Source organism: Zunongwangia sp., from assembly GCF_048269745.1.
Classification (GTDB): Bacteria; Bacteroidota; Bacteroidia; order Flavobacteriales; family Flavobacteriaceae; genus Zunongwangia.
Window position 1 is genome coordinate 115,343 of record NZ_JBLXIB010000007.1, and the last position, 57,671, is coordinate 173,013.

Here is a 57,671-nt window from a genome sequence, read left to right on the forward strand (position 1 = left end):
TATTTCAAAATTTATACGGAATTGTAAATTTATACAGTGCCGGGATGCCACAGCCAAAACGAAAAGATCATCAAGTAAACGATACATTATTCCCAACAACTTCTCCTTTACTAAAAAAGCTACACTTAACTAAAAAAGAAAAATATGCTTTAGTGGCATTCTTAAGAACTTTAGAATCGGTGAATCATCGGGAAACTCCTCCGGAGCTCCCCGAATAATAGTTGTTATTTTACTTGTAATGGTTTGTTATAAAAAATAACGATACCTAAAATAAAAATAAAACAAACGCTACCAATAAGTTTGTATATATTGTTTTTAGCCGTTATATAATCTGGGCTTGCTTTAAAGGAATGCCTAGGCTCTTTTTTATAATCTTTAGGATAAAATAATACCTGATTATATAAATAAGGATAATAAAAATTACGTAATGCATCGTGGTGCTTTTTAGCACTTTCCATAAATCGTAAATGTGCATTTAGGTCCGTTGCTGCAATAGCATTTAGAGCTCCTTGAACATTTACGGGAACCGATAAAAAATTAAGATTATTTACTAACTTCTGTCGATTTTTCAATCCTTCAAAATATTCTTTTCTTAAATTTTCAACAGCAACATCCCCAAGATGCTGAAAAGCATAATACCAACGCCAGCCAAAATGATCTTCTATTTTTGCTGTATTTTTCCATTCCGGGTAATAAGAGAAAAAACGTTGCATGGTTTCATCTTTTGGTAAATCCCAACCACCGTGGACTTCTTCGCGTTGTTTAATAGTTAAAGCTAGAGCTTCCGGAACCGGTTGTTTTAAATTTACATATACATTTAAGCCCGCCGGAATTATAAATGTAAAAGCTAACCATATTCCTAATAAAGAAACAGCATTAAATGCAGACGCTTTTTGTAATGAAGCTATAAAAAATGACACGCCAAACCAAAATAAACAATTGAATGTAATTAATAAAAACCACAGTAAAATTCGGCTATCTAAAGATATTTCAGCATAATAAAATCCTATAATAGAAAGTAAATACGCTAAGCTTACAACCAATATAAATCTAAAAAATAGCTTAGCGCTTACTATAGTTATGGTTTTTATAGGTTGCGATAAGAGTAAAGGTAAGGTGCCTTGCTCTTTCTCTATTGATAAAATATTAAAACTTAGCCCAATTATTAAGAGTGGAAAAAAATAGATAAGCACAAAAGATAAATCGAAATTACCTGCTAAAGATTTCATAGGATTTACAATTTCAGAATCGTAGAGTTGAGATTGTAAATTCAATAAGCGTAATTTTATATAAAACGGATTAATATCCCGCTGTCCTAATGAAAGTGCAGCCCATGCATCAGGTAAATTACGAGCAAAAGTAGAATGATAATAGCCTATGTTACCGGCATCGGTTCCATTTGGATACCTATCTGATAATTCATTTATATTGTGTTGCGTAATTCCGTCAAGCGCTTCAATTACTTCTTGTTGTTTTTTAATTTCGGCGCTACCATAATAAATGCTATAAAGCCCTAAAATAAATGTAAGTGCCAGTAATAATTTAATACTTCGGTTTGCTTTAAAATTTAGCCACTCGAATTTCAGTAAAATTAAAAAGTGTTTCATTTTACGCTATTTTAGATTTTCGGATTATAAATGTGGTAGAGCCAGAAAGTAAAAACATCCAAAATATGAGTGCAAAAACAGAAAACCAGTGGTTTTTTATAGACCACCATAATCCGGGTGTAGTGTACGAGAAAGGTTCAAATTCCTTCCAGGTTTTACTATCAAGTCTTGTTAATTTATCTCCGTATTTGAGACGGGTAGCTTGAATGTGATTCAATTTTTGAGTACGTTGGTATCGATATTTTTCTGCTTTTTTAAGAAAGTCGGTATATCGGTAAAAATCGGAGCCGGCAATTCCCATAGATAAATTTCTAATTGCTAGAAATGGGTTTATAAGTGCAGCATAAGTAGCTATTTTATTTTGTTTCTGAAAAGTCTGCGTAATTTCATCAAAATGTTTGCTATAAGTCTTGCTACTTTGTTCCTCTCCTTTAGCTAGCCAAAGGCCATCGAAGTTTACTGGTAAATCTTCTAAAGAATTTACGCCATATTTATCAAATAATTCCTGTTTCATGGCTTCTGCACGTTCATCTTTAGAATTGTGCCCGTCGATTCCGGCTAATACTTCTTCATGAATTTCGGCATTCATTTCAGCCTTCGTAATGCTAGGGTAAAGCTGGTCACCAATGTTGGCAGTAACTTTTGGCATAATTACACAAAAGAGCATCCAGATACCTAAAAGGGTAATTAATGAAGCACTAGAATTAGTATAAGCTGCCGAAACGATTACTGAAAGCATAATAAAAATAAAAAAGTAGCTGCTATAAGCAGCTATAAAACTTAGATAGCGAGCCAACATTCCTGTTTCCCAGTCAAAATTACCTTGTAAAAATAAGACAATGCATACTAAGAAGAATGCGGGGTAAATAAGTGTCGCTACAACTAGGCTGTACCCTTTAATTTTTCCCCAAGCAATTTTTGTAATCGATACTCCTTGACTAAGCAGTATTTTTAATGTTCCAGTTTCTTTTTCTTGAGAAAAAGCCCCAAAACATAAAAAAATAATTAATAGCGGAACTAAAATTTGAAGTACAAAAGCAACACTCATTTCGCCAAAACGAATAAGCGAAGTCGATTGCTGTGCCTCACTGAAATTAGCAGTGTTTTGTCGGTGAGCTTCCATGTACAGAGTGGTTCCTGTAAAAGAATCTATCCCAAAATCCAGAAAACTTAAAGGAGATTTTGGCCGAAATGCATAAGAACCATAATGTGCCATTCGGTGAGGATGACGAGCCGTTGAATTTGTAAACTGATCGTTTACCGTTTGCTGAGCAGTATTTCTTTCGTTTTTTAAGCTCTCATAATTTTGCATGCCAATTATGGTAGCCATTACTAATAAAATTGAAATAATTATAGCGATAACAATAAATCTGCGATCTCGAATACTACTTAGATATTCTTTTTTTGCAATACTTTGTATCATATCTATAATTTCATATGGTTTAAGTATCTTTTTTCAAGTTCACCCGCTTCCAAATTTTTTGCCGGTAAAATATCGATTAGCTCTCCTTCACGCATAATTCCAATTCGTGTCCCTAAGGCTTTCGATCTAAATATATCGTGAGTAGCCATAAAAATAGCGGTTCCTTTATTGCTTAAATTTAAAAGCAGTTCAGAAAATTCGTTGCTAGCTTTGGGGTCTAAACCGGAAGTAGGTTCATCCAATAAAAGTACTTGTGCTTTTTTTGCTACTGCAATAGCAATTCCTACTTTTTGTCGCATTCCTTTGGAATAGCCGCCAACTCGACGAGATATTGCTTCAGTAGGTAATCCGGCAGTTTTAAGGTAATTATTTAATTCAGAAGAGGTATATTTAAAACCCGCCAGACTACTAAAAAGCGACAGGTTTTCCATACCGGTTAAATTGGGGTATAACATTACATTTTCAGGAATATAAGCAAGATGCTTTTTTACTTCCGTACTATTTTTATGCACATTTATTCCGTTTATAAATGCCTGCCCTGAAGTAGGTTGTATAAAACCTAAAAACAGGTTAATTGTTGTAGATTTACCAGCTCCATTTTGCCCTAATAAACAAAATATCTCTCCTTTTTTAATTTGTAAATCTAAATTTTGTAATGCAATTTTATCTTGATATTCTTTGCGTAAGCTTTTAGCTTCTAATATAAAATCCATCAGATGTTGTTGAGGTTTGTTTTTTAAAAAGTATATCCTACTGAAGTTATAAAGTTTGCTGGTTTTCCCGGGCTAGCTCTAAAATAATCGTACCCACCTACAAAATACTTTTTATTAAAAATGTTATTGATATTTATACTGATATTAAATTTATTAACCTTATAAAATATTGCGGCATTTGCTATAGCGTAGCTTGGCCAATAATCCCAAATTAAATCTCCGGTATTGATATCTTGGACTTGTAACTCCATTCTGCGTTTACTTAAGGCTTGACCGCCTATTGCAAGCCCAAATCCGTTTAATGAAGAATAGTGCGAGAAACTATATTTTAACCATAAGCCAGCCGAATGTTTAGGGGCATTAGCAGCCATTCTATCATTTTCTGCTGCAACCGAAGCATCTTCAATTTTAGTATAATTGTAAGCATAATTAGCATTAATACTCAATAAGCGGTTTAAGTTACCACTTATTTCAGCTTCTATTCCTCTAGAAATCGCTTTACCATTTTGTCTATAAATAGGATTTCCTTCATCCGTTAAAAATCCCGTATTTTGTAGCGTATTTCTTTTTTCTATTTGATAAAGAGAAATTGTACTTATTAATGAATTATTGAAGAATTCTCCCTTAAATCCAGTTTCAACTTGATAGCTTGTTTCATTTTTAAAAGAATTTGATTGGCCATATCGTTCAGGAAATTTTACAAATTGTGCTTTTACTGGCTTAAAACCTTGACTATAACTAGCAAAAAAGTTGATGTTATCCTTTAATGCATAAGTTATACCTAATCTGGGTAATGCGGTATTTTGAGCAACTTCTTCCTCACCATTACCGTAATCTCTTTCATCTCTATAAAATTCATAGCGCAAGCCTAAAAGAACATCTAAGCGATTGCTTAAGCTTACCTGATCCTGTACGTATATTCCGGTAGTGTGGTATGCTGAATTTAAATAATCTATAAAAAATTGAGGAGTAGGGCGTTCTATATAATTATCAGTATGTTTTATTTCGTAAACGGGATTTTTTAAATCAAAACGTAAGGGAATAGTATCTCCGGCAACAACTTTTGCTCGAGCATCAATCATCGCACTGTTTTTATCCGGACTAAACCGAACGTAATCTAAGCCCGCTATCAATTTATGTTTTATTTTTCCGGTATTGGCTTTTAGAGAAAAGTAGCTCGATACATTGTCGGTATATTCTTTGGCTTGACGTTCAAAATACCGCATGTTCATTATAGTATTTTGTGGTGCATCGGCAAAGGTATTCAGTGTTCGATGTTCTCTCAAATCTTCATTATATGCAAACTTCATGTAGGCTAGATTGAAAGAAAATTTTTCTGAAAATTTATGATTTAACGACATATTTACCGATAAATCTTTCACCTTAAAATAATCGTTAGGCTGATTAAGAGCAAAAGAAAGTGGAAGCGCAAACAAATTACCACCTTCTATGGGCAAACCACGATCTAAATACCCGTTAAAATTACTATAAACTAATTCTGCATTTATAGTTGTTTTATCGGTGGGTAAAAAAGTAACAGATGGCGCAACAATAAATGATTTGCGGTTATTAAAATCTCTAAAGGTTTTAGTATCCTCGTATCCTACATTTAATCGATATAATAATGTTTTCTGAGTATTTAGAGGACCTGTAAAATCTAGGGTAGACCGTACAGTTTGAAAACTACCTACAGAAAATTTAACTGCTTTTCTATCTTTATCTAGCGGTTTTTTGGTTACCATGTTAATAGTTCCACCTGGGTTAATATCACCAAACAATGCCGCTCCGGGGCCTTTTAAAACTTCAACACGTTCTAAGTTTACCGTTAATGGTACTCTAAAAAATCCATTACCGTAGCTATAACCCGACCGTAAACCATTTACAAGCCTAAATCCACTTTGATATCCATTTCTAAAGCCTCTCACCGTAAGGTCATCGTAACTAGAATATTGATTTACACCTGCAACGTTTTTAACAACATCGTTTAAAGTGAAAGCTTGCTGATCGTCCATAAGTTCTTTGGTAACAGTAGCTATAGATTGCGGAACATCAATTACATGACTAGCTGTTTTTGTACCTATAAAACTATAATCACTTACGTAATTGTTACGTTTTCTCCCTAGTAATTCTACCTCTTGAAGATCGTAAGAATGAGGGATTAACTTGATTTTTATAGAATATATAGGTTTTTCTTCGCTTAGCTTTATTGTTTTATAAGTAGGATCAAAACCAAGTGCACTTGTAAATACCGTATAAGTACCGTAAGGTAAATTGGATATAGAAAAACTACCATCTGCTTTTGTAATCGCTGTTTTTTGACTTTCTTTAAGTTGAACAGCTACTTTTTCAATAGGATTATTATTCTTAGAAATAATTTTCCCTGATAAAGAACCTGTTGTTTGTGAATAAAGTGCAGTTGATGCAAAGATTAATAATAAGAGAACGAAACTATTTTTCATTATTGTAAATTGAAAGAATCAAGTTTTAAATGTTGAATTTATTAGTTGATGTGTCCAATATTGAATAGACCATCTCCTTTTTTTATCGGTGGATTAAATGTTTTATAAAGGATCATTCCATCAACAGGACATTTTATATCAGTTACATGATTTCCGAATAAATCGGTGATATAACCGAGCTTCATTCCTTTTTTTACATAATCTCCGCTAGTAAAATCACTATAGAAAAACCCGGTTTCTGGGCTACTTATGGTAGTTCGTTGCCCAATCATAACGGGTTCTTCGTTTTTAGGTGGTGTCTGATCTACCATATCTAGATAGCCCATTACATTCCACAAGGCCTGTTTAATTCTTATTACAAATTTTTCTTCCACAATACCTTTTCTTCCACATTCAATATCTATGGCCGGTATATTTTGAATAAAAGCTTCTCTAGAAGTGTAAACTGCTTTATTTTTTAAGCTTGGTTCATTTCCGAATTGTACTACAAAAGGGAATCCCATTGCAACGGCAATATCTTTTGCTAGTTTAGAAACAACTGGTTTATCAAAATAATTATAATATCCGGCATACGCTCTCAAATCGTTATTATAATCTCCGGCATGAACATCGATGTAATAATCGCAATTCGGAATTATAGTATTAGAAATTGTCCACGCAATACGCTCGGTCATACTTCCATTTTTGGATCCAGGAAATACACGATTTAAATTTTTTTGGTCTATAGGATTTACTCGAAATGATCGATTTAGAAAACCTTCTACATTTGCAATATGTACTAAAATAATAGTACCCGACAAGTTTTTAGGATCGATATCTCTGGCTAGTTGTTGTGCAGCTAAAATAGGAACGAATTCGGTGCCATGTACACCGGCAACAATTCCTAGCACAGGCCCTTTTTTTGTACCATTAAAAATTGTTACCGGAATTACAGTGCTATCTGTCTCTGTTTCGACAGGTAAAAGAATTTCAGTTTTGCTTCCAGGTTTTAGCGAGTGCTTTGCAAATTCAAAATTTATATTTTGGGCTATAGTTATTGTGGAACAACTAATAAAAAGAAATACCACAATTGTTTTTAAATAAGAAATAGGAGAATTCATAGTATGAATTAGTTAAATATTTTAGATTCTAAATGAAGCATTGAGATATTGCTATATAAGTATAGCAATTAATTTTAATGCCGATAATTTATACGGTATTAGCCGATTACTAAAAAATAGCAATCGGAGTAAATAATAAATATTTGTAATTTTAACAGAAAATAGAACTAGGTGGGCCTCTTAAAGAGAAATGAGGTTTCGATATTAATTTTACGCTATTTTGAAATTGCGTAATAAATTTAATTTTTAATAGAAAATTAAACTGAAAAGAAGTAAAAGAAGTAAATTGAAAACTACTAAAATGGAATTTACATAGTTTACAGCTTAAGTGATGCTTTTGAGTATAAGATGCGAGAGTGAAATTATTTCCAGTTTTCTGAACTTCTTTTTGAGCTGTAAAAAGTTCAGCTTTTTTTGAATTATGCAGAGTAGTATGTACAGCTGAAAAAACAGTGATTATTAAAAATAACCATCCGAGAAAAAGAGCTATATGAGAACGATTATGCATTTAGCGCGAAAATATATAATCTTTTTATATTTAAAAAGATTTATTTAAAATCTCTAAAAATCGATTATTTTTTTATCAAAAATATTTAATCCATTTTGCATTAGAAGCTCGTTTATAGTTTCCAAATAATTTTGTTGGCCAATATAGCAAACAAGCTAAAGTAATAGCAATTAACCATATTGTGGCTACATTATCTACTCCAAAATAGTCACCCTTATTAGTTCCGAAGAATAGAACAAGAATTTTATAAGAAGCCAGTAGAATATATAGATGAACTACATAAAAAAACATGGGAACACTCCCAAAGGTTTTTAAAACAAGCATCCATTTTTTTTCAAATCTTTCAAATACAAACAATAAAATAGAACCGATACCTAACGTAAATAATAGAAAATCTAACGAAGGTGGGTATTTTGTGTAATTTAAAAAAGACATAATCGATTTTAGTGGGCTATCATAGTTTTGCCAATCTAAAGTTTCTCCATAAATGTTGAAACCTCTTAAAATTAAAAGCAGAACTAATAATGAACAGCTTGTGCCTAATAAGTATTTATAGCGTGTTTTAGGAGCAACTGATTTTCCGTAAATAGCTCCTGAAAAATAACCTAATAGTATAACACCTATCCACGGTAAAACTGGGTACGAGGCTTTAATACTTAACCAATCTGTTTGCAATAAATATCCCCTATCATGTAAAATAGTCCAGATGTAGTAGAAAAAATTATCTGGATTTACATGAATATCAGTTAATAAATTATGCCCAAATACAATAAGTAATCCTAATCCGGCTATTATATAACGATTTATTTTGACCATAGCAGAAAGACTAATCATGCTTATTCCTATAGCCCAAATTACTTGTAAATACAATGTTTTATAATTACCAAACCATGAAAAATTGATTAAAGTAACTTCTAATAACACTAAAAATAATCCTCTTTTAAGAAGAAAAGAACGAACATTCCTTTTTGGTTTATTAGGCGGATTTTGATACAAACATGCCGATAAACCAGTTAAAAAAACAAAAATAGGAGCACAAAAATGAGCTGTTAATCTAGTGAAAAATAACTGAGTTTCTGTATTATCAAGATCAAGCGGATCTGTAATTGGATGGTGATAGAAAAAACGTTCTCTAACATGGTCTACCAACATGAGTACAATTACCAGACCTCTTAAAATATCTATCGATAAAATACGCTTTGTCGCCATATTCTTTTTTAAACTCATATTTTTATATAAGCCTGCAAAACTAATAGCTATAACTAAAAAATACTACAAATAACTATCAATAAATTTTAAAGTATTGGTTGTTAATTTGTAAGTAGAACTATTTTATCTATAATAATAAAAAGAAATTAGCGGAAAACCGGGAGTTTCAATATCCCAAAAAAAGGGGATATTTGTGTTTGGTTACAATTGTATGTTTGTAAAAATTCAAGATGTATTGAATTTTAAACCGACAGAAAAAGTTCCTATTTCAAGCTTTGAGGCAATTCTATTACTTTTTGTCGGTATTAAAAATAGGTAAAGGGAGTTCCTATAACTTACGAAAACTACTCCTCACTTAATTTTTAATACATGAAAACTTTAAAATTGTTTAATGCTGTTATAGCTAAGCCTTCAGCAAAAACTACAGCGTTTGTTTCAGATTTAGGTTTTGTAATTGAACCTCATGCTATTTGGGCGAAAGATCAAATTATGGATTACTATGCTCAGCAGCAATTAGACGGAAATCAACTGAATAAGAGTTTTCATAAATCTTGGGAGAAAATAAATAATAGTGATCATGTGGATTTGTATATCGAACAAATTCAGCATTATTTTTCTACTTACGGAACCGATTTTACTGCAGAAGTTTACCTTCCGAAAGAAGTACTCGATATTCCGGGTTTAAAGCTCAGCTATAAAGTAATACAAGCATTTTCTAAAGCTAAAATGATTCAGAAATGTTTAGGACTTTTACAGTCAAGTATAGCTTTAAAGGAAGAAACCGTAGATGATGTACTTTCGGTATTAGTTGAAGACTTAGACTATCAATTTACTGGTAAAGAAGACATTAAAAATAAAGAAGCATTAGTTAAAATTGCAGAAAATTATAAAGTCTATCCAGAGCATCCTGTTGAATTCTTTAGGTACATTATTTATAAAACTACAGAAACAACTTTACTGATTAAGAATAAAGAATTAATAGATCTTATTAAAACAAGTTCTTATAACCCTACAGATGCTTTTAAAGAATTTGGCTTAGCGAAACTTGCTGAAATTTTCAACCGATTTAAACCTTTGTTTTTAGCATATAAAAATAGAGCGCCAAAAACCATTAATAAAATTAGTAAACTCTCTAAAAAATACCACCAGCCTTTAGCTATAAATCCTTTAAATCAGGTTACACAAGTTTTGTTAAGCAATGCCGATTTACATTGGTTAGATAAGGCATCTATATTTGCTTTATTTAAAGCTTTATCGGCTTGTTATACTAGAAAAGAAGGGCAAGACACGTTTGTTTATCGAATTAGAAATGGGAAATCATGGGTGCAAAAAGACACGGTTAGTTTAGTAAATGAAAAAAACTATACGTTTTTAATGAAGTACCTAAAAAACAGGTTCAATTTATCGGGAAAAACTTTTTTTACTTCTAAACATATTGAATTAGGAATCCCTACTTCAGAAAAAATGTTTGTGGGGAACATTCCAACTGGAACTCGTTTTTATGGTGATAAATTAGCTATTGGTATTTATTGGGAAAATTCTTGGGGTGCGCGAGATCTCGATTTGTCAGGACTTAATATTGGCGGTAAAATAGGTTGGAATGCGAACTACAATCAGGCTGATGGAGGTCTTATGTATTCCGGCGATATTACAGATGCACCAACGGGTGCGGTAGAATACTTATATGCGCAACAAGGTTTAAAATCACCTACTTTAATTCAGAATAATGTATATACGGGAACATCAGATTGTAACTATAAAATTATAATAGGGAGTGGAGATAATATTGATAATGCTTATATGATGAATCCTAATAGGGTGATGGCTGAATTAAAAACCAATGCTGTACAAAAACAAACCATATTAGGAATGTTAATGCCGGAGCACGATAAACAATGTTTTGTTTTGTTGAATTTTGGCGCGGGAAGCTTAAAAGTTTCCGGTAATACGGAAGTTGCTACGTTAGCCAACCAGGCATTAGTACAACAATGGAGTAATCCACTTTCATTAACTGAACTTTTATTAGAATTAGGAGCTGAAAAAACCGAAGAAAAAAATCAAGCAGACTTCGATCTTTCGCTAGAAAATTTAACGAAAGATCACTTATTAAACATCTTCAGTTAATTGTTTCTCTCTTTTGTTTTGGTATCTACGAGTTGCAGTAAAGTTGGCATTCTAAAATTTCCGTGCATCATTTTAATATGAATGTAAGCTTCTTCTAAACTGATACCAATGGCCGAGATATAGAGCGGACGTATGCTTTCGCCTCGTAATAACGCTTTGTAATTCGAGGTGTTTGATTGATACTGCGATTTTGCCACACCAATAATCGGTATTTTTCTATCGATTTTTTCGTATAAATGACCACCTAAACCGAGTTTGTTTTCTTCAAGCGTGGTGTAGCCATCAATTACAATGGCATCAATTTCTTCGATATTAATTTGTTGTAACAGGCTTACAATACACGGTAGTTCTCGTTTGTAAAAAGAACCTGGTTCATAATCAGCAACGCCTTCAATTATTTCGCTGTAAATATGCAAAGGTTCTTCGTCTTGCCAGTCGTTAAAGCTTACAGCAATGGTTTTAGCTTTATTGTCAAAATAATGAGTATCAAAAGCAAGAATCATAAGTTTGGTTTTTTTTGAATGCTTCTCATTTAATATTATGTTGATAAAGAAGTTCTTAGTGGTTGAAGTTTTATTTTCTGCATACAATATTTTGATTTCAAGAGATCATTTTTCAAATATCAATCGGCACGGGTATTTAAAATTTTAACTATTTCAATTGTAGTAGCTCCAAGGGCCTGAGGTTCTTGGATATCAAAAGTAACTTTACGTTATAACCACTCCGCTTCAATACCTAATTTTTCAAAATCATCCACAATATGATCTTTGGCGTAACACAAGGTTACTTTTTTTAAGTTGGGAAAGTGTTGAGCATCTGCTACGCTTTCGATATCCCAATAGTCTTCATCGCCCCCCGAGAACGGTATTAAATTCATATAGATATCGTTACCACCATCTTGGTAGAGTTCCGTGAGTTTAGGGGCCAAGCGTAGAGGAACCGGAAAATCTTTAAAGTATTGCGTCACTTCTGCAATGGGTTCATAGCCTTCTTCATCTATATCAATAGCTCTTTGGGGATACCATTTTGCAAATTCGTGTACATCAAACTTGGGAGTCAATAGCCCCTGAGTATACATCAATTCTTCAATTACCGAAAGTTTAAATCCAAAATCTGTAAATGTGATGAGCGCTTCATCAGGAATGGTAATTACATATTTATCTTTTGGTATGCCTGCCCAACGATCGTAAGCTTCGTACTGACTCACTTCAATGGCTTTAATAGTATCAGCATCTGCATCAAACCAGGCGCTTATCGTATTTAAAACCAACGCGCCCGAAGTATCTCCGTCAAAGAGTTTGACCCTTTTTTCTGGGTGTTGATGATAATAGCTAGCAATAGCTTCGTCTTCAAAACTAAAGCTTCCGGCGAAAGTTTGGGAAGGACTAAATTGATAATTCTCCGTTTCAAAGATGATGCTTAGGGCATAGATTAGATGTTCTTCTTTAGAATAACCTAAGATACCCAGTTTGTCCCAGGTGTACACACCGCCTTTTTTGCCTTTAAAATAACGCGGTTTCTCTCCTAATACATTTTCCAACGCAGCTAAAGATATGGGGAATGATACGGGCTTGTTATTGATGGTAAAACCAGTTGCAGTCAGCTGTATATCGATCATAATAAATTTTTAAAAGGTTTATAACGCATTTTGACGGTTTAAGAATTGATCAAACGAGGCTGAGATTTTAGTCACTTCGCCGCCATCGTGGTCATACGCCCATACCGAAAAATCAGCTTCCGGATCCAGATAGAGGTAGTCTCCGTTTTCGTGACCAATCACAAAACCTCTGGCCACTCGATCTAGTTTTACCGGACCAAAATGTGCCGAATTCGCATAAAGCTCTGCTATATTTTCACCCGCTACGTGCGTGTAAAGCTTTAAACATTCATAATTCGCAGCTTCACCAACTCCGTTCATCGTCCAGCGTTTTAACAAGGCTGCTTGTCCCATCATCGTCCAAGTACGTGCATCATCGTGTTCGCTATTTTCAATTTGAGTGCCTTCAGGATTTTCATTGAGAAATTGAAGGTAGCTACTGGGTAATTCTTGCTGAAAGGTTTCGCTAAAAGCTAATGACATAGTCTCATAGAGTATTTAAAAGTTCGGTTACAAAATTGCACACATTTTAAGGGAATAAGCTAACCGTTTTCAGGGATATTGAATTTTAGGAGAAGTTGTATTCAAGGAAAACCAAAAATCAACCCTTAACTGAAAATTCCCCGAATTCAGGGATAATAATACGCAAATTGAATAGTTAACTTTGTAAGAAATCACAACTATGGAAGATCATAAACACCAAGCCGCTTTTTTAGACTCATTAAAGCGTAACAACGATAAAATACGAGACGACCGTGCTAATGCTATTGCAGAAGATGCGCAGTTGATGTACAAACGGGAAACCGAAGATTTGGCCCTGTCTTTAAAACGTTTAAAGCGCGAACAAGAAAATATGCTGGATATGAGTCCTACAGATGCCAATAGTCTGGTATTAGCTTCAGATTTTGATGCTAAGAATTATGTCGCTAAAGACTTAGAAATGGCGGTCAAAATAAGAAACTTAGAAATCAAATTAGAACTGGCCAAGAAGCGCTACGCGTATTTATTTGGTGGTAAAATAGAAAAACTATAATTATGGGAGGAGGAAGATTTAGTAACGAAGCTTACGAACATTTAAGAAGATCTAAAGGATATCAAAACAAATCTCGCGAAGAGATATTTACCGCAAGAAACATCGATCCAGAAATGGATCCAGCAAAAGCACTTGTACGCGAATCTAGAGATTCTGAAGAGCATCCGGAGTCCCTTTCTATTATCGTAGGTTTAGATGTGACTGGCAGTATGGGCTTTGTGCCTGAGCTCATAGTAAAAGAAGCTTTGCCAGATCTTATTGGTTCCCTTATGGAAGCCGGTATAGAACATCCTCAAGTACTGTTTATGGGGCTTGGCGATTTTGTGTACGATAGTGCCCCGTTGCAAGTAGGTCAATTTGAATCTTCGGCAGAATTGTTAGACCGCTGGTTAACCCGCGTATATCTAGAAGGAGGCGGTGGCGGTAACAATCAGGAAGGCTATAACCTGGCACATCTCTTTGCTGCCCGACATACCGCAATAGATTGTTGGGAAAAAAGAAAACAAAAAGGCTTTTTATTTACGATAGGGGACGAACCTGTATTTAAAGAGCTTCCGGGAGAAATTATTCGTAAATATACCTGTTCCAATGAAGCTGCAAGTATTAGTACGGAAGCAATTATTAAAGAAGCACAAGAAAAATACAACGTGTATCACATTCATTTAGAACATAATGAATGGTCTAAAAAGGATGTGCGAAAAGGAAACTGGAAAGAATTGCTGGGGGAAAACTTTATCGAATTATCCGATTATAAACGCGTAGCCAAGCGTATTGCTGAAGTGGTGATTCAAAATCATTTGCCTACTACAACATCTTCAGGAAACACCAGTTCGTCGCATTCAGGTATTGACGTAGAAAATATGCTATAAATGCCAAAGTGCAGCATAGTTATAGATTTAGGTTTTGGCGATGCCGGAAAAGGGGCAACCACCCATTTTCTGGCATCACAACAACCCGAAGAAAGTTTGGTGGTTCGCTTTTCAGGAGGACATCAGGTGGGACATACTGTATCTACCGAAAAGCTCGAACATACCTTTAGTAATTTTGGGTCGGGAACGTTGCAGGGTGTTCCTACCTACTATAGCGAGCATACTACGCTTTTTCCACCAGCCATTTTGCAAGAAGGGAATTACCTGGAAGCCTACCAACCCAAGTTGTATGTGCATCCATTGGCTAAGATCACGACCATGTATGATATTGCCTATAATCGAGCTGTAGAAAAACAGCAAGGTCACGGCTCTTGCGGTTTAGGTTTTGGGGCGACTATAGCCCGGAATCAGGATGAGGTTTATTTCTATGCGAACGATTTACAATTTCCGTGGGTAATTCAGCAGCGCTTACGGAGTATTCAGAACTTTTACCAAAGCAAAATAGCCCAGCAACCTCAAGCGGTTCAAGAGTATTATGTAAACGAATTGCAGCATTATGAGGAAGCTTATTTTATAGAAAGCTGCCTTAACATCAAGTCTTTTTACGAGATCGCGCAATTAGCGCAGCTTTCAGACACTTATCAGCATTTTATTTTTGAAGGCAGTCAGGGTATTTTGTTAGATACCCAACATGGTTTTCATCCGCATACGACGTGGAGTGCAACCACTTCTAAAAACGCTATTGAGCTTATGTTAACTGAATTGAGCGATGTCCAGATCACTATGTATTACGTGACCCGTTGTTACCAAACCCGGCACGGCAACGGCCCGATGAGCAGTACAACTCCCGTAAGGTTAATAAATAACGATCATGAAGCCAATGTAACCAATGAGTTTCAGGGGGAGTTTAGAACGCGTGTTTTGGATCCTAACTTGCTTAATTATGCATTGAGTTGCGATGCCATTCATCAGCAAGACCTATCCATTACCAAAAATTTAGTCGTCACCTGTTTAGATCAGTTGCCTGATTTTTCCGTAGAACATTTACTAGAGCAACTTTCCATTTCGTTTACCAAAGTCTACGGCAGTTTTGGTCCTCGTCTGGAAAACATAAAAGTGCTCAAGTAGTCTGATTTTGGTATAATCAAATTCGGGAGACTGAGTGAAATCTTTGTAAAAGATTTTGTATCGAAGTTTCCATTTTGCTAGCATTTCGATAAAAATTTTCCTTGAAAATTCACTCCATGACCCAAAATGCCTGTAAAAAAATTAAATCCAACTCCGGTTAACGTCGCTCATCAAACGCTTTTTGGACTTCCTAATTTCCAAAATCACCTTTTTCAGGGATAAATTTTAAGCTATTCTACCATAATTTCGTTTTACAAAAATGAAGTTATGATGAAAAGTATAATTGCCTATAAAGAAGATATCAATCAAAAGAAGTGGAACGATTTTCAGTTTGAACCTATTCAAATAGAAACATTTCCAGAGCTTAAAGATCCTGAAAGTTATAAGAACAGCTTTACTTTTAGGGATTCATTACTACAAGCTTTTGCAGAAATTTCAGGTAAAAAAGTGATGAAGCTCTTATTTGTAACTCCTAATTATAGTACCAATACTCATTTTTACGGCATTGCATACCTAGAAACTAAAGAGATATTCACCGCTGAAATTCAGCAAACTGAAATTTTTACCCAGTGGTTTGATGCTATCCTTGATGAAGATGATGATAAAACAGATGCTAAGTTGTTTCATTTTTCTAAAAGCAGTTATAGTTACAGCCCAATAAATGCTAAAAAACACGAACAGATTTTTGAAATCACAGGAGAATTTATCACCGATGCGATTCCGAATGCATTTATTGCGGAACAATTAGCCCAAGAAAAAGCCGATTTTATACAACCTTTTATTCAGTTAGCGGCCGATTATGATTTTGAAACAATCAAAGCAAATTTTGAAAAACTGGTCGCCAAAAATGCGTGGAAGGTGATTCCCCCAACCGATAATCAACAAATATATGATGAATTTGAAGCGGAAGCGGGTTTTGCAGTTCCGCAACTGCTTAAAGATTTTTTAAGCCTCCACAACGGTATTGAAAACACCCGTTTTTTTAGTGCAGCATCTATGCTAAAAGAGTGGAGAGACTGGCAAAGCGTATATACCGAATGGACGCAGGAAGAATTGTTAGATACCTACAGTACCAATGAAGGGAAGACGTTGTTGATGTACACCACACCCTATTGGATTCCATTTTTCGATTTGTACAATGGTAATTTTATAGCTTTAGATTTTGCACCTACAGAAAAGGGAATTCCCGGACAGGTCATACGCTTTGGTGCTGATCAGGAAATTGGGTATCAAGAAGCCGAAAGTTTAAACGCCTTTTTAGAAGAACTATTAGATTCTGAGGAATTTGAAGACGAATACTAAGCCTGCTTTACCGATCAAATTCAATAAAAATAGGCGTCAATTTTCACAACTTAGCCAGTGTGAACTCCAAATAAAATAAACTTAAAATTGTGGATGATAATTTGAATAACGCGAGTGCTTCAGCACTATTTAAAGATCAAATTTTACCCAAGCTGGATCTTTCAGATTTAGGAACTGCCGAGCATCAAGCTTTACTGCAGGTGTTGGAATTGTTGAATGCTGAAGATTCTCGTTCTTATTTAGAACTAAAAAAAAGTCTAGAAAATCAAGCTATAACTCCTGACTTTTCAGCAGCTTTATCCCAACAAATTTATCATCATCCTGAAATTTATGCCGATGAAGCTCAGGGCTTTGATTGGGTAGCTTCTTGGCTTCCTTTACTGAAAAACGGATTTTTTCCGGATGAACAGCATACCGAAAAACTGCTTGAATTTCTTTATTTTGGATTGGCATTTTTACAGTCAGAAAAAATTTCAGAAGAAACGCAAGCACAAGTTTTTGAAGTCTTTTCTGTATTGATTCATAGTAAATCTGAAGCTTCCTTACCGGTAGCACGTTTTTTACTCCACCGGGCTTTTGATCTTCGCGATTACCAGACGTCGCATTTTTTGGTGCAGCAGTGTTTAAGCTCCAAATTATTAACAGAAACCTATTTTGCCAAAGACGAGAACGAAGTTTTACAGGAATTCCCATTTAGAATTAACGACATTTTTGTTGAACATTTTTATAAAGGCAGTTGGGAGTTGCTCTTGGAAAGTATGCATCAGGTTTTACCGGTAAGTATACCAGGTAAATCGGGAGCTTATGAAGTCCTTAAACCTTGGTTAAGCGAGGAGTTGGCGTCTTTTTATGCAGCAAATGATGATTGGGCAATACATGCCCATCAACACTTAGTTGAGCGCGTACTTTTTACAGAAGATGAAAGTTTTGATTATCTGAATCTTCACACCGCAGCGGGGAAATATCCGTTGATTACTGCGTTTGCCGAGAAGGAATGGGACGAAAGTGACGTGTTGCTATTCAGTTTAAAAGATAAAAACATTCCTTTAGAACAAACAGAAGCAGGCTTTTACAAACTGCAAGATTGGTTATTGGCCAATAACAGAACCAATTTTAACAGGGAGGTTTTTGATAATTACGGGAAAGCCGTCTTCGCGGTAAATAGTGCCCGTGAATTGCCGGTAAAGTCAATTTCACTTTGGTTTGAGATGTGCAATGCTACTCAAAATAATTTGCGACAAAAAGCCTATTTCAATGAGGTGTTTTCGCATTTGCTTACAGCTTGGCAAACCAAAAAATTACCCTTAATGAGCAAAGAAGGGAATGCGTTTCAAGTCACCGGGATATATGTGCTTACTCATGTGTTGGGTGAGCTTACTCCCCTTAAAGACTGGTTGCCTGCCTATCAAGCTTCAGGCCTGTCAGATCCATTAAATCAGTTTTTACTACTTTGTTTTTACGATTCTCGCAGCATTTTAAAAGAACATATCAGTGAAGAAAGTAGCGCTGTTTTATACGATTATCTAATAAGCATAGCCTATTCTGCAAGAGAAACAAAACCCTATTTACGAGAAATCGGAGTAAAGCTTTGTGTTGAAATTTTAACGACAGTTTACAAGCATACCGAAACCTTTGCCCAAGTGAATGAGATTGCATCATTAAAGAATCTTCACAGCAGCGTTGTCGCCCAATGCGAGGATTTTGCAAAATTTCATTACGTAAATGAAAAAACGGACTTGACGCCACAAATCATCCAAAGTTGGTATTTGTTTTTAAATGATTATTACTACAGCTTGGGGAAAGAATTTTTATGGGTAGATGCGGTATTGAGAAATCAGGGAGCGCGTTTAGCAGCTTATTTTAATGCAGAAGAGGAGGGAAGTTTTCCTGATGAAATACTGTATAGACTATATAAATTTTTAAAAATGTGTAGCAAACGTTCCGATTCCTATTCTGAATTGGGCAGCATAGGTTCAGCCATAGCGACGCATCTCAGTCATTTGCTGCAGGATTTAAAACCCGAGAAGTTGTCTAAAAATGTAGTGGAAATTTTATATAACTATATCAACGGTCCAGAGATTAATGCCTTCCATCAAATGCAATTAGAAAACGAGATTCTTCCGTTCTATGCCTATTATTTTCAGGAAGAAAAAACCACCGAAACAATAAGTGAGGAGGAGGAAGATGCTGAAAAACAAGAAGAAACAATTGATGATGGCGTCGAAGAAGAAACTGAAATAGAACCAGCAGCTATCACATTCGATTCTGAAGCGCCACTGAGTATACAAGTTTTAGAACAGTTGATTTTAGGGCTTTCCAACTACCAAAAATCCAGAATAGCTAGTAGTGTTTACAAGGCATATTTAGCGAAAAACGAGGCTGAACTAAAAGCCTTGTTAGAAGAAGATACCACACTTAAAATGAACTTTTATCAGGTATTGTATCTATTGATTATCGACCTAGAAGCCGCACCCGGTAGTGCTTATGAAGCCTATGGAAATCTGGGTAGAAGTCTTTTTGTGACGCTGGTCAAAGGTTCTACTATGGCGTTGAGCTATACACAAGGATTGGAAATGATGGCGGCCTCTGGTGCATATCCCGAAAAACTCTCTCAGGCTTTACAACAAGTAGTGACCGATTTAAATGAATAACCGATGAATACAGAAGAAATCACGCCCCAAATCCAGAAGCAATTGAACTTTTCAGCTTTGCTTTTAAAAAAGCATTCCAAAGAAGTAGATCTTGAAAGTTGGTTTGGCTTCAACCTGATTAACGAGTGGCACATTAAATCTGCGAAACGCCTGCTCAAGTATTACGGTATCCATTCAGGTTTGCATCTGCGTAGTGCACTGTTTGAATATGAAACGGGGATGAGAGTTTCTGCTCCTTTTGAAAAGTTAGCAGCGAGCTTGCGTCAGGATACCACCAGCAGTTTTGAAACGAAATACAACGCCCTGAATAATGTTACCCAAGAGCATCAATATACGCTCGCGTGGAAATATAGATTTAGCCTAAAAGATCAAAAACTAAAAGGCTACGAACTTGCAAAATACGTGTTCTTGATGCGTTTAGGAGGGATTTTAAATTATATGGAATTAGAGGAGATTACTTTACGCTTAAGTGATGTAGAAGTGCTTCTTAAAAATACATTTGATAGCTGGGGAGCCTTTCACCGCAATGTGTGTATTGGAGATGAATTTATGAACGGACGCGGCGAGCAGGACGGAAGCTCCTATCCCGGAATATTAACCCTTTGGGAGTGTTACCAGCGTATGCACATCAACTATCCCCAATGGTTTAAAGAATGGTAATTATGGAATTGACACGAGAAGAAGTACTAAAACATATTGCAGCGGCCGAAGAAGCCTATACCCATCGACTGAATCATCAATTAGAATCGCACATTGTGGTGATTCAAGAGAATTTTGATGTGTTAGGGGCACAGGATCAAGCCATTTGTATTCGGTTTTATCGTTTGTATATGCGCTTTCTAACGCTTTTTGAAGCGGTAGATGTAGCCACGATGCAAACCTACCTGGAAGCCTTGGAAAATGAAGGCGTGGTAGAAGCGTCAGATTATGAACTGATCTGCAGTTTTTACCATAAATGTCCACAAGAATTGTATGAAAAAGCACTGATGGCGTATTCGTATAACGAAACCTTACACCTTCATTATGCCTTGAAATTGAAGCACGAGCAGCGTTTTGATGAAGCTGTAGAGGTGCTTAAATACGTTTTAGAATGTTATCCGGGAGCTACCGAAGTGCGTTTCCTGTTATGGGAAATCGAACAGGAATATTTAGATGAATTACGCCATGCTGAACAAGAAGTTGACGCAACAGCGCTACTTGATTTGGCTTCAGCTACGCACAACACATCTGTATTAAAAGGCTTGGAGCTGGACCCGCGATTATCAAAAGCCGAAGGCTACCACGTTCAAATTCAATTGGCCATCTGGCAAAATAGATCGGTAGAGGTTCGGGACCAATGGCGTGGGGAGTGGAAGTTTGTAGAATTGGAAGACAAAACCCGCAACCTACTGGCCGATTATGCCAAAGCCTTTATGATGTATGATATGGTTGCTGAAGTGTTGCCATTTCCCGAAGCTCCTGAGTTTCCAACCGAAGATTTTAACGATTTTTCAGCCTATAGAGCCTATATGGAAGCCCTTACCAATGCAGGTTGGCAACGGGCACAGCATCACTATTTACTCATAGGGAAGTCCTGTTATTTCTATTCTAAAGACTTGAAGAAAATGGCTTATTGCTTGCAACAAGGTTTAGAATTGCATCCTAAAAATCCGTTATTGTTGGAATTGAAGGGGAAATTCTTCTTCTTTCAAGCCGAATATCCACAAGCAGCAGAAGCCTTTAATGAAGCCTTTAGACAAGGCCTTTCAGCCACCGATTATTTACAAACTTTAATGGATTTGAATGATCGGGTAAATGACCCTAAGGGTATTTTACAAGTGGTCAATCAATTTCATCAGCGGCATTTTCCCAATGCTAAAAGCACGTGTTTTAGAGGAATAGCATTGATCAAACTGGGGCTTGTAGCAGAAGCCTTAAGCGTTTTTAATGAAGGGATTGAAGATTATCCGCAGTCAGCATTTCATGCCTGGATGTACTACTGGCGCGCGGTGATTCATCGAAAAAATAAAAATTACGAGCTTTTCTTTCAGGACATCGAACGCGAAGTGCAGTTTTACGAATTGGGAAGCAGCGATTACTGCAATTCCATGAACCTGAGTATGGAAGTGCTTTTTGAAATGGGCGATTATGAAAAATGCTACCAGTATGCCTGTTATAGCCACGAACAAGGTCGATTAGATCCAGAACTTTATCCCGTATTTCAGTGGTTGTGTTTTTATGACTTTAAAGAAAATCCCGAGGGGCTTCGTCCCGCCTCAGAAGGTGATTTGGTTCCCGATCCCGAGACGTATATTGATTACCGAAACAATGGCTTGGTGTATTGGATTATAGGAAACGAGACCGCAGCCGCAAAGTCTCTGATGGCTGCAGCGCAAAATTCACCCAATGCAGGCGTCTATTATAAGTTGGCGTTTAGCGTTTCACGAGAAGCTTTAGATCACCAACTGAGCCTGGACATTTATGAGGAATTAAAAGCAGAGGTTCCCGAAGCCCGAACTTGGGAAGTAGATCATCCCTATCCCGAGTTACTGAGTGCCGCCAAGCATTATAAAGAATCGACAGCAGCCTGTTTAAATTTAATAGCCTCTTATCCTTATCGTGCTTTTTTCGATTATCCTCGAGATATTAATTATCTTGCACAAGCTCTTAAAAAAAGTGCCCAAGGAGCAGAAAATATGACCGATTTTATAAGATATAGTTCGATGCTCTTAAGCACAGAAAATCCAGAGGAAAACCATTTAAAAGAGCATCATCAAATGGTGGAAGATTCTTATAAAGAAGATTTATTTTTGCAACATAATTTATTGGCTATGGCTTCTAATTTTGATGTTGAATTTACCGAAGAGGAATTAAAGAAGCTCAAAGTCATTAGAACTGAACTTATACAAAACTATTTTGGTTAATACTTTCGAGAGAGTGAATGAAAAAATAACGGTATTAAAAAAATACATTCTAGGTATTCTCTGTTTATTATTGAGCTATACATCCGGTTTTAGTCAGCAGAAAACTCAAATTCATGCGATTGATTCTCTTTCAACAGTTTATAGAAGCACTTTATATAGTCAACCTAAAATAGCTAAAAAAGCAGCTCTAGCTTGGTTGGAAGAAGCAAAACAAACCCATAATAAATTACAACAAGCACAAGCACATTATGCTTTAGGTAATTTAGGGAATATTACCGGTGAATATAAAAGCACCGTTAGCAATACTCAGCAAACCATAGCTATTTTAGAAGAATTAGATAGCCAAAACGGATTATCTGCAAGTTATAATTTATTAGCACTTGGGTATAAAAATATGGCAGAATATCCTAAAGCAATGGATAACTTTCTGAAATGTTTGCACTTTGCTGAAAAAGAAAACAACAAAGAGGAACAAGCTAATGCTTACCAAAATATATCCACTTTATATATTCTACAGAAAGATTATAAAAAGGCTGCAGAGAATTTAGATCGTGCAGCTGCTCTTTTTCGAGAATTAAAAGATGATGATGGAGTGCTAACTACCTTATTTAATTTCGCAAATATTTTAAAAGAACAAGGTAAATTTGATGAAGCCCGAAAACATTATCAAACTGTATTAAAATACAGAAAGCGAGAGGGAAATAAAGCGGTAATTGCATATGTGAATATTAATCTTTCACAAATGTTGGTAGATGAAAAAAAGTACCAACAGGCGATAGTTGCTTTAAAAAAGACAGAAAACCTATTAGAAGCTCTTCAATTTAAATCAGATATTGCGATTGTATATAATGATTTAGGACTTTGCGAAAGGAAATTAGGCAAAACAAAACAAGCTATTTTTTATTTTGAAAAAGCTCTAAAGATAGGTGAGGAGCAGACTTTGTTGCAGTATAATTCCGAAATTTATACCAATATTTCGCACTTATATCAAGAACAAAAAAATTATAAAAAAGCTTTAATATTTTATCAAAAATCGGTTAAGGCAGAAGAGCAGCATAATACCCTTAACAAAGAAAAATATGTAGCAAAGCTTCAAGAGCGTTACGAAACACAACTTAAAGAAGCTCAAATCAAATTACTAGAAAAAGAGCAAAAATTAAGCGATTCAGAATTGCAAAAAGCAGCATTAAAAGCAAAACGGCAACTTGTGGTTAGAAATGCTTTTATCGGCGGTTTTGTATTAGTGTTAATCGTATTAATTTTATTGCGTCTTTTCTATATTCAGCGGTTGCGTATTCAACGGCAGTTAAGTTCTCAAAAAGAAGAAAATTCAAGGCAGCAAATCAATCAGCTTATGAAAGATCATAAATTGGCAGTGATTGAGCGTTACCAAAAAGGACAAGATGAAGAACGAGAACGTTTAGCGCGAGAAATACATGATGGTATTGGCAGCGATTTGGCCGGAATAAAAATGGCGTTTGAAAACTATGTGGAAGATCATCCTAAAGATCCACAAATTAAAAGAATTTTAACAGGTATTCATAATGCTTGTTTAGATGTAAGAGGACTTTCACACCAGTTGCATCCTTTGGCATTTTCAGAAATAGGGTTTAGTAGTTTTCTTAAAGATTATATTCATCAAATTAGTCAGAAAAAATCACTATCTATTCAAAGCTTCTTTTTTCCGGAAGAAGAAATCGATAAATTAGCTGAAGATTTTTTAATAGATGTTTACCGAATTGTACAAGAATTGGTGAATAATATTATAAAGCATTCCAAGGCAACTCAAGCCGAAGTACAACTTACTCAACATGAAGATCATTTAAATATTCTTATTGATGATAACGGAATAGGTTTTCAGAAAACAAAAAAACAAGGTATCGGGCTTCGAAATATTAAAGAACGCTTACAAAATATACAGGGAACCATAGCGATTGATACCAGTAGCGATAGCGGAACCTCTATTACCATTAACATTCCTATTAAATAAAAGATTGTGAAGAAGATAAACCTTATTATAGCAGACGATCATTTAATGTTTTTAGAAGGGCTAAACACCATTTTGCAAGACATGCCTGAAATTGAAGAAATACATTTAGCTACAGAAGGAAAACAAGTATTACGTTTGCTAAATCAATTTAAAATTGATCTGGTAATTAGTGATATTAGTATGCCAAAAATGGATGGAATAGAGCTACTGAAAGAAATAAAAAAGAAGCATGCTGAGGTGAAAATAATAATGTTAAGTATGCTCGACAATCACCGTACGGTACATAAAGTGATTCAGAAAGGAGCGCAAGGTTTTGTACCCAAATTTACTAGTAAAGAAGAACTGCAAAAGGCGGTACGTACTGTTATAGAAGGAGAACAATATTTTTCAGATATTATCAAACAACGGTATATGGAGAGTGTTTTTGAACGTAAAAAGTATAAAAATATAGCACTTTCTCCGCGAGAAAAAGAAGTATTAAAACTATTGGCAGAAGAGTTGACTTCTAAAGAAATTTCAGAAAAACTATTTATTTCAGTTAATACGGTAGAAACACACCGTAAAAATATTCTATTAAAAACAAGTTCTAAAACCACAACTGGAGCGGTAAAATATGCTATCGAATCGGGCTTGTTTGATGATTGATACTCTGAGCCTGTCCAAGGTTAGTTGAGTACAAGCAATTACTTAATGACTATTTTGTGTAATTTTCTTTGTTTATATTTTCTTTTCGTAGCTATTAATTTATATCTCAAATCATCATAGAATAAACTTATTAATAAGATAACCACTCCTAAAATAAGCGTGTTTAACCTCAAGTCAATTCTTGAATAAAGAAATCCGCCGATTATTCCACCAAGGAAAAAGAAGGAGATTATATACATACGAAGTTTAATAGTCGCTTTAATTTTTTCCCTATGTGAATGATATTCACGAAAGAATAGTTGTGATAATTCAATCCCTAAATCTGTGAACAGTCCTGTTAAATGTGTTGTTCTTACCACAGCATTTGAAATTTTTGTCACAAAAGAGTTTTGATGTCCCATAGCAAAAAGTAATAGGCAGATAATGAGATCAGGGTATTTTATTTCACCAGTATTGCTTATGATCGCAATTGATGATAAAATGAGACATTCAATTAGTGTTGGTAAAACAAAAACATTAAGTTTTTTATTTTCTTTCAATTTTTCGATTAGGAAACTTGATGAAAAAGAACCAAAGAGAAATGAAAAAATATAAAGAAAATAAACTGTCCCTTTCCAAAATTCAAAATTGGAAACATCATTCATAAAGAGTGCAAAATGACCTGTCACGTTTGTAGTCAGTTGCTTAAATTCTAAAAAACCCGTAACATTTACGATTCCAGAAACAAAAGACAAAATCGAGGCCAGTCGTAGGTTATGTTTTAATGTTCTACTCTTACCTTGGTGTCTAAACATTTTATTTTCATTTCGTTCGTTTTGCCAAATTCTATACACAACATATGTCATAAACCAACAAGTTGTGTTAGCGCCATTTTAGTTTAAGTACTAAGCTAACCGATTTTTTTTAATCTTAAGAGAAATATGCATCCAGTTTGGTATAGATTTCAGTAGATGTGTGTTAAAACCATCTCAGGCTAGGTTCTTTATTCTTGCTAAGAAACTCCATATTTAACAGGTTTCTATTACTCGATAATCGAGATTTAAATGCTTTGAGGCTTTTCGCGTTCTAAACATGTATTGTTCAGTTAAATGCTTCGCGGGCCTGCCTTTATCGGCAGACAGACTTCGCCCGAAGTCGTTTACTCCTCCAATAGCTTATTGGCTTTTTGATATGCTGCTATTTTTGTGATCAACCTTTTATGCAGGTATTCGTTTTTGTTTTGAAGTGTCAAGGCTATCTGTTGAGCCTCTTTGCAGTACTGGGTAATCTTGTCTTTACTCCAATGTTTAGGCGGACTTTGTAAGTTAGTAATTCTGTCTGCTATTTTAACCAGTCCCACTTCTTTTTGAAGCGCATTTATTCTTGTTAAGCAGTCCGTCATTCTTTCGGTTTTGGATAGCAGTTTATTGTCTTTGGTCAATGCCTGAACAGCTTCAGCTATAGGTTTACCAAATTCAGTTTTCAGATCTTTAAAATCGGTGGTCGTATCTTCAAGCGTATCGTGTAACACAGTGACTTGAATGGCAAAATCAATATCAAAATTTGGATTAGTAGTATAGGCAACAAAGATTTCCATCGCTACATTGGAGATGTGCAACAGGTAGTTGGCATTTGTTCCTGGGACTGTTTGTGCACTGTGCTTTTCTCTGGCAAATTTCATAGCTTTTTGATATAATTCCTGTATCATCGTCATTTAATTTTTAGTAGCTTTTGTACTTGCTGCATCAGGCTTTTTTTAGTTGGTTAAGTTATCTACCAATGGGTAGGAAACGGAAGCTCTGTTTTTATAGTTTTCCAATAGGACTCAAAAGAGTCTAGGTTCGCTATGGGAGTCAATTCAGTACGGATAATGTGATACGTTTCAGGATTGAAATACTGAAAAATAACCGCTGTTACCGGAGCCATCGAGCGCTTAACAAGAGTATCATCAGTTTCAGATGCATCACTTAAAAACTGAATCCAAACGGCCTCTTTAAAAGTATCTGTATTCACATAAACCTTACTTGCAGGGTGTATTTGGTATGGATGATCGAGTTGTTTTAAATAATAGGTCGTTTCTTTTTCAATGCTTTTTTCGATCAACTTGTAATCTTCTGCTTGCGTATTCAGACTAAAAGAATTCAACTTCCAGTGCTCATTTTCTTCAGAAGTGGTTTTGGCTTGTAAAACAGCAGTGGAGTAGGGAGGTGTTTGTATGTTGAATTCAAAATAATTGGAGCTCAGCAGATCACTTTTGTGGGTGTTCATCCTTGCGATTAAAGTAGTAAGCGTTTCTTTAAGACGCTCTGGAGTAGGCGTGTTTTTAAACCGAAGTTGCGCGCTATAGTAGTCAAAATCTAATGCTATGCCTTGCTTTTTTAAATCAACAATCATACCTTGCTTGATGCGGTAATCGGTTTCCACTTCGTTGTACTGTTCCTGAATGGATTGTGTTTGAAAGCCGCCCTGCTTAAGCGAATCTTTTTCGTTCATCAATTTAGCGTCAAAATGTAAACCAAACCGAATTTCGGGTGTTTGCTCATCAAAAATTTCCACACTAAACATATTGGGGTTCATATTTCCTTCGTTCCAAAACCGGGTTAGATTTGTAAAACCTAATTTTTGTTTGGTGTGTTGCTCCAAATATTGGCTAAGTGTTTTAGCAGCTTTGTCTTTACTCATCCCTCCAAACAATCGTGCACAAGAACTGAAACAGGCTAAGGCGATGGGAATTAGAATGGTGATATAAATTATATTTTTCATGAATTTTAAATTTAAAGAAATACTAATCTAACGTATAGCTAAGGTAACAACATCACGGAATTCCGTGAGATTTCATATTCATTAAAACAGGTCATTTTTTTAAACAGATTCCATCATACATTTGAAGTACTAATTACAATAAAAAAATTATGGGGTTACAAGAAAAGAAAACAGCAAAAGCAATTGAAGATCAATATTTAGCAGATTATCAAAAAGAAATTAACGAAATTGTAGGTAAAGAAGTACCTGTAAATATCAATTGGGACACTTTTGAACTTGATTTTATGAAGTTTGTTCCTAGCGTGTGTTTACAACGTCTTACCGATGCTTTTAAAGAAGTTTGTACTGATGATATGGGAAAAGAAGCGGTGCAAGAAAGCATTAATAGTGTAGAGGTTTATTGTATACCTAATGAAGGAGCAGAAGAGAAGAAAGAATTAAAAATAGAAGATGGTGTGTTTTCTCTTACAGCTTGTTGGGGTGGTCACCACAGTGGTTATTTCTCTGATTTGGTTATTCGTGAATATTTAGAAAATAACCTATAATCAATTAAGTTTATAAAGTTATAGAAAAACGGAAAGCTGATAAGTCTTTCCGTTTTTTTATTTCTTAAACATTTTGATAATTAGTTAATTAATTATAATCGAAATAATTAATTCTTAGTTTTAGTTGAGCACGTTTGGCTAAATCTATCAAATGCTTAGTGCTGATACTTTTTCCATCCCAAAATGCTATTAAAGCATCGGCATATTCGGCCATTTCTGCATTTCGTCTGTATCCTGCACTTTTACCGTATTTATTCCAATTTGCCGGAAATTGCTTGATGGCGTATCCCTTAGGTTGTGCATATTTTTCTTCCAATTTATCAGCGCCATTTGCTGTGCCGCTTACAATTTCAACCTCGACTTGTTTACTTATCTACAAAACTGAGCAAGTTTTTTGTAATTGTTAAAATTTCTTCCTCCTGCAACAATTACTTTCATAGGCTACTTCTATTAAAAAATTGCTGTAAATGAAGATAAGCCATAATATATGACTCATCTATAATTTTTGAAATATAAAATAGGAAGTACTAGCTCATTTTTACTTCATTAATAACAACTCCTATTAATTGCGCTGCAAAATACCCGCTTTGTTGATAGCCGCTATCATCGGTAAACGATTGGCTGTAGCTGTTTAGAATAGATTTTTTAAAATTGAGAGTTAGATTTGGATTTTCTTCATTTTTATAGAAGATTTTTATAATACCAGACCAATCGCTAGGGTAGTTTGCAATCCATTGTAAAAAAATATTGTCTGGCTCATCAGTATTACAGCCCGAGATGTTTACATCTATTCTTCTTTCAGACTCATTATTTAAATCGTAAGCAGTATAAATGTTGTAATCAAATTGCTTCAAGGTGTATTTGTTTTGAGTATTTTTATCTTTGTTTAAAAGGAGTTCAATACGGTCTATTTCTTTATTTGGTAACATAATTTAAAGTTTAGGAGGTTATAAATTCTTTTCGATTTCGTTTTGAAGTTCGGTTTTACGCAACACGCTCTTCCAGCCTTTTTCAATATTGAAACTAATGCTAAGCACTTGCTTATTTAATTCAACTTTATTAGCTTCTGTAAATTGAAAATTAACAGTAGCTATATTTTCTGAAAAAGCTTCTTTTGCGAGCTTATTTTCAGCAAGCGTACTTATAGTTTCTTGCAATAACTGAATCGCTTTTTTAGCATATAATTTTTCAGTATCGCTTGGGTTTTCTCCAGCATCATAGTTAATAGTCAATTCATTACCTAAAGCTTCTTGAAGTGCTAAAACGGCAGTCTTAATCTCTTTTTTTAATTGAAGCTGCGTTGGAACGTCTTTAGGATCGGGCGTAAAGGGGATTTTTCCATCAGATAACAGGTGTACGTAATCTTTTACGTTTTGTAACATAATACACGAAATGCTATGAAAACTTACATATTGTAGATCAGCCTCGTTATCGTACCAATTTCCTATTAAAACTACCCCTTTATCGGCATCGTAGTTTATAAAATATCCAGAAATAGTGCCATCTGTATTGCTAAAGCTAATCTTTGGCATATTTGGTTTCTCGCGTTTACGCTCGTTGTCTGCAACTTCCTGAAGTATTTTTAAAATCTCACTCGTCTCTATAACTGGTAACTGCAACATTGTTTTAAAGTCCATGGTGTATCAATTTAAGTTCATCACAAAGTTGCGTATTAGGACTGTTGAATTTATACCAGTATTCCGTGAAATTTAAGATTCATTTTAATTATTTTTGAATACAAGTACTTCTTAAAAAATTCATAAACCCTGAAAACAGGGGGTATTTAATTTTAGAAAATCAGTTCTTTTGGGTTTGAGTTATAATTGAAAAAAATAACAGCAGTCTTATGTTGGCTGTAACTACTAAAATCGACCAAAAGAAAAAAGGTACAATAAGATGAGGCCGTATAGTATCGTTTACCCATCGCGATCATGCTATACGCCCGGTTGCTTGTTTTGAGTACGGTTTTTAGTACCAATGATAGAAAGAATAAAAAAATGAAAAGTATCCCAAATCTTAATTACTCCATTTTCTTACTAGTTGTACTATTGTTTTTAAATGCTTGTGATAGTGCTAAAAACGTATCCTATAAAGCGATAAATAATGCTAAAACCTTTACCGATACAGTAGCATTCGATAAAAGCTCTCGTTTTTTTCAAGGTATCGCACGGGTAGAAAAAGACAGTAGCAGTTATTTTATCAGAACAAACGGAAAACGAGCTTTTAAAAATTTACTACAAGAATTTCATCCATTAGACAGTGTTTCCGCTGCTAATAATGGAATGGTGAGGTCTTATCGAAATGAAGAAAAAATAATGCGCATTGTGCAGGTTGATAACGGAAACTATGGAATGTTGAATGATTTAGCAGAATGGGTATTGCAACCAAAATATGATAGAATCGAATTTCTATACGATCGCTATTTAAAAATAGAAAGAGATGGAAAAATGACTTATGCAGATTCTTGGGGTAAGTTATTGGTTCCATTAAAATACGATACGGTTCAGATCATCTCTCCTCGCTTTTTTGATGTAAAGAAAAATGAAAAATGGGGTATTTATGATGCTGAAAAAGAAAAGGTGATCATCCCTTTTGAATATGATGATTTTGATTACTGCAGTGGTTGTGGGAAGAAGTCCGATTATTTTTATGCTGAAAAAAATGGAAAATGGGGCGTTATCAATCTAAAGAATGAAGTGTTGGTGCCTTTTAATTATGAACACATCCATTCAAATATGCGAAGTGACGAGTGGGTTGCAGCATTTAGAAAAGAAGGAAAAAACGTAATTATAAATATTCCGCAGCAAAAAGAATTTGCAGCCCCTGAGTATGATAGCTTTCAGATTGAAAACGGACATTTAATAGCCGCAAAAACCATAGATAATCAACGTTATTATGGCGTGATTAACCGCAAGGGAGAAGAAGTCATTCCTTTTGAATATTCAGGAATTTATAATTCGTACTCAAGCTTTCAATCGGGGCCTTATTTATCGATTAAAAAAGATGAAAAATTTGGAATTATAGATACGTTGGGCAAGGTTATAATTCCGCCAAGTTATAAAAGCCAATTACGCGTGCAAGGTCATTATTTTATTAGTAGAAAAAACCGTAAAGTTGGTGTACTTAATCAGGAGAATAAAGAAGTATTACCTTATGATTATGATGAGATTATCATAATTGATATGGAGACTGCCGAGAATAAAACTGAATCTATTTTTAAACTAACAGCCAATGAGAAATATGGGTTTTACTTTCCAAAAACCGGTAAACTTATTCGCCCAGAATATAATAAAATCAAGTTTTTAAGCAACGAGCAGCGCACTCCTTATGTTTCTAGAGCCAAAAGCAAAGGATTAATTAGCTTAGAGAAAGACGGAAAGACTAAATTTTACAATCTAAATACCCATACTATGATTGCTGATAATTATGTTGATTTTAGATTTCTGCCACATCAAAAAATGCTTGTAAGAAAAGAGAATTATGGTGATCAAGGTCTTTATGATTTAAAAGAAGATACGTTAATCCTACCGATAAAGTATGAATCTATACAGGTTTTTAGAGATCAACCTAAGCTTATAAAAGTAGTAAAAGATGTCGGGAATAATCAAATGCAAGTAGGTCTTATGGATGAGGAAGGTAAAGAAGTACTTCCGGTAAACTATGCGGAGATCGAAGCATTGGATGCATCTACATTTTTACTGCACAAGAGAGACAGTTTGTATTACAGCTATTCGGTTGAAGATCATAAAAAAGAAAAACTTCCTTTTACAAAAGTGATTTTAAATGACAGTACTTCCTTATGGAGCGTTCAAAAAAACGAAAAAATGTATCTGTATGATTATAAACGAAAAAAGCTTTTACTTAACAAGGGTTATTCGAAAATTCAGCAATTGAAAAATGGAAATTTTATCGTAATTCAAAAAGATAGCGCCAATCAATTAAAATTTGGGTATGCCAATGCAGATGGAAAACTTATTGTTCCAGTAGTTTACGATACAAAAGAAACTCTATTCTATCCAATTCTTGAATTCGAGCGCTATCTCCTGTTGTTAAAAGAAGATAAAGCTACAGGAAAAATGCTAGAGGGTTTTGCATCTTTTGAAGGAAAAATTCTAGTTCCTCCTCATTTTGATAAGGTGTATCCTGAAGAAAACGGAAATGGCTTTTTAACCATCAAGAATAACCGCTACGGCGTTATTACCGCTGATGGAAGAGAACTATTAAAACCCTTGTATATCATTGGGATTTACGGCCGTTTCAATAGTCGTACACAAGAAATGAGCTTTAAGTTTCCGGTACCTTTTGAGCGCGAAGGCGTCTGGAAATTTATGAATGAAGATGGAACCATAGTACCTATAAAAGCCAAGGATTTGATTTTGTTTCAATAGAAAATCACTGAAAACAGGGTGTATTTTTATACCAAGAAATTAGTTCTTTGGCTTTATAAATAATGCTAAACTAAAAACCACAAAAAATAAAAACATGCTTTTTAAACAGATTAAAACTATAATGCTCTTTTCTCTTATTTTTTATAGTGCCTTTAGCACTGCTCAAAACAAAGAGTTTGTGGGATCTTACACGCATAGTGAGATGGAGCTTGCCGAACAAATCCATATTTTGGCTTCGCATCGATTTTCTTGGCAACAAGTATATGGTGCTAGAAATACCGATTTTAGAGGAAAATGGACTACCAAAGGTGATACAATAGTATTAACACTAGATCCTATGCCAGATAATAAAACCCTAGATCAATTAGAGGCTGTTTTAAGCTTATCGGGAGATTTAAGTGTTACGAAACTTAATAATAAAAGTTATTCTAAACCTAAAATATTTAAGCGTTCTGAATATAGTTTATCTCAAGAAGTAGCAGAAGAATTGGCGCAACCCATAGATTATTCTAACGTAATTGCAGAAAAAAATAGCCAATTAGAAAAACAAAAAGAAAAAGCACAAAAACGCTTTAAAAAATTGAATGAAGAACGAAAAAAATTCGGGAAATACCACGGTTTTTTTAAAAATGACGAAACTGATTCTCCAGTAATTTTAGCGTTGAGTGCTAAAAGAAAACGATTTTTATTTTCACCTGTTACAGAAAATGGTCCTGTACGGTATTTTAAAGGAACATTTACGGTGAAAAACGATACGGCTTATGCAACCACCAGTGCTGATCAAGATGAAATAAAACTTTACGGAGCTCATTCGGGAGGTATTGAAGGAAAACAACTGGTGATCTACTTTAGAAAACTCGACTCTAAAAACATACGCGTAAAAAGTGGTAAACGTTTTGACGAATCTACTTTTATTTCTTTTGAAAAGTTTAAAAAAGAAAACGATAGTGTTCGCTCTTTACAACTAAAAAAAGGAGATAGCTTGTGGATAGCTATTGGTGAAAAAGAAGCGCATAGTTATAGTTTTTCACTTAAAGATCCAAATTACAATCAGCTATTGGTGCAACCCAATTATGGTCAGGTAGAAACCTGGGTTGAAAAGCCTATTTATGTTACCGATGAAGATAAAATTCATTCCCTTTACGAGGGGAAAGTTACTTTAAAGCTAACACTTCCAGAGCGTTTATACCCACCATTATCCCCGATGCCGTCTTATCCAAGATTTCAAGAAACTAGATACTTTCCTATAGATCGACAACAGCTTTTTAAACTTCAGAAAGAATAAAGATACTTGAAGATAGATATGATATTCAATAGTTAGTGAACACTATATCTAAGATTTTCAATACTTGATCTTTTTCAGTTATAGTATACGTTCCTTTTCCAGAAACCGGAATGGTTTTTATATAATTCATTCCGGTATTATAGGTTTCTTCTATTTTTACATCAAAAGAGAATTTGGCATTTTTAAACTGAAAAGTTTTGTTCGTCTCATTGATCCTAAGTGCTTCTGCAGCCAGTTTTACCTGCCAAATACTTGGCGCATAATTACCCAGCTCTTTTTCTACGAGCAATTTAGACCAGCAGCTGTGCATATTGCATATTAAGTGAGCTAACTCTTTTTTCATCTTAATAGTAATCGGCACTAAAAAGGAAGGAAAGCTTTTTATGACTGAACTCTTTTTTGATTTTCGTGTAATTGGGAGTGATCAAATTTTGATAGGTTTTAGATGATATGTTACTACCACTAAATTTAGAAATAAAGTATTTCACCTCCTTCAATTTTAGTTTCTGAAAATATTCAGGAATAGCATGTTCAAACGTACAACCATTAATTCCTAAATACTGTAGATGTTTTAAATCAGCAATCCATTTAGGGAAATCGACAAAATGTATCCTTTCCAAATAGAGGGTTTCTAAATTAGAAAACTCTTTAACATACTCCGGGAGTTTCTCAATTTTATGATGTGGATTAAAATCAATAAGATCCAAGCTGGTTAAACTTTCTGGTATTGTTGTAATATCATCGCCTACGCCCATTAAATGAAGGCGCTGTAAAGCTGTAAATTGATTAAGTTGAGCATAAGCCTTTTTATCAAAAGAGTAACATAACGTAACCTCTAAATCTTTTAGTTTGGGAGCCTCTAAGGCTGTTAACGATGATACCTTTGTACGCGATAGGGAAAGCTTTTCTAAATGAGGAAGCTGTACTGCAGGAAAATCTTCTATAACCTGGTTGTTTTCAATTGAGAGCGCTTGTAAATTAGGCATCTGCTGAAGCAATTCTTTTACATTTTGCGCTTTATAATAGCCTAATTCTAATCCTTGTAATTGAGCAGCAGGGTGCACATTAAGTGCAGCTTCGCTTTCTTTTTGATTTTCTATAAACAGTTTTTCTAATTGAGGACAGTGTTTTAAAATATCTTTTATAGCTGCTGTTGACCAAATAACCTGTAGTTTTTTCAAGTATTCTGGCTTAGGAAAATAGGACGAATAATCTGTTGTAGGGTCTGATGTTTCATTATATAAAGATATATCTAAGCTAGCGGCAACAATCTTACTAAAAAATCCCACCATATTAGTGATGCTTAGCGTTTGAAATAAAGCTTTTTCAGTTTGTATTAATTTTTCTCCGGGAACAAGTTCCTTAATACTTAGAATGTAGAGGTTATTAATCTTTTGAGGAAGTTTATCACTTTCAATAACTAAGTTAGGACATCGTTGAATTTCTAAAGAGTCGAGCAGGTCTATATTCTTTAGGTGTTCAGGCAACTTTTCTATATCAGAATTCCATATTTTTAGAGTAGATAAGTTTGGGCAAGCATCAATATTTGTCAATAATGAATCATATTCATCCACTCCAAAACAAGCAATAGTTTCTAACGCTGGTAAACTTTCAAAACCTGAAGGATAGTTAGAAAATTCTTTAATTCGATAAAGTTCTATTTCCTTTAAATTCGGAAAGCTTTCAGGATGTTGTAGTATATAAGCCAGGTAGTTTGCTCGATAGAGCATCAATTTAGAAACCTGTAGAGCTGCACCAGTATATACGATTTTTATTGAATCATCTAATTGGATAACACCTATATTTGACATAAATACACAGGTATCATCAACTTCTTTAATTTTGGGCAAATACCTAAACTGTACTTTTTTTAGTGTTTTTAAGTGATGGATGTTATCGGGAATTTTGGAAAGATTAGGACAATCAAAAACCTCTATTTCTTCTAATTCTTTCAAGGAAGAAAGATCTGGTAAGTTTTTTAAATTTTCTAAATCTTCTAATTCCAATATTTTGATAGAAGTTGGAAGTTTTAATTGATCAATATTTGTAGTGGTTAAGCCTTCTAGTTTTAAAGTTTCAAGGTTGCTCAGTTGCTGCAAGTCGGTTGGCATTTCTAAGGTTACCGTTTCTCCTTCTTTAGCCTGATCAATAGTAAGCTCCTTAAGTTGCTTTAATTGACTGAAATATTCTGGAAACTGTTTTAAATATGGGGTTTTTAGCGATATGATTTCTAAGTCCTTAAAGTTACTGAAAGAATCAGGGAGTACTTTATACGGTCCCTTAATGTCAAGCGTCTTTATCGCGCTTAGCGTACCAAACTCTTCTGGGATGCCACTCGCAAATACATTGGTTATGTGTAAGGCAGTTATGCCTTGAAGTCGTAAAATAATAGAAGGGACTTTACTGATTTTTTTAGCAACGCTTTCTTCACTTAAAAAGAAGCGTGTATACCCCAGCATATTGTATAGCTTGCCAATAGGAAAATCTGAATCTATAGATGCAAAATGTACCAGAGTGCTGATAATTTTTCCGGTATTATCTAATTTTTCAGGAAGCTTATTGCGGGTTTTAAAAGCTTTGATTTGTGCTTTGCTACCATGCTTGGTTAAGATTTCTGAAATTTCTTCTGCAACTTCTTTATTTCTGTAGAGTTTACCTATTATGAAAAGTTCATAAAGGCTATCCTGTGGATAGTTACTTTTTTCTTGAAGATGTTTGTAGTAGGAATCTATATGGTTAAGACTAAATTTCATAGCAATTTTATGTTTCAGTAGGGAATTATTTTATTGGCACCGCCAAAGGGTTTAATATCCCGGGACTTGCCTTAAAATTGAAAATTTGTTTCCAATGAATACCTCGTCGTGGGCTTGCCCCGAGGTAGTTTACTCGTTTTTGGAAAGTTTGTAAGCAATCATTTTTTTTAGAATAAACGGAGTAAATAGCGCAAACCGGGTATTAAATTCTTTTTGAGAAGTAGCTTGATTTAAATTAGAAACCATTGTTACCCAAGTATGCATTATTTCGTCTTCTGGATTTTCGTTTTCAGTTTCTATGGCAATAGCTTTGGCTAAATCTAAATGATCGTCTAGCTCATAAAACCCCGTTGGTTTAACCAGTTTAAAAACTTCTTCCAGTTTAGGTTGGGTAGCGAGTAATTCGCTAGGTTGAATTTCGGATGAATTTGAACTTAAGCTTTCAAATATATCGACCATTAAATTTTGTACGTCATCATTTATACTTTTATCTAAAATTTGCATGATTTATTTATATTTTGAATTATATATTTTTTGATTTACCAATACGTGCCGACTAAAAACGTCATTCTTATAAAGGCCACAACACTTTCTGAAGTAAGCTGCAGCGGCGTTTGCAAATCAGTAACTTCTTCATCATCGATGAAGACCAGAAATAATCCGTCTTTAAATGCGATGAGTACATTATCGATAGCTTCTTGCTCGTTAGCTAAATTTTTATTGGCTAACTCGCCAAAATCTACTTTACCGCTTTGGGCTTGATTTTGAATTTCTGACGGGCTTAAAAAACCAATCACATTCACTTCTAAGCGTTTTTTATTGAATGCTTCTACCTGATTTTTTACACAACCAATAAGTAAGTCTTCCAAGGTTTGTGGGGTTTCTGCTAAGGTGAACGGTATTTTTTTTACCTTTTTTTTACCTAATCTTTTTAATTGTAACGTGAGTTGCATAGTTAACGTAACTTTTGCGTTAGCGATTGTCGTGAAAAGCCCACAGTGCGATAGCACGCGGACTTGTAACAGAAAGCGCGCCCCACGAGAGTGGGGAACGCCCTAATGCTAATTTTAATTATTGATTTGCGCCAAAATGGTTGGATCTTGTATTTTATGGTCTTCGGCAAGCAGTTTCATTTTAGAAATAAGCTCGGCAGTTTTAGGATCGTCATCTACAAAAGGTAAAAACATACGGCCACGATGCTGACTGTGAACCGGCAAGATGGAAAGCGCTAATCCGTTTTTGCTGACCTGCGCACTACCTAAATGAATGCTGTATTCGCCAAGTTTTCCTTTAATGAGAATATGTCGATTTTTAACTTCAATATTATCAAGTTTAAAGAGTTTGGCAGATTCTTTGGCTAGAGCTGCGCGCATTTCCATGGTGCTGTGGCTGGCTTCCGGATCTACACCACCCACGTGAGCAACACTAACCACCAAATCGATATCGCGCATAATTTCGCTAAATACTACCGGCGGAATTTCGCTAAGCGGAATAGGTTGATAATCGGTTAACGAGTGGAAACAAACTTCTTCTAAAGTTGGCGCTTCTACATCTGAAGGCGAATACCAGTCGGCCATGGCATACATAGTCGCCATAAATCCGCGTTGATGATATACTTTTTGTAGACCTTCATCGTGGTTAACCGTCCAGCCCCGGCTGCGTAATAAGGCTACAGTTTTGTTGGGTTGAATTTGATGCCCTTCGTAGCGTTTTGATCTATAACCGGTTTCGCGTTCTTCTTCGGTAACTACATACAACTCTCTAAATACCTGTTTAAAAGGTTGTACGATGCGCTCAGCAAAAAGATGTTTTTGGTATATATCCCATTCTACGGTTTGGAAAAGGTGAGAAGGATGGGCAATCACTAACACGTCTTCTTCTGCTAATGCATGTTTTTTACCAGAAACATCGGTTAAAGTAGCTTCATGATAAAAACCGCTAATTTCTTTTTCCGGAGAAAATAATACCAATTGATTGAGCATCGCTTTTACAATAGGATGCCGCATAAGCTTATGAATTTCTGCTGCGGTAAATTGATCTTCGTTTACCATTGCATTTTCTAAAGATAAACGCGTTCTTTTGTATTGCTGTGCTAAATAGGTTTTATGTTCTTTTAATTGAACAACCGATTTTTCTTTGCGGTATTTTGCCGGAATATTTTTAAGCGGTTTGCCCGCTTTGGTTACTTGAATACTTGCTTTACCTAACTCATTAATCACCAATTTTAATTCGGTTTCATCGAGCGTTAGGCTTGCATTTTCCATAATTTCTTGCGTAGCTTTTGCTTCCATGGCCCAACTGAAACGTACACGGTCTTGATAGCCGGCGTTTCTAGATAAATTGTCTAATGCAATTTCTACGGCTAATTTTTCGCTTTCTTGACGCTGCGCTCCAAATTGCTTGCTTTCTTTTAAAAATTGTTGCAACAGATTGTAGCGTTTTAATAAATCTTTTTCGGGTACGGTTTTACTAAGCGGAATTAAGCCTAAAGCACGCACATAATCTTTGTCTCTTTTTTCTTTTACTTTCTTAAGCGTTTCGGTAATTTTTACTTCGCCTAGCATCACACTAGAATACAATTTAACTTGGCGGTGGCCATTTCCGTCAGAAATATATTTGGCGGCATCGTGTAAAAGCTTCCAATTCGATTTTCCTAAATCTTTATACACTTTATTGAACCAATCAATATCGATAGCGCCAATGGCAAAATCGGATTTTGGAATGTTAGAATACCTGGAAATGATTGTTTCTTTTTCGCTAGTCATATAATCTGAAACATGCGCTTGAAACCACCAAACGGCATCTTCTAATTTTTCTAAGCCTAGATATTCTCCTACATAACCTGCCCATTGCGTGGCGTAACACGCCAATTCGATTAAGCGTTTTTTAGGGATTTTCGCTTCATCGGCAAGTGCTACAAAATCGGCATAACTTTCTGATTCTTTAGGAACACTTTTTCTAAGGATTGCGCTAAATTTAGATTTTTTACTATCTCCATAATAGCTGTAACCACGTTCAAAAGATTCTTTACCTAAGCGCTGTAAAATTTCAAATACATAATGAGTGCCCGCTACTGTTTGTATATGGGCAATATAATCTGAAGCCTCGGTGGCTAAATCTCCACGCTCTAATTCTATTTGTAATAAATTAGTTTTTAGCGGTAAAAACACCTGTGGCGGAATAGGGTTTTTAGGTATTTTGCCACTACGTACTCGGTAATTTAAACCACCGTCTATAATAGACATTAATTCTCTAGAATATAGCGCTTGAAATAAGAGATCGTCATCATTAATTATATTTTTTTGATGTAATTTAATGGTGGTTGCTATATCGGGGCTAGGCATATCACTAGCGTTTTTAACTTTCTGTGAAGCTACATCTCGAAGTTGTGAAACCGGTTTAGGATGGCCTAAATACTGAGCAGTTAGGTACAGATGCAAATCCCAATATTTTTTTAGTTGATCTAGGTTTGCATTTTCTAATTCATTTTCATTTAGGGATCCAATAAGATGAGAAGCAATAATCGTCCAATTGGAAGATTGTATGGAATAGCTGTTTTGTTTAAAGCCTGTTTTTTTATATTCTTCCGGAAAATTAGCAATTACATCTTCTAAAAGATCTAATTTGAAATTAATCATATTAGGCAGATCTTTATAAGCACTGAAAAGCCTATTTAGAACTCTTAAATACCATTGATTTTTTCCGTAATATGAACGCGGATTATGGTCTATAGCCAATTTTTCTAAGTTAGGAATGTACTGTTTAACAAAGGGAATAAGCTTACCATAAGTGCCATAAGAATTGCCAGCAGTAGCTATAAAACGTATAGCCATATACATTTCATAATCGTTAAGTTGGCTATGTTCATACCATTTTATCCAAAGTTCGGCTAACGGTATGTTGTGCAATTCTTCTAAAGGAGTAGGGTCTTCTAGTTGTTTAATATCGTGAATTCCATGTCCTAATAATGTAGTAACAGTTTCTCCCTGATAGCCTTCTCGTTCATATTCATAATTACGCTGATTATCGATTAACATAATCAATTTATTTACTTCAATTATTATTTTTTCGGCATTTACAAAAGCTTTTAATTTAAAGCTTTTACCGGCTGAAGTAACGATACCCAGTTTATCAAAAAAGTTGGGTTTATTTTCAAATTTTGATTGTGGTATATAAAGCGAACTTAAATTACTATAATCTACCGCGCCAAAGCCATTACTAAAGGTATTTGCATTTTCAGATTGGTTAAACTTGTCTAAAAAAACTTGTTCGTTTTTGGTGTGTTTAGGGCGTTCTTTATACCGTTCAATTTGTTCTGTTATAAATTCAGGATATTTTTGATCGTTATCTAAAATCGATAAAATTTCTAGCCCTGCTAAACGCTGATTTACATTTTTAGCTTCTATTAAATTAAGGGTAGTGGTTTGTAAAGTTTGTTCCGGTTGATGAACCACTAATTCTATTAAAGCAGAACGTAAAGTTTTGCTTTTTCTACTTAGCAATTCTTCGGTTAGCATTAACTCTTCTTCATATAGTGGCATCACATAAAATAATTGAATACCGGTAGCCATCACGGTTTCGTTACGGTTTTTTATGGCTTGATGTGCTAAATTTCTTTTCCAAGAACCTCGCTCGTAATCGTAATTTGCTTGCGGATTTGGTACATTTTTTTTGCCCCAATAATATCGATGACTGTTTGGGAAAACTTTACGAATGTAATTTTCCCTATGTAGAGAAGGTAAATTATCTATATCATCAGAAAGTAAGGCTAATTGTTCTTCGTTAGCATTTTTGATTAGAAAGTTGTAAAACGATTCTGATGAAGGTTGAAAATCATACCACGAAAATATTTTGCCTATTTTTTGTGATTTACCGTTATCTACAGCTTGAGCAACTTCATAAATTCGCTTAAAAGTATCGGTGTCTAATTCAATTTGTGGCAAATTTAAAATCATCCAATGATCGATAGCCGGATCGTTCCCTAACTCTTTTTTAAAGTAATCTACAATAGTATAATTAGTCCGATTGGTTTTTGATACAAAATAAAGCGCGAGTAATTTTTTATCCCTATTTTCTGTTTGGTAAACTAGATTTAAGGCTTTTTGGTTGGCTATATCTACATCTCTAATTCCTACAGCCCAGAGCGCAACGTAAACTTCAAGATTATCTTTACTATTAATATATTCATCTACAGTACTAAGGTCGGCTATTAGTTTTTTAGCGATTTCTAAAATTCGATTTACCGTAGTTTTTTTAGGAGCTTCCCAATTAAAGCCAAACCAAACATTTATAGCACGAACCACACTGCTAAAACGAGCTAAATCATTATCTAAAACTAGATTTATAATGTATTGAAGCGCAGCTAGATTAGTTTCGTCTAAACATTCTAAAATAGTTTGTCGTAAGCCCTCTTGCCGCTGTGCTGCTAGTAATAAATTACCTACCAGATTCCAGTTTTTGGGAAGAGGAGTTAATAATAAAGCTTTAATAAGGTCATGACTTACACCGCCTATCTCGTCTTCACCCTGAATAATATCATCTACAACTTCATCTACAAGTTCTGGTTTATGTACCAAAATAGCAGCAAAAAAATAGCTATTTCCGCGGTCGTAATAGGTACTGTACTGTAATTGCTCTTGTAACGATAATCCGCCCATTCCTAAACGGCTAATACTTAAAAACCGGCTAAATAGGTTTATTTTTTTATCGAGTAGCTCGAAGGTGGGTTTACAGCGAAAAGCCTTTCTAGCATATCCGCTTTGGTAGGGAAGAGAATCAATAAGTTGCCACATTACGCCTAAATAAGGAGCCTGAATTTTTCCAAACAATAAAACACCAAGCTTCATCCCTTCCTCATCAAACCAAGGATTCATCGTTTCAGGTGCTTCGAAACTATCTAATATATCATGAATAGAGTAGTAGTTATATTTGTCTTTTTGTATTCGAGCAAGTACCCAACCTAATTTTTGGTAAGGTTCAGAAAACTGATTGAAATCTTCTTTTTTTAATGTGGGTTTCTTAAATCTGGAAACGTATTTATTGGCTTGTTCTGTAGGTATCATAATCGATGATCTTTAGAATCGAGTTTAATTTTCTGCAAGATACCTAGCTTATTGCTTTATTTACTCCCTGTTTTTGGGGATATTTTATAAAAGTAATTGGTAAGCTATGTTAACGAAGAAATTTTTATAATAGCGTAAATGCTCATAATTTATTTACATCTAGGTATAATGAATATGAAATTAAAAAAGACTTAGATTATTAAATTTTTGTTTAAAGTATTGGGTGGGTAATATCTACTTTATTAGTTATTATTTACATAGTTAATTCATCGAATAAAATTCCTATTTAGATTTCTTTTGATAGTTCATTTTAACCTTAGGTTTATTGATTTTAGGACTATCGAAAGAAAAAAATGAAGATGAAATAACAATGTTTTTGATATTAAATTCTGTATTTATATCCTTTTTTCAAGGAATTATAATTCATGTCTTATTAGAGTTACTTTTAGCAGGTAATATTTAGTTTTTCAGTTCTACCTACGCAGTAAATTATATTTTTTTTTATATCTTATCAACTTTTATGCGGCTAAAAAACGTATAAACGAATGAAAAATTCTATAAAAGTTGATCGGGCAATTTTGAATTTAATTCAGCAAGATTTAGCGAAAAAAGTTAATGTTTTTCACTAAACAATTAATTCAATAGAAAATAATAAATATACTCCATCGACTATTTTGGCTTTAAAAATAGCTATTGTTTCTGATAAAACAGTAAATGAAATTTTCCAGTTAAATAAAGGTAATTAAAGTCGGTTTGTAATATAATCTACTTATTGATACAGTACCTTAAACTCTTTTATATTCTAAGTGAGAAAAATAAAGGATTAAAAAACTAGAGTTATGCTTTTTTAAACTAAAACAGTTTGTAATATAAAGAGCTGAATTTCACTTCAGCTCTTTTTATTCTGATTTTTATAATCTTAAAACCAATTATTAGTTGTCGAAAGTTTCAGCAAGGCTGATTATTATTTTTCCCTGAGCCCTTCCAGTAGCTAAATATTCATAGGCTTTTACGGCATTTTGAAAGGAATACACAAGATCGATAGTAGGTCTAATCGTACGATCTTCTACCATAGCTTTAATCTCTTTCAATTGTTCTCCATTTGGTTGCATCCAGGTATACTTATAATTAGCTGATTTTTCTTGGATAAGTTTAGTTAGTTTTTCAGGTAACTCGTAATTCTCTATTCCCATCTGTTTAGCGGATTCGGCATCTAGTGGGCCTACTATGGTGGTAACGCTTCCGCCTTCCTTAATAATGTCGAAAGCTTCATGAGTATAATCATTACCTAAGGTATCGAAAACGACATCCAGGTTGTTGGCCACCTCCTTGTAATCCTCGTTCTTATAATCGATTACTCGGTCGGAACCTAAAGCTTTCACCCAGTCTAAGTTGGTGCTACTGGTTGTGGTATACACGATCGCTCCCTTAGCTTTTGCGTATTGAATAGCAAAACTTCCTACTCCGCCAGAACCTGCGTGTATTAACACTCGGTCACCTTCTTTTAAACCTACTTTTTCCAAAGCTTGTATAGCGGTAAGTCCAGTTAACGGCAGTGAAGCAGCTTTTTCAAAGGTTACATTCTCAGGTTTATGAGCAACCACTTTGCTGTCTACAGCAACAAATTCTGCTACCGTTCCCATGTATTCTTGCGGAACTCTACTGAAAACCTCATCACCCACTTTAAAATCTTGAACTTCATTTCCTATTTTAACAACCTCTCCGCTTACATCATAACCGATTCCAGTAGGAAGGTCAAGTTGAAGCAGATCCTTCAAGTGACCTTGAACTATTTTATAATCGATGGGATTAGCTGCCGCAGCTTTTACCGCGATCAGTATTTCTGAACCCGAAATTTTAGGCGTATCTACTTCAGCAATTTTCAAGCTGTCTTTAATATCTCCGTATTTGGTAATTTGTAATACTTTCATAAAATTATTTTTTCGCAGTGATTTCAGAATCTTAGAGAGAATGTTAATCCAAAACGCTAATTTTTTCTTATTAGAATCGCCTCTGAAACTTCTGCGTATTGATTTATTATTATTTTTAAAATATCTTAAGAAATAAAGTAAAACTTATTTTAAGCTTAGACTCTTTTTCTTCAACCTAAACAATATAGAAAGAATATCAGGTTTTGGAATAAGGTTTAGAAAAGGTTTAACGCTTCATGAAAGTTAAGTACAAGTTTGTTTTTTTAAATTTCAAAATTGATTGAGAGATACATGTTTTCTTTCTTGATTTGGTTTTTTCAATTTATTGCTAAGCTAAAAATTGAACAAATCGAAATCATAAGGGAAATGAAAAATTGCTAAATTGCATTCAATCCGAGAATAATAGTTAAAGTTAGGCGCAATTAGGAATCGAATGCAACTCGTTAAATAGCATATAAAAATCATGTCATCAACAAAAAAGCAAGAAGAAAAATCAAGCTTACACCCTCGAAATAAAAACAGAAAAAGATATGATTTAGCTGCATTAGTCACTTCTAGTCCCGAATTAGAAAATTATGTAAGGCCTAATAAATATGGGGATAATTCAATCGATTTTTCAGATCCTGTGGCCGTAAAAGTGCTCAACAAAGCATTACTACATCATTATTACGGAATTAAAAACTGGGACTTTCCCGATCACAACTTATGTCCGCCAATTCCAGGTAGGGCCGATTATATTCATCACATTGCAGATTTATTAGCTGAAAATAATTTTGGCTCTATACCTACCGGCGATCACATTACTGGTTTGGATATTGGTGTTGGCGCCAGTTGTATTTACCCAATAATTGGCGTTACAGAATATCATTGGAATTTTATAGGATCTGATATTAATCCTAAATCGATAGCTTCAGCGAAGCATATTGTCAATGTTAATTCTGCGCTCAAAGATAAGATTGAGTGCAGATTACAGCGAAATAAGAAGCATATTTTCTCTGACATCATCGGCGAAGAAGAAAAAATTGATTTTACGCTATGTAATCCTCCTTTTCATTCTTCTTCTGAAGATGCTGCCAAAGGAACTCGAAGAAAAATAAAAAATTTATCGGGCAAAAAAGAAAAGAATCCCACACTTAATTTTGCGGGAATTAACGATGAACTTATTTATAAGGGTGGAGAATATAAATTTATTGACCAAATAATTAAAGAGAGTAAAAAGTTTTCTAAAAACTGTCTTTGGTTTTCTAGCTTAGTCTCTAAACAAGCTAATCTTAAAGGAATTTATAGATCCTTAAAGAAAATTGAGGTTCAACAAATTAAAACAATTCCTATGGGAACCGGTAATAAATCTAGCCGAATTGTGGCTTGGACTTTTTTAACTGAGGAAGAGAAAAAAGTTTGGAGAACAACGAGATAGAAGATATGATTTGAGAAGTATATTTAAGCATCATAACTCAAGGCTGAGTTATAGATGCTTTTAAAATTAAAGTTTTGAAACCCCTGTCTCTTTCTATTGTTTCTTTTTTTATAAATTTAGATTTTCTTGTAATGGTTTCAGCATTCTGTTCCTCTTCAAAATGCCAATTGAAAACTCGAAAAATCAATAATCGTTATCAGGTATTTATATTTATCAACGCTTTTGAGTATGGACAGTTGCGGGTTGATTAGCCAGATTTTGTCTGTTTAAAATAAATATTGCTAAAAACATCTAATATCGATTAAGTATTTAGCCGCAATTGGCTATACGCATTGTTAGCACCAGTTATTTTACAAGTTCAGCCATTTTATCAATAATTTCTTTCTTTTTTGCTTCGTCAGTTTCTTTATCCAATTGAGCTTTTAAAGCATCTAAAACCATTGTCTTATTTTTTTGCTCTTGAAGATTAGCCTCGTATTTGATTTTCAGACTTTTATTTTCCTCGATTGAAATATTATTGTCACCTTCTGAAGTTGATATTGCACCATCAATAAGTTTTTCTATCAAAGTTTTTACTTCAGGGTCTAAAGTTCCATCATTACTAACTAATTCAGCAATTCTGTATGAAATAGACCTAAAATTTTCTACGGCAGAACTTCTCTTTATTTGTGCGATACTTTTAGAAAATTCAACCGCTGATTCAGCACTTATTTCTTTATAATCAATTGAATTTGTTATTTTAGAAATAGTTTCGATTGCTGCATCAGGTGTGTTTTCTGCTAAAACTCTCAATTTTATACTTCCATTTCCGTCAGGAATAATTGCAATTACACTACTTCTTTTTGTTGCATCAAATTGTGACCAAAGAATGTTCGGTGCTATTGGTCCATCCTTTCCGTTTTTAAATAAAGAAATTCTTGAAATCGATGAAGAGTGTTTTTTTGAAAAAGTTTTTGTGTCTATTTGCGCATTTGATGTTAATCCAATAAAAAATAAAATTGGAAGAAATAATTTGATTGGTTTCATAATATTCAATTTTAATGGTTAGTTAAGATGTTTGTTTTTAATTGCTGCTAAATCGTGATATGAATCAAAAAAACTAGATATCCTGTTAGTAAACCCGGATATCAGTGTATTTAAGAGCTATCAAGTAATTCTTGTTGACTCTATATTTCCCCTAAAACATATACAAATTCTAGGTTTTGATTATAGATCAATTAATAAAGACATTCTTAGCTCTCATTTAGCTAATCGCTAAATAGCTGACTTTATTATTAGTAAAATGATAGAGCTGTATAGAATATTAATAATTTTGATTTGTTATTTATAAAGCAACGAAAACTATAGGCTGAAGACAATACTCCAAAAGTGGTATTTTACAAGTCTAAAAATCAAAATTTTAAACTTAATCCATATTGTTGTAGGCTTTAAAAAGAGATTTGTGTTTACTAAAACGATCGGATTGTTGTATTGGGTAAGAATTTAATTCAATTGAATAATAAAAAGTGATATATAAAGTGGCTAATAGGAATTCAAAACAATACCATCGATTATGCGTAAGATAAATCTTATTCAGTGTTTAAAAAGTATATGAGTAATTTTAAAAATCGTGATTTATTGAAGTAATTCCATAGCAATTGCTATGCGAACCAGTTGTGAAGTTTTATTTATATCTAATTTTTTATAAATATTACGCCGGTGTGTTTTTACCGAATGTGCAGAAAGAAACAACAAATCACTGATTGCTTTAGTTGAGTAATCATTTGCGATTAATTTCAGTATTTCTTTTTCTCGTTTGGTTAAGGTTTGAAACCTCAACCAATTATTTAAATTGTCTTCGCCAGAGGGGATTAGCTCTTTAAAAACTTTATTCATTATTTGGCAGTCAGAAGGAAAAAGCGAAGTATTCAACGTTAATTGATCATTAATCAAGATTTTACTCGTAAAATAAGAGGTCATTTTTCCATTTAATTGTACAGATTGTAAATAGGTACAGACATCATTATAGTCATTTTTTAAATGAAACTTTTTAGCAAGCTGTTCAGATTGGATTAAAAGTTTAGTGTTAGATATGGTTTTTAAATAGGGTTTACCTAATTCGCGTAATTTTGCAACTTCTTCTCCTTTACTGTAGAACGATTTACTAAAAAAATGATAGTTATGATTTACTCTATCATTTATATAGATGGGGTGTTGTATAAAATCTTCAATTGAATAAAACTCCTTTTTGTTTTTTAGATAGAGATTTCTTAATCTAAAAGAGAAATGCTTATTCTGGTTATATATGTCTTTTTCGGTAAATAACTTCATTTTTAGTCAAATATTTCCGGCGCTATTTTTTTTATAATATTTATAAATTCAAAAGGTTGATCAAGACTCGGGTAATGTCCGCAATTTTGAATATCTATGATTTTACAAGAATCATTACTAGCATTTTTAACTCTTTCTAAATATTCCCTATTTACTGAAAGATCAGCGTCTCCACTAATTATATATTTAGGTAAATTAAGCTCTGTAAATATTGAATATTGGTTAAATAACCTATTCTCCATCAAATCTATAGCTAGAGCTTTTCTTACAAGAGGATTTGCTTTTTTAAAATCATGAGTTACTAAGTCTATTTTTGACCTATTTAAAATAACTTCACCAAGCGTTTTTCTAATCTCATCTTCATTCGGGTTTACAGTTAAAAAAGTATTTAAAGCAACTACCGGTATAAACGCCTCTTCAATATTTACAGGATTTTTTAAGGGAGGAGTCCCCATAATTACCAAACCTTTTAATTGAGGGATTTCAGTTGAAATTTCAATAGCTAAATGACCTCCCATAGAATTTCCAATTAATAGAATCTCATCATCAATGTCTTTAATATTCTCCAACAAGAATTGCCGTTGAGCACTAAAAGAGTATTTATTGAAGTCTACATTATCGGGTTGGTTATTTCCGTGTCCCAATAAGTCTATAGCTATTTTAGTTTGTAAAATTGCTGTAGACTTTAATAAATCATCATAAACTTTAGCTGATGAGGAATTTCCGTGAATACAGACGATAGTTCCTCTTTCTTTTCCTTTAAAAATATAATTCACTTGAAATATTAATATCTTGTTAGAACTGTAAATTGAATTGTATTAACATTTAAAAATTAGTGATTTTTTTTAATAAAATGAATTTTAATTTACTTAATTTCAATTTGTTAGGTATTACGAAGTAATATTGAATACTTTCTAATTCAATTTATCTAAATTGTTCAAGCGATTTTTGAATAATCAATTAGAAATCCCTCAGAGTATAATTTCGTTTGCGATAAACTTTTACATCGATCGCTTTACGATTAAAAATTATAAATACTATACAGCGTAAATAAACTAACGTTATTGATGAATTAATTAAAGTTTTGATAGATTCTATAGATAAAATGAAGAACTTTAAAATTTTAAGGAGTGTAAACTTATTACGGTCATTTATAAAATAAAATTCTTTACTGAATTTTAGATGCTTCAAAAAGATAAACCTATTTAGAAATACTAAAAATCTTGTTTATAGAAGATTCATTATTTTCCTCAATTTTATGTCTATAATAAGAATTATCAAAGTGAATTAAAAAGAGCTATAATATCTAATTCTTTATCTTTCACCTAAAAACACCAAGTATAAACTTAATTTATTTCCCGATACAATATCTTGTTTCCGTTATTTTATAGGTGTTTAGAGTGGGAGTGAGATACATATGAGGTACGGATATTTAAAACACTTAATGAAAATTGATCTCAATTATCATAGTGAGTCTCAATTAAGTCTAGATATGATCTTTAATTTTTTTAAAAATATCTTTTTTAAATCGACTAAATGGTCTCTTTCTGAAATCAATTTCTTCAAAATACGCTCCAAAGGCTACTAATGTCCAATTCACATTAATTAATTTTAGTGATATTAGGTTGATTCTTATAAAGACGCAAATCCTTTACCTAACTCTGCTAATTGATAGAAATGTTGAAATATTGCATCTGTTTTTTGTGAGAAGATATCACGATTATAACTTTGAGGTAAATCTTTATTGAGAATTTTGCTTATTTCTTGTCTTACAACTTCTTGAGTTGTTTTCTCTTTATGCCACTCTTGAATTAGAATCTTATTATTGGAGTCAAAAAGGATTTGCAATAAATGTGAAGCTGCTAGCTTTACATTTTTCTCTTCTTCTTTAGTAAGCTTGTCTTTTTTGAGCAAATCAAAGAGTTCTAGCTCTTCCTCAGTCATTCCATTTTTGGCAGCACGTTCTTGTTCGTCAGAAAGGTCTTTAGCTTGTTTAACTAATTCTTCATAAGCTTCTTCTATAGATAAGCTACCTGCATTGTAATCTTCAATTATTTTATCAAATCGCTCTAAAAAAGAGCCTCTAGTAGTGTTTTGAGCAAGCATTTGTTTAAGTTTGATTTCCATCAATTCTCGCAAATCTGCAAAAGCTATGTTCTTGTGTTTCTTTTCTGGGAAGTCTTCACGCAATCTCGCAAAATCTAGCTTACTTAAATCGACTTGTTTAGAAGTATCGATGATATATCGTTCTGAGGCTTCACGTAAATCACCCTTTCCTAAAACGCTCGAATCTAATAAGGCATTTAATTTTTCTTTAGCTCGTTCTATAGCTTCATCTGCGTCTACATTGCGATCTACTACTTTTTTGAGATACTCAAGAACGTCTCGTTCTTTCTTGATTTTAGGATAGCTATATATTTCTGGTTTTGCTGAATCGTATAAGCCAACTATGGTGTTAACGAACAGACCTAGCTGCTTTTTATATTCATCTTTTTCTAAAATTTTATCTGCATATTCTTGAAATAGTTCTACTTCTTTAAAACCACGGTCTCCTAAGTTTAAAATAGCATCTATATTTGCATCAAGTGATAAGCAATATGCTTTTGCCTCTGTTATACCTTGTTCTAATAGTTCTAGCAGTTCTTCAAATTCTTTAACCGGGAATTCATCTTCATCTCCATTGTCTTTTCCTTTTGTTCCTTCTGCATAAGCTGCTAGTGCTTTTCTAAGGTTTCTAAATACGCCAAAGTAATCAATGACTAATCCATTCTTTTTGCCTGGCAAAACACGATTTGCACGCGCAATGGTTTGCATTAATGTATGATTTTGAAGTGGCTTATCTAAATATAAAGTTGAAACAGCAGGTGCATCAAATCCTGTTAACCACATTGCCGTTATAAAAACAATTCTATAGGTACTATTAGGATCTTTAAAATAATCTTCAATGTTACGGCCGTCTTCATCTGGATATTCCATCAGTTTGCGGTGTGGAGAAATATTTAAACCTTCCTTTTCAAACTTTAGTTTTTCTTCAGTTTCAGTTCCCTCCAGACTTATTACAGCACTCATACGCGTCTCATCCATAAAAGCGATAGCACGTTTGTAGCGTTCTATCTCTTCAGGATTTCGAGATTTAGCTATTTTTTTACGCAGCTCTTTTATTTCTTCTTTTTGCGCAGTTTGTACAAATTCATACATCCGTACTGCTGTAAACTTATCGATACAAACCACCATAGCCTTCATAGGTCTGCGGTTTTTCTCATCATCTTCTACATCTAAACGATAGGGATAATGCTGTACAATATGTTTGGCTATTTCTTGCAAACGGTCTTCTCTACGTACGACTTGTAAGAGTGTAGAATACTCGCGGTCGAGTTGTTTTTTCTGTTCTTCGGTTAAGTGTTCGTCTTCTAATATTCGAGCTGCATCTCCTACTAAATCTTCATTTACTTGCTCTACTCGTGGCACGCTCTTTTTATAATAGAGCGGTACAGTTGCTCCGTCTTCTATACTTTGAGCAAAATTGTACTCAGACACATAATCTCCAAACCAGTCTTTGGTTAATTCACTGCGTAATAAAGGTGTTCCTGTAAAGGCAATGTACTGGCCATTTGGCATCGCAATACGCATATTTTCTCCGTAGCCTTTGTACTGTGTTCTATGTGCTTCATCTACAATGATAATCCAGTTATCTCTGTCTGTTAATTTGGGGTAGGTTTTACCTTTTTCAATACCGAACTTATGTATCAATGAGAATAGAAAAGTTCTGTTGGACTGGAGATATTCCCGTAATCGCTTTCGCGAAAGCGGTCTATAATAATTTTCCGTTTGCTCTTTAGTCTCTGTTATGGTTTCTGTCTCCACAAAGTTTCTATAAATCTGGTCGTCCAAATCCTTACGGTCTGTTACAATTATAAAAGACCAATTCCCAGTGACCTTGCGTTGCACTTTTCGTGAAAAGAAAATCATTGAGTACGATTTTCCCGAACCTTGTGTATGCCAAAACACACCCAACTTCCCTTCTTTATCTTCCTTATTTTCTAAAGAAACAATCGCATTATTCACACCAAGATATTGATGGTTTTTAGCAATAATCTTGACTTTATTTTTATGGTAGAGCACAAAATTTTCAAAGTAATCTAAAAGGTTTTTCTTAGTACAAAGTCCTTCTCCAAAGAGTTTTAAGCTTAATCTGTTTTTAGTGTTTTTACTTTCAGCTTCCACTTCCAGACGATTCATCTGGTCGTGAGTGACAGCGGTATCTTGTAGTTTTATCCAAGAAAAGAAATGTTCCCAAGGAGCATTAAAAGCACCCACGCGTGTTTGAATACCATTAGAAATACATACAAAACAATTGTACCAGAATAGCTGTGGAATATCTCGTTTATACCGTCTTAGATTTAAATCATATCCAGATTTAATTTTCTCAGTAGCGTTTTTAAGCTCTATCATTACCAGCGGTAGTCCATTTATATATAAGAGTAAGTCTGGACGTCTGGTGGGGTGGTCGTAGTCTGTACCTATGGACTGATACAGAATGGACAACTGGCTCATTACGACAAAGTCATTATTTACAGAGTTTTCAAAATCAATGACTTTTACATAGGTATTTTCTTCTCTGTTTTCGTGATTTTTGATGGTAACTGGAACACCTGTTTTAATAAGCTCATACACTTCTTTGTTGGCAAGTGTAGGTGTCACCATCGCTCTGCTTTTGCAAAGCTCGTGTATGGCTTCATCTATCGCATCAAGTGGCAGATTTGGATTAAGGTCTATGAGCTTCATTTTTAAACGGTCACGCAGCACAACATCCTTCAAGTTTTTACGCCCAACTAGTTTCTTCTCCCAGGCATCGATGTGTGCATCATATTCCAGATTCTCTAAAAAGAACTGGATGTCTGCTTCTTCTATGTGTGATTCGTTTAAAAATGCCATATTATAATTCTATCAATCGTTTACAGAAATCTACCGCTATTTCTATTTTATCTTTTGTCTTTGTTTCTTTTAGGATATGAAATGTATCATTACCTTCAAGCTTAAACTCATTTTTCAATACTTCAAAGCCTTTGTGTTTTTTGAGATTATATATTTCAAAATATCCGTCATCAATAAAGAGCAAAACTTTGTTAGGTAATGCAATGCAGCTTAAGTCATCAGTATATCTGCCTGAACAAAGTCTCACTTTAGGGCTCTTTACACCGTCTTTATTTAGTTTTTTTTCTATCGCTATCAAGTATGGATTTAAGTGATATGAAGCTAATGGTTGTTTGCCAGAATTACCCAAACTGTTTATACTAAAACCATCTTTATCGCCCCAAGTAAATACATTGAACCTATCATAATAACTTGATGTTATCTGACTATAATTAATGAAGTAATATCTCCAATTTTTCTCTTTTGAAGAATAACTACTAATTATGTCAGATATCTTTTCTTTTACTGTTTCTTTATCTGAGGAAATATAATCTTCAATGAATTTATTAATTGTTTGGTTGTTCTGAAGTAATTCATCTTTATCTAGTGGTGCTAAAATGCGATTCCAGTAACCATCAGTCCCGAAATATTTTATTACTCCTAGACTAGAATAGTAATGAGTTTCTACTGAAAAATCCCCTTTAGTTAGTAAAGCTCTCACTAATTGTGAATTGTTGATTTCATCCAAACTCCATAAAGCATAGAAAACCTCTACGTATTCTGAAATATTATTTACTTCAAGATTAAACACATCAGAAATACCTTGAATGTATTTATGGTCATCTAATTTGAGTATGGCTGTTTTGGAATGAGGATTATCTACTATTATTTTTATTTTATTTTGTTCTGATTTAATTGCATCTTTCGTAAAACCTTTATAGGAGTTTTCAGTAAAAATTTGGAATGTACTTTTTGATGTTTCTTCTTTAATTTTTTTAGTGTATTTAAATACAAATTTGGAATAGTCGAAGAAATTAGGTAGACGAAGATTTGATATTATTTCTATCCTTTTTGAGTTATTTGCTTGTCTTACTCTTAGTAATAGATTTCTTAATATCCGAGTGAAATCGGTAATTCTAGAATCTCCTATAGTTGAACTCGTTTCTATGCATAAATGTAATATCCCAAATAGCAATACGCGTTGCTGAACATCAAAAGAGCTAGTTGAAAATGATTTTAAGAATAAATCTGTGTTATTTTCATCGAAAAGTCGAACCTTATCTTCTTCATAGGATTTTGTGCTAAAAATGGAATTAAAGAAATCCTGGATGTTATCTAAGTCTGATAAAAAATTGAGTGAATTAAATAAAAAATCAACATTTGACTTCTTAAAGTAAGTTCTTTTCAGAGACTCAAAATTTCTTTCAAAACTATTTTCTTTATTTTGTGAATAGTGAAGCATTTCTGCTATATAATAGAAGAAATTAAGAAAATTACTATCTAAAGAACTTTCAGTTTTTTCTCTATAATCCCAAAATAAGTCTGTCCATTTACCATCCACGAGAAAAGCAAAATATTGCTGGTAAGTAACTTTACTGTTTTCGTAAGATAATTTTTCATTAAAGTAATCTGTTTCCTTTTCACTTAAAAGTTGTGAAAATATAGCCTTGAAGTTTTCAAATGGAGTAAGTGGTTTACCTCTTGAGTTCATTTTAATATATAACTCGTCGGTAAGCTTAAACTCGTTTGATTTTATATCTATGTAATCAAAGGTTATGACGTTTTGATTGGTTAATTTATACCAACCGTTCTCACAATCTTTTAATTTTTCATGAATTGTGTCGAGCATTATAAGCATTGCCGTTATGGTTGGGTCGTTCTTCCAAGATGACATAAACCAAGGCATATTAATAATAGTGTCTTTTAATGAATCGCTGATTTGATTCACATCTTTTGCATTAAATACTAATTTTTCACAAAAGCGAGTAGATGAGATTCTCGTCTCATACGTGAATTTTGAAAGTATGTTAGGGATTGTATTTTCCTCCTTAGAAGAAAGAACACCTTTTTTATAGGCAAAATACCAGTGTAACAGCCATAAGGTTGTAAGTCGTTGCTGTCCGTCCAACGGTATAAAATCGGTTTTATCCTTTTCACTTTGAGCTGTATAGCCGTAGACAAAATCGAGATTTAATTTTTCATCTTCACCATTGATTATTTTTTTAATCTTTTCAATAAAGCTGTTTCGTAAATCTTTCACAGAAGTTCTGCCTTGAGCATAATCCCTTTGAATCAGTGGAATCTTGACTGTATTGTTCTCTAATAATTGATAAAAAGTGTAAGTCATAGATTTATTCTTTAACAAAGGTTTTGTACGTTTTCTTTATACTCTTCAAATATCCTTTGCGGTCTTGTTTTGACCAGTAGGCATTATTTTTTGGGTAATCTGTATACGCTTTAAGGAATACGTTTCTTGAGCAAATAGGTATGTAAAATCCTTGAAGTTCTCTCTTTTTTATTTTTTCCCTTTTTACATCAAATACGGAGTTGTTTAATTGACTATTTGTGTTTTTATCAATGAGACATAAGTTTTCTATAAGATGTGCATTAGTCTCATTTAGACCAGATTCTTCATTCATCAACTTATAAACTTCATAATAAATAGCATCGAATGTTTCTTTTTCTAAATCTTCATCTTTAAGTGCATTTTTCATTCGCTTTAAAAGCTCTTTGTAAGAAGGCTTATTAAGATTTTTTAAAGACTTGATGTGGTCTCTTAACCAAGTGTTTTGATGGTCTGCGTTGGATATTGAATTAGAGTTCTGAGCGTGAATGTGTTCTAAACTCCATTTTTCGTTTCCAGTAGTTTTTTTATATAAATGAAATGGAAATTTTGCCTTTTCCTTTTCAGAGTTTAGAGTGCTTACTACATTATGGAGCAGAAGAATGCTGGTAATTAATGGCTTATCATTACTATTACTATCTTCATTTTCGTAACATAAATCTTTTAAGCCTACTTTTACATCTTCACCGTTTTTGTTCTTCCTAATTTTTGAAACACGAATAATTTTTCCTATTTCTTCTATTAAATATTCCTCAAAGGCATCTTTTGTTAAACTCTTTGATTGAGTGATCAATATGTCAATTATCGATGCGCTTTTTAATTCAATTAAGTAACCGATATAATGGTATAATTTTCGGTTATTAAACCACTCTTTATAATACTCAAAGTATTCAATGACTTTTTCCCAAATATGTTTTACCGCATCAATTCTTGAAAAACCTTCATTTGAAATTATATCATCTAAGTATTTAGATAATATTAAAAACGTTGCGTGCTTAAAGTTTTTAGATTCAAAGTATTTTTTTTCCTTTAAAATCTTATTTGCAATGGCATCAAAAATAAATTCGATATTTGTCGCTTTTGTATTCTCAGTATTATTTAAGAAATACCAAAACTCTTCATACTGTAAGGTGTACTCTATATTGTCCCATTCAGAAGCGATTTGAAACAATCTCATTTTATTAAAAGGCAATTCTTCTTCAGTATATTTATCACTCTGTAGCAATAAGGCTTTAATAAGCTCTGCGTCTGTAAGCGGTATCTTACCAACATTAAGCCGGATGAATACGTCTATAGGATTTGTTGTCGCTGCTACTTCATACCAGATAAAACGAATATTTTTATTACCTACATCAGTAATATCTAGAAGAATTGGAATTAGTTTATTCTTTGCTCCTGCGTGACTTGAAAACCACTTATTTATATAATCGTAACTTTTAGAGATGTGATAAAAGTCAATATTGGAATCATCAATTCCATTCTTGAATTCACCTTGTTTCAGATAAATTTCACTTTCTGGTCTAGTCTCATAGTTGAGTGTGAAAAGTTCTTGATGGTATCCATCTTCAAACCTTCGTTCTTCTAGATAGGTGATTATTAGAAAAAGTGTAGTAAGTCTCTGCTGTCCGTCAAGAACGTTATAAGAGTCTTCTCCTTCTTTTGTTTTCTGAACAACTATAGGCTGTAGACAGTAAAACTCGCCATTATTCGCAGTTTTTG

42 protein-coding genes (2 of these 42 running past the window's edge) are annotated in these 57,671 nt (G+C 33.9%); 15 read left to right on the plus strand and 27 right to left on the minus strand.

Annotation, left to right across the window (positions count from 1 at the left end; all coding sequences use genetic code 11):
- On the plus strand, positions 1 to 218 hold the final stretch of the coding sequence (locus tag ACN0WI_RS10045) for a cytochrome-c peroxidase (protein ID WP_417886631.1). It extends 919 nt beyond the left edge of the window; 218 of the gene's 1,137 nt are visible here — the last part of the coding sequence; its start codon lies beyond the left edge, outside the window; its stop codon occupies positions 216 to 218.
- A gap of 6 nt (positions 219 to 224) precedes the next feature.
- On the opposite strand, the gene ACN0WI_RS10050 is transcribed toward ACN0WI_RS10045, so the two are convergent.
- The 6 genes from ACN0WI_RS10050 to ACN0WI_RS10075 all read right to left on the minus strand — a co-directional run bounded on the left by ACN0WI_RS10050 (position 225) and on the right by ACN0WI_RS10075 (position 9,037).
- Positions 225 to 1,607 carry an ABC transporter permease gene (locus ACN0WI_RS10050; protein WP_417886633.1) on the minus strand — a complete coding sequence of 461 codons (1,383 nt, stop codon included), beginning with the start codon at positions 1,605 to 1,607 and terminating at the stop codon, positions 225 to 227.
- Position 1,608: 1 nt separating this feature from the next.
- Positions 1,609 to 3,030: an ABC transporter permease gene (locus ACN0WI_RS10055; protein ID WP_417886635.1), complete on the minus strand. Its 1,422-nt coding sequence runs from the start codon at positions 3,028 to 3,030 to the stop codon at positions 1,609 to 1,611.
- A 2-nt stretch (positions 3,031 to 3,032) separates the two neighbouring features.
- Entirely contained in the window at positions 3,033 to 3,734 is a 702-nt protein-coding gene (locus tag ACN0WI_RS10060) for an ABC transporter ATP-binding protein (protein WP_417886722.1), read from the minus strand.
- A gap of 32 nt (positions 3,735 to 3,766) precedes the next feature.
- A complete protein-coding gene (locus tag ACN0WI_RS10065; protein ID WP_417886637.1) occupies positions 3,767 to 6,202 on the minus strand; it encodes a TonB-dependent siderophore receptor in 2,436 nt (811 codons plus the stop codon).
- A gap of 41 nt (positions 6,203 to 6,243) precedes the next feature.
- Positions 6,244 to 7,302 (minus strand): succinylglutamate desuccinylase/aspartoacylase family protein, encoded by a 1,059-nt coding sequence (locus tag ACN0WI_RS10070; protein WP_417886639.1) that lies wholly within the window; start codon positions 7,300 to 7,302, stop codon positions 6,244 to 6,246.
- A gap of 583 nt (positions 7,303 to 7,885) precedes the next feature.
- On the minus strand, positions 7,886 to 9,037 hold the full coding sequence (locus tag ACN0WI_RS10075) for a DUF1624 domain-containing protein (RefSeq protein WP_417886641.1): 1,152 nt from the start codon (positions 9,035 to 9,037) through the stop codon (positions 7,886 to 7,888).
- Positions 9,038 to 9,388: 351 nt separating this feature from the next.
- Between ACN0WI_RS10075 and ACN0WI_RS10080 the strand changes: the two genes are divergently transcribed.
- On the plus strand, positions 9,389 to 11,143 hold the full coding sequence (locus ACN0WI_RS10080; protein ID WP_417886643.1) for a hypothetical protein: 1,755 nt from the start codon (positions 9,389 to 9,391) through the stop codon (positions 11,141 to 11,143).
- Here ACN0WI_RS10080 and ACN0WI_RS10085 read toward each other — a convergent pair.
- From ACN0WI_RS10085 to ACN0WI_RS10095, 3 genes are all read right to left on the minus strand, one after another.
- The gene (locus tag ACN0WI_RS10085) at positions 11,140 to 11,733 is read right to left on the minus strand and encodes an endonuclease V (RefSeq protein WP_417886644.1); all 594 of its coding nucleotides are present in this window, start codon (positions 11,731 to 11,733) and stop codon (positions 11,140 to 11,142) included. The genes ACN0WI_RS10080 and ACN0WI_RS10085 overlap by 4 nt on opposite strands.
- Before the next feature lie 122 nt (positions 11,734 to 11,855).
- Positions 11,856 to 12,629, minus strand: coding sequence for a DUF6892 domain-containing protein (locus tag ACN0WI_RS10090; protein ID WP_417886645.1), 774 nt, complete (start codon positions 12,627 to 12,629; stop codon positions 11,856 to 11,858).
- Positions 12,630 to 12,779: 150 nt separating this feature from the next.
- Positions 12,780 to 13,223 carry an SMI1/KNR4 family protein gene (locus tag ACN0WI_RS10095; protein ID WP_417886646.1) on the minus strand — a complete coding sequence of 148 codons (444 nt, stop codon included), beginning with the start codon at positions 13,221 to 13,223 and terminating at the stop codon, positions 12,780 to 12,782.
- Between the two features lie 199 nt (positions 13,224 to 13,422).
- Here ACN0WI_RS10095 and ACN0WI_RS10100 point away from each other — a divergent pair, with 199 nt between their 5' ends.
- The 9 genes from ACN0WI_RS10100 (at position 13,423) to ACN0WI_RS10140 (ending at position 25,261) form a co-directional block, all read left to right on the plus strand.
- The gene (locus tag ACN0WI_RS10100) at positions 13,423 to 13,773 is read left to right on the plus strand and encodes a hypothetical protein (RefSeq protein ID WP_417886648.1); all 351 of its coding nucleotides are present in this window, start codon (positions 13,423 to 13,425) and stop codon (positions 13,771 to 13,773) included.
- 2 nt (positions 13,774 to 13,775) lie between these two features.
- On the plus strand, positions 13,776 to 14,642 hold the full coding sequence (locus tag ACN0WI_RS10105; RefSeq protein ID WP_417886650.1) for a hypothetical protein: 867 nt from the start codon (positions 13,776 to 13,778) through the stop codon (positions 14,640 to 14,642).
- On the plus strand, positions 14,643 to 15,770 hold the full coding sequence (locus tag ACN0WI_RS10110; protein ID WP_417886651.1) for an adenylosuccinate synthetase: 1,128 nt from the start codon (positions 14,643 to 14,645) through the stop codon (positions 15,768 to 15,770). It begins immediately after the preceding gene.
- 267 nt (positions 15,771 to 16,037) lie between these two features.
- Positions 16,038 to 17,072, plus strand: a complete 1,035-nt coding sequence (locus tag ACN0WI_RS10115) for an SMI1/KNR4 family protein (protein WP_417886652.1) — start codon at positions 16,038 to 16,040, stop codon at positions 17,070 to 17,072.
- Positions 17,073 to 17,161: 89 nt separating this feature from the next.
- Positions 17,162 to 19,723 carry a hypothetical protein gene (locus tag ACN0WI_RS10120; protein WP_417886653.1) on the plus strand — a complete coding sequence of 854 codons (2,562 nt, stop codon included), beginning with the start codon at positions 17,162 to 17,164 and terminating at the stop codon, positions 19,721 to 19,723.
- Positions 19,724 to 19,726: 3 nt separating this feature from the next.
- Positions 19,727 to 20,383: a DUF1266 domain-containing protein gene (locus ACN0WI_RS10125; protein ID WP_417886654.1), complete on the plus strand. Its 657-nt coding sequence runs from the start codon at positions 19,727 to 19,729 to the stop codon at positions 20,381 to 20,383.
- Between the two features lie 2 nt (positions 20,384 to 20,385).
- Entirely contained in the window at positions 20,386 to 22,626 is a 2,241-nt protein-coding gene (locus ACN0WI_RS10130; RefSeq protein ID WP_417886655.1) for a tetratricopeptide repeat protein, read from the plus strand.
- Between the two features lie 13 nt (positions 22,627 to 22,639).
- Complete coding sequence (locus ACN0WI_RS10135) at positions 22,640 to 24,616, plus strand: tetratricopeptide repeat protein (RefSeq protein WP_417886657.1); 1,977 nt, start codon at positions 22,640 to 22,642, stop codon at positions 24,614 to 24,616.
- A gap of 6 nt (positions 24,617 to 24,622) precedes the next feature.
- The gene (locus tag ACN0WI_RS10140) at positions 24,623 to 25,261 is read left to right on the plus strand and encodes a response regulator (protein ID WP_417886658.1); all 639 of its coding nucleotides are present in this window, start codon (positions 24,623 to 24,625) and stop codon (positions 25,259 to 25,261) included.
- A gap of 38 nt (positions 25,262 to 25,299) precedes the next feature.
- On the opposite strand, the gene ACN0WI_RS10145 is transcribed toward ACN0WI_RS10140, so the two are convergent.
- The 3 genes from ACN0WI_RS10145 to ACN0WI_RS10155 all read right to left on the minus strand — a co-directional run bounded on the left by ACN0WI_RS10145 (position 25,300) and on the right by ACN0WI_RS10155 (position 28,003).
- Positions 25,300 to 26,055 carry a YoaK family protein gene (locus tag ACN0WI_RS10145; protein ID WP_417886723.1) on the minus strand — a complete coding sequence of 252 codons (756 nt, stop codon included), beginning with the start codon at positions 26,053 to 26,055 and terminating at the stop codon, positions 25,300 to 25,302.
- A 344-nt stretch (positions 26,056 to 26,399) separates the two neighbouring features.
- Positions 26,400 to 26,948 (minus strand): HD domain-containing protein, encoded by a 549-nt coding sequence (locus ACN0WI_RS10150; protein WP_417886659.1) that lies wholly within the window; start codon positions 26,946 to 26,948, stop codon positions 26,400 to 26,402.
- A 65-nt stretch (positions 26,949 to 27,013) separates the two neighbouring features.
- Positions 27,014 to 28,003, minus strand: a complete 990-nt coding sequence (locus ACN0WI_RS10155) for a hypothetical protein (protein ID WP_417886660.1) — start codon at positions 28,001 to 28,003, stop codon at positions 27,014 to 27,016.
- A 149-nt stretch (positions 28,004 to 28,152) separates the two neighbouring features.
- Between ACN0WI_RS10155 and ACN0WI_RS10160 the strand changes: the two genes are divergently transcribed.
- The gene (locus ACN0WI_RS10160) at positions 28,153 to 28,548 is read left to right on the plus strand and encodes a hypothetical protein (protein ID WP_417886661.1); all 396 of its coding nucleotides are present in this window, start codon (positions 28,153 to 28,155) and stop codon (positions 28,546 to 28,548) included.
- Between the two features lie 88 nt (positions 28,549 to 28,636).
- Here ACN0WI_RS10160 and ACN0WI_RS10165 read toward each other — a convergent pair whose 3' ends face one another.
- From ACN0WI_RS10165 to ACN0WI_RS10175, 3 genes are all read right to left on the minus strand, one after another.
- Entirely contained in the window at positions 28,637 to 28,864 is a 228-nt protein-coding gene (locus ACN0WI_RS10165; RefSeq protein ID WP_417886662.1) for a hypothetical protein, read from the minus strand.
- 211 nt (positions 28,865 to 29,075) lie between these two features.
- On the minus strand, positions 29,076 to 29,477 hold the full coding sequence (locus tag ACN0WI_RS10170; protein ID WP_417886663.1) for a hypothetical protein: 402 nt from the start codon (positions 29,475 to 29,477) through the stop codon (positions 29,076 to 29,078).
- Between the two features lie 18 nt (positions 29,478 to 29,495).
- Positions 29,496 to 30,185 carry a hypothetical protein gene (locus ACN0WI_RS10175; protein WP_417886664.1) on the minus strand — a complete coding sequence of 230 codons (690 nt, stop codon included), beginning with the start codon at positions 30,183 to 30,185 and terminating at the stop codon, positions 29,496 to 29,498.
- 360 nt (positions 30,186 to 30,545) lie between these two features.
- On the opposite strand from ACN0WI_RS10175, the gene ACN0WI_RS10180 reads away from it, so the two are divergent.
- On the plus strand, positions 30,546 to 32,936 hold the full coding sequence (locus tag ACN0WI_RS10180) for a WG repeat-containing protein (protein WP_417886665.1): 2,391 nt from the start codon (positions 30,546 to 30,548) through the stop codon (positions 32,934 to 32,936).
- Positions 32,937 to 33,030: 94 nt separating this feature from the next.
- Positions 33,031 to 34,221: a hypothetical protein gene (locus ACN0WI_RS10185; protein WP_417886666.1), complete on the plus strand. Its 1,191-nt coding sequence runs from the start codon at positions 33,031 to 33,033 to the stop codon at positions 34,219 to 34,221.
- A gap of 25 nt (positions 34,222 to 34,246) precedes the next feature.
- Here the strand turns inward: ACN0WI_RS10185 and ACN0WI_RS10190 are convergent, their stop codons facing one another.
- The 6 genes from ACN0WI_RS10190 to ACN0WI_RS10215 form a co-directional block, all read right to left on the minus strand.
- A complete protein-coding gene (locus tag ACN0WI_RS10190; RefSeq protein ID WP_417886667.1) occupies positions 34,247 to 34,564 on the minus strand; it encodes a hypothetical protein in 318 nt (105 codons plus the stop codon).
- 1 nt (position 34,565) lies between these two features.
- Positions 34,566 to 36,974 carry a hypothetical protein gene (locus ACN0WI_RS10195; protein WP_417886668.1) on the minus strand — a complete coding sequence of 803 codons (2,409 nt, stop codon included), beginning with the start codon at positions 36,972 to 36,974 and terminating at the stop codon, positions 34,566 to 34,568.
- A 129-nt stretch (positions 36,975 to 37,103) separates the two neighbouring features.
- Entirely contained in the window at positions 37,104 to 37,478 is a 375-nt protein-coding gene (locus ACN0WI_RS10200) for a hypothetical protein (protein WP_417886669.1), read from the minus strand.
- 35 nt (positions 37,479 to 37,513) lie between these two features.
- Complete coding sequence (locus ACN0WI_RS10205) at positions 37,514 to 37,927, minus strand: hypothetical protein (protein ID WP_270061067.1); 414 nt, start codon at positions 37,925 to 37,927, stop codon at positions 37,514 to 37,516.
- Positions 37,928 to 38,041: 114 nt separating this feature from the next.
- On the minus strand, positions 38,042 to 43,036 hold the full coding sequence (locus ACN0WI_RS10210) for a DUF4132 domain-containing protein (RefSeq protein WP_417886670.1): 4,995 nt from the start codon (positions 43,034 to 43,036) through the stop codon (positions 38,042 to 38,044).
- A 932-nt stretch (positions 43,037 to 43,968) separates the two neighbouring features.
- Positions 43,969 to 44,967, minus strand: a complete 999-nt coding sequence (locus ACN0WI_RS10215; protein ID WP_417886671.1) for an NADP-dependent oxidoreductase — start codon at positions 44,965 to 44,967, stop codon at positions 43,969 to 43,971.
- 463 nt (positions 44,968 to 45,430) lie between these two features.
- On the opposite strand from ACN0WI_RS10215, the gene rlmF reads away from it, so the two are divergent.
- Positions 45,431 to 46,384, plus strand: a complete 954-nt coding sequence (gene rlmF, locus ACN0WI_RS10220; RefSeq protein WP_417886672.1) for a 23S rRNA (adenine(1618)-N(6))-methyltransferase RlmF — start codon at positions 45,431 to 45,433, stop codon at positions 46,382 to 46,384.
- 345 nt (positions 46,385 to 46,729) lie between these two features.
- Here rlmF and ACN0WI_RS10225 read toward each other — a convergent pair whose 3' ends face one another.
- The 6 genes from ACN0WI_RS10225 to ACN0WI_RS10250 form a co-directional block, all read right to left on the minus strand.
- Positions 46,730 to 47,419: a hypothetical protein gene (locus ACN0WI_RS10225; RefSeq protein WP_417886674.1), complete on the minus strand. Its 690-nt coding sequence runs from the start codon at positions 47,417 to 47,419 to the stop codon at positions 46,730 to 46,732.
- Between the two features lie 579 nt (positions 47,420 to 47,998).
- Entirely contained in the window at positions 47,999 to 48,694 is a 696-nt protein-coding gene (locus ACN0WI_RS10230; RefSeq protein ID WP_417886675.1) for a response regulator transcription factor, read from the minus strand.
- A 2-nt stretch (positions 48,695 to 48,696) separates the two neighbouring features.
- Complete coding sequence (locus ACN0WI_RS10235; RefSeq protein WP_417886676.1) at positions 48,697 to 49,470, minus strand: alpha/beta fold hydrolase; 774 nt, start codon at positions 49,468 to 49,470, stop codon at positions 48,697 to 48,699.
- Positions 49,471 to 50,326: 856 nt separating this feature from the next.
- Positions 50,327 to 53,629 carry a type I restriction endonuclease subunit R gene (locus ACN0WI_RS10240; RefSeq protein WP_417886678.1) on the minus strand — a complete coding sequence of 1,101 codons (3,303 nt, stop codon included), beginning with the start codon at positions 53,627 to 53,629 and terminating at the stop codon, positions 50,327 to 50,329.
- Position 53,630: 1 nt separating this feature from the next.
- Entirely contained in the window at positions 53,631 to 55,955 is a 2,325-nt protein-coding gene (locus ACN0WI_RS10245; protein WP_417886679.1) for a DUF262 domain-containing protein, read from the minus strand.
- A gap of 4 nt (positions 55,956 to 55,959) precedes the next feature.
- Positions 55,960 to 57,671, minus strand: the 3' portion of a protein-coding gene (locus ACN0WI_RS10250; RefSeq protein ID WP_417886680.1) for a DUF262 domain-containing protein. It continues 124 nt past the right edge of the window; only the last 1,712 of its 1,836 coding nucleotides appear in the window; its start codon lies beyond the right edge, outside the window — the gene reads right to left on this strand; the stop codon is at positions 55,960 to 55,962.

What these genes read in the sequence shown, in the direction of transcription:
- ACN0WI_RS10050 (WP_417886633.1), bottom strand. Translation starts at nt 1,607, where the DNA reads ATGAAACACTTTTTAATTTTACTGAAATTCGAGTGGCTAAATTTTAAA.
- ACN0WI_RS10055 (WP_417886635.1), bottom strand. Translation starts at nt 3,030, where the DNA reads ATGATACAAAGTATTGCAAAAAAAGAATATCTAAGTAGTATTCGAGAT.
- ACN0WI_RS10065 (WP_417886637.1), bottom strand. Translation starts at nt 6,202, where the DNA reads ATGAAAAATAGTTTCGTTCTCTTATTATTAATCTTTGCATCAACTGCA.
- ACN0WI_RS10070 (WP_417886639.1), bottom strand. Translation starts at nt 7,302, where the DNA reads ATGAATTCTCCTATTTCTTATTTAAAAACAATTGTGGTATTTCTTTTT.
- ACN0WI_RS10075 (WP_417886641.1), bottom strand. Translation starts at nt 9,037, where the DNA reads ATGAGTTTAAAAAAGAATATGGCGACAAAGCGTATTTTATCGATAGAT.
- ACN0WI_RS10080 (WP_417886643.1), top strand. Translation starts at nt 9,389, where the DNA reads ATGAAAACTTTAAAATTGTTTAATGCTGTTATAGCTAAGCCTTCAGCA.
- ACN0WI_RS10095 (WP_417886646.1), bottom strand. Translation starts at nt 13,223, where the DNA reads ATGTCATTAGCTTTTAGCGAAACCTTTCAGCAAGAATTACCCAGTAGC.
- ACN0WI_RS10100 (WP_417886648.1), top strand. Translation starts at nt 13,423, where the DNA reads ATGGAAGATCATAAACACCAAGCCGCTTTTTTAGACTCATTAAAGCGT.
- ACN0WI_RS10105 (WP_417886650.1), top strand. Translation starts at nt 13,776, where the DNA reads ATGGGAGGAGGAAGATTTAGTAACGAAGCTTACGAACATTTAAGAAGA.
- ACN0WI_RS10110 (WP_417886651.1), top strand. Translation starts at nt 14,643, where the DNA reads ATGCCAAAGTGCAGCATAGTTATAGATTTAGGTTTTGGCGATGCCGGA.
- ACN0WI_RS10115 (WP_417886652.1), top strand. Translation starts at nt 16,038, where the DNA reads ATGATGAAAAGTATAATTGCCTATAAAGAAGATATCAATCAAAAGAAG.
- ACN0WI_RS10125 (WP_417886654.1), top strand. Translation starts at nt 19,727, where the DNA reads ATGAATACAGAAGAAATCACGCCCCAAATCCAGAAGCAATTGAACTTT.
- ACN0WI_RS10130 (WP_417886655.1), top strand. Translation starts at nt 20,386, where the DNA reads ATGGAATTGACACGAGAAGAAGTACTAAAACATATTGCAGCGGCCGAA.
- ACN0WI_RS10145 (WP_417886723.1), bottom strand. Translation starts at nt 26,055, where the DNA reads ATGTTTAGACACCAAGGTAAGAGTAGAACATTAAAACATAACCTACGA.
- ACN0WI_RS10150 (WP_417886659.1), bottom strand. Translation starts at nt 26,948, where the DNA reads ATGATACAGGAATTATATCAAAAAGCTATGAAATTTGCCAGAGAAAAG.
- ACN0WI_RS10155 (WP_417886660.1), bottom strand. Translation starts at nt 28,003, where the DNA reads ATGAAAAATATAATTTATATCACCATTCTAATTCCCATCGCCTTAGCC.
- ACN0WI_RS10160 (WP_417886661.1), top strand. Translation starts at nt 28,153, where the DNA reads ATGGGGTTACAAGAAAAGAAAACAGCAAAAGCAATTGAAGATCAATAT.
- ACN0WI_RS10170 (WP_417886663.1), bottom strand. Translation starts at nt 29,477, where the DNA reads ATGTTACCAAATAAAGAAATAGACCGTATTGAACTCCTTTTAAACAAA.
- ACN0WI_RS10175 (WP_417886664.1), bottom strand. Translation starts at nt 30,185, where the DNA reads ATGGACTTTAAAACAATGTTGCAGTTACCAGTTATAGAGACGAGTGAG.
- ACN0WI_RS10180 (WP_417886665.1), top strand. Translation starts at nt 30,546, where the DNA reads ATGAAAAGTATCCCAAATCTTAATTACTCCATTTTCTTACTAGTTGTA.
- ACN0WI_RS10185 (WP_417886666.1), top strand. Translation starts at nt 33,031, where the DNA reads ATGCTTTTTAAACAGATTAAAACTATAATGCTCTTTTCTCTTATTTTT.
- ACN0WI_RS10190 (WP_417886667.1), bottom strand. Translation starts at nt 34,564, where the DNA reads ATGAAAAAAGAGTTAGCTCACTTAATATGCAATATGCACAGCTGCTGG.
- ACN0WI_RS10195 (WP_417886668.1), bottom strand. Translation starts at nt 36,974, where the DNA reads ATGAAATTTAGTCTTAACCATATAGATTCCTACTACAAACATCTTCAA.
- ACN0WI_RS10200 (WP_417886669.1), bottom strand. Translation starts at nt 37,478, where the DNA reads ATGCAAATTTTAGATAAAAGTATAAATGATGACGTACAAAATTTAATG.
- ACN0WI_RS10205 (WP_270061067.1), bottom strand. Translation starts at nt 37,927, where the DNA reads ATGCAACTCACGTTACAATTAAAAAGATTAGGTAAAAAAAAGGTAAAA.
- ACN0WI_RS10210 (WP_417886670.1), bottom strand. Translation starts at nt 43,036, where the DNA reads ATGATACCTACAGAACAAGCCAATAAATACGTTTCCAGATTTAAGAAA.
- ACN0WI_RS10215 (WP_417886671.1), bottom strand. Translation starts at nt 44,967, where the DNA reads ATGAAAGTATTACAAATTACCAAATACGGAGATATTAAAGACAGCTTG.
- rlmF (WP_417886672.1), top strand. Translation starts at nt 45,431, where the DNA reads ATGTCATCAACAAAAAAGCAAGAAGAAAAATCAAGCTTACACCCTCGA.
- ACN0WI_RS10230 (WP_417886675.1), bottom strand. Translation starts at nt 48,694, where the DNA reads ATGAAGTTATTTACCGAAAAAGACATATATAACCAGAATAAGCATTTC.
- ACN0WI_RS10240 (WP_417886678.1), bottom strand. Translation starts at nt 53,629, where the DNA reads ATGGCATTTTTAAACGAATCACACATAGAAGAAGCAGACATCCAGTTC.
- ACN0WI_RS10245 (WP_417886679.1), bottom strand. Translation starts at nt 55,955, where the DNA reads ATGACTTACACTTTTTATCAATTATTAGAGAACAATACAGTCAAGATT.